At 40.0% G+C, this 57,671-nt stretch carries 54 protein-coding genes (1 of these 54 running past the window's edge); 10 read left to right on the top strand and 44 right to left on the bottom strand.

The genetic code is table 11. The annotated features are described in order from the left end of the window. Together EAX61_RS10220 and EAX61_RS10215 are read left to right on the top strand one after the other, a co-directional pair. Positions 1–424 carry the 3' portion of a hypothetical protein gene (locus EAX61_RS10220; RefSeq protein WP_121917593.1) on the top strand. The gene continues 326 nt to the left of window position 1, outside the view, so only the last 424 of its 750 coding nucleotides appear in the window; the start codon falls outside the window, past its left edge; its stop codon occupies positions 422–424. 222 nt (positions 425–646) lie between these two features. After that, positions 647–1,621, top strand: a complete 975-nt coding sequence (locus EAX61_RS10215) for a Shedu immune nuclease family protein (RefSeq protein WP_201739445.1) — start codon at positions 647–649, stop codon at positions 1,619–1,621. Positions 1,622–1,740: 119 nt separating this feature from the next. Here EAX61_RS10215 and EAX61_RS10210 read toward each other — a convergent pair whose 3' ends face one another. Beyond that, entirely contained in the window at positions 1,741–4,398 is a 2,658-nt protein-coding gene (locus EAX61_RS10210) for a DEAD/DEAH box helicase family protein (protein WP_121917661.1), read from the bottom strand. Positions 4,399–4,909: 511 nt separating this feature from the next. Between EAX61_RS10210 and hemB the strand changes: the two genes are divergently transcribed. Then, the gene (hemB, locus tag EAX61_RS10205) at positions 4,910–5,899 is read left to right on the top strand and encodes a porphobilinogen synthase (protein ID WP_121917660.1); all 990 of its coding nucleotides are present in this window, start codon (positions 4,910–4,912) and stop codon (positions 5,897–5,899) included. A gap of 558 nt (positions 5,900–6,457) precedes the next feature. On the opposite strand, the gene atpG is transcribed toward hemB, so the two are convergent. From atpG to EAX61_RS10140, 13 genes are all read right to left on the bottom strand, one after another. After that, complete coding sequence (gene atpG / locus EAX61_RS10200; RefSeq protein WP_121917592.1) at positions 6,458–7,321, bottom strand: ATP synthase F1 subunit gamma; 864 nt, start codon at positions 7,319–7,321, stop codon at positions 6,458–6,460. Positions 7,322–7,372: 51 nt separating this feature from the next. After that, on the bottom strand, positions 7,373–7,708 hold the full coding sequence (locus EAX61_RS10195; protein WP_121917591.1) for a four helix bundle protein: 336 nt from the start codon (positions 7,706–7,708) through the stop codon (positions 7,373–7,375). 98 nt (positions 7,709–7,806) lie between these two features. Next, positions 7,807–9,384, bottom strand: a complete 1,578-nt coding sequence (gene atpA, locus EAX61_RS10190) for a F0F1 ATP synthase subunit alpha (protein ID WP_121917590.1) — start codon at positions 9,382–9,384, stop codon at positions 7,807–7,809. Between the two features lie 64 nt (positions 9,385–9,448). Next, positions 9,449–9,985, bottom strand: coding sequence for an ATP synthase F1 subunit delta (gene atpH, locus EAX61_RS10185; protein WP_121917589.1), 537 nt, complete (start codon positions 9,983–9,985; stop codon positions 9,449–9,451). Between the two features lie 73 nt (positions 9,986–10,058). Beyond that, positions 10,059–10,559 carry a F0F1 ATP synthase subunit B gene (locus tag EAX61_RS10180; protein ID WP_121917588.1) on the bottom strand — a complete coding sequence of 167 codons (501 nt, stop codon included), beginning with the start codon at positions 10,557–10,559 and terminating at the stop codon, positions 10,059–10,061. 98 nt (positions 10,560–10,657) lie between these two features. Beyond that, entirely contained in the window at positions 10,658–10,882 is a 225-nt protein-coding gene (gene atpE / locus EAX61_RS10175) for an ATP synthase F0 subunit C (protein ID WP_283806744.1), read from the bottom strand. Positions 10,883–10,924: 42 nt separating this feature from the next. After that, entirely contained in the window at positions 10,925–12,139 is a 1,215-nt protein-coding gene (gene atpB / locus EAX61_RS10170) for a F0F1 ATP synthase subunit A (RefSeq protein WP_121917587.1), read from the bottom strand. Between the two features lie 86 nt (positions 12,140–12,225). Beyond that, positions 12,226–12,624: a DUF6168 family protein gene (locus EAX61_RS10165; RefSeq protein WP_121917586.1), complete on the bottom strand. Its 399-nt coding sequence runs from the start codon at positions 12,622–12,624 to the stop codon at positions 12,226–12,228. A gap of 3 nt (positions 12,625–12,627) precedes the next feature. After that, on the bottom strand, positions 12,628–12,843 hold the full coding sequence (locus EAX61_RS10160; protein WP_121917585.1) for an AtpZ/AtpI family protein: 216 nt from the start codon (positions 12,841–12,843) through the stop codon (positions 12,628–12,630). Then, positions 12,812–13,219 carry a bactofilin family protein gene (locus EAX61_RS10155; protein WP_121917584.1) on the bottom strand — a complete coding sequence of 136 codons (408 nt, stop codon included), beginning with the start codon at positions 13,217–13,219 and terminating at the stop codon, positions 12,812–12,814. The genes EAX61_RS10160 and EAX61_RS10155 overlap by 32 nt, the downstream gene beginning before the upstream one ends. A 24-nt stretch (positions 13,220–13,243) precedes the next feature. Continuing rightward, positions 13,244–15,814, bottom strand: coding sequence for a type IX secretion system periplasmic lipoprotein PorW/SprE (gene porW, locus EAX61_RS10150; protein ID WP_236642023.1), 2,571 nt, complete (start codon positions 15,812–15,814; stop codon positions 13,244–13,246). 327 nt (positions 15,815–16,141) lie between these two features. After that, on the bottom strand, positions 16,142–16,870 hold the full coding sequence (locus tag EAX61_RS10145) for an ABC transporter ATP-binding protein (protein ID WP_121917583.1): 729 nt from the start codon (positions 16,868–16,870) through the stop codon (positions 16,142–16,144). 3 nt (positions 16,871–16,873) lie between these two features. Continuing rightward, positions 16,874–18,343: a DUF5687 family protein gene (locus EAX61_RS10140; protein WP_121917582.1), complete on the bottom strand. Its 1,470-nt coding sequence runs from the start codon at positions 18,341–18,343 to the stop codon at positions 16,874–16,876. A 91-nt stretch (positions 18,344–18,434) separates the two neighbouring features. Between EAX61_RS10140 and EAX61_RS10135 the strand changes: the two genes are divergently transcribed. The 3 genes from EAX61_RS10135 to EAX61_RS10125 all read left to right on the top strand — a co-directional run bounded on the left by EAX61_RS10135 (position 18,435) and on the right by EAX61_RS10125 (position 20,691). Next, a complete protein-coding gene (locus EAX61_RS10135) occupies positions 18,435–19,496 on the top strand; it encodes a ferredoxin--NADP reductase (protein ID WP_121917581.1) in 1,062 nt (353 codons plus the stop codon). A gap of 242 nt (positions 19,497–19,738) precedes the next feature. Then, complete coding sequence (locus EAX61_RS10130) at positions 19,739–20,032, top strand: hypothetical protein (protein ID WP_121917580.1); 294 nt, start codon at positions 19,739–19,741, stop codon at positions 20,030–20,032. Then, positions 20,029–20,691 carry an ABC transporter ATP-binding protein gene (locus EAX61_RS10125; RefSeq protein WP_121917579.1) on the top strand — a complete coding sequence of 221 codons (663 nt, stop codon included), beginning with the start codon at positions 20,029–20,031 and terminating at the stop codon, positions 20,689–20,691. The genes EAX61_RS10130 and EAX61_RS10125 overlap by 4 nt, the downstream gene beginning before the upstream one ends. A gap of 201 nt (positions 20,692–20,892) precedes the next feature. Here EAX61_RS10125 and EAX61_RS10120 read toward each other — a convergent pair whose 3' ends face one another. The 6 genes from EAX61_RS10120 to EAX61_RS10095 all read right to left on the bottom strand — a co-directional run bounded on the left by EAX61_RS10120 (position 20,893) and on the right by EAX61_RS10095 (position 26,231). Continuing rightward, positions 20,893–21,846, bottom strand: coding sequence for an NAD(P)H-dependent flavin oxidoreductase (locus EAX61_RS10120; RefSeq protein WP_121917578.1), 954 nt, complete (start codon positions 21,844–21,846; stop codon positions 20,893–20,895). 59 nt (positions 21,847–21,905) lie between these two features. Beyond that, complete coding sequence (locus tag EAX61_RS10115) at positions 21,906–22,919, bottom strand: glycosyltransferase family 9 protein (protein ID WP_121917577.1); 1,014 nt, start codon at positions 22,917–22,919, stop codon at positions 21,906–21,908. Between the two features lie 108 nt (positions 22,920–23,027). Beyond that, positions 23,028–23,639, bottom strand: coding sequence for a DUF4254 domain-containing protein (locus EAX61_RS10110; RefSeq protein WP_121917576.1), 612 nt, complete (start codon positions 23,637–23,639; stop codon positions 23,028–23,030). 2 nt (positions 23,640–23,641) lie between these two features. Continuing rightward, positions 23,642–24,655 carry a DNA adenine methylase gene (locus tag EAX61_RS10105; RefSeq protein WP_121917575.1) on the bottom strand — a complete coding sequence of 338 codons (1,014 nt, stop codon included), beginning with the start codon at positions 24,653–24,655 and terminating at the stop codon, positions 23,642–23,644. Further along, positions 24,652–25,305: a hypothetical protein gene (locus EAX61_RS10100; RefSeq protein WP_121917574.1), complete on the bottom strand. Its 654-nt coding sequence runs from the start codon at positions 25,303–25,305 to the stop codon at positions 24,652–24,654. Before EAX61_RS10100 ends, EAX61_RS10105 begins: the two co-directional genes overlap by 4 nt. After that, a complete protein-coding gene (locus EAX61_RS10095; protein ID WP_121917573.1) occupies positions 25,305–26,231 on the bottom strand; it encodes a hypothetical protein in 927 nt (308 codons plus the stop codon). The genes EAX61_RS10100 and EAX61_RS10095 overlap by 1 nt, the downstream gene beginning before the upstream one ends. A gap of 85 nt (positions 26,232–26,316) precedes the next feature. On the opposite strand from EAX61_RS10095, the gene EAX61_RS10090 reads away from it, so the two are divergent. Further along, on the top strand, positions 26,317–26,580 hold the full coding sequence (locus EAX61_RS10090; protein WP_121917572.1) for a DUF6341 family protein: 264 nt from the start codon (positions 26,317–26,319) through the stop codon (positions 26,578–26,580). A gap of 92 nt (positions 26,581–26,672) precedes the next feature. Here EAX61_RS10090 and purD read toward each other — a convergent pair whose 3' ends face one another. From purD to EAX61_RS10070, 4 genes are all read right to left on the bottom strand, one after another. Beyond that, on the bottom strand, positions 26,673–27,941 hold the full coding sequence (gene purD, locus EAX61_RS10085; protein WP_121917571.1) for a phosphoribosylamine--glycine ligase: 1,269 nt from the start codon (positions 27,939–27,941) through the stop codon (positions 26,673–26,675). Positions 27,942–28,143: 202 nt separating this feature from the next. Beyond that, positions 28,144–28,941 (bottom strand): WG repeat-containing protein, encoded by a 798-nt coding sequence (locus tag EAX61_RS10080; protein WP_161555217.1) that lies wholly within the window; start codon positions 28,939–28,941, stop codon positions 28,144–28,146. Positions 28,942–29,059: 118 nt separating this feature from the next. Then, complete coding sequence (locus EAX61_RS10075; protein WP_121917569.1) at positions 29,060–29,362, bottom strand: HigA family addiction module antitoxin; 303 nt, start codon at positions 29,360–29,362, stop codon at positions 29,060–29,062. A gap of 11 nt (positions 29,363–29,373) precedes the next feature. Then, entirely contained in the window at positions 29,374–29,655 is a 282-nt protein-coding gene (locus EAX61_RS10070) for a type II toxin-antitoxin system RelE/ParE family toxin (RefSeq protein ID WP_121917568.1), read from the bottom strand. A gap of 170 nt (positions 29,656–29,825) precedes the next feature. Here EAX61_RS10070 and EAX61_RS10065 point away from each other — a divergent pair, with 170 nt between their 5' ends. Next, complete coding sequence (locus EAX61_RS10065; protein ID WP_121917567.1) at positions 29,826–31,133, top strand: phenylacetate--CoA ligase family protein; 1,308 nt, start codon at positions 29,826–29,828, stop codon at positions 31,131–31,133. A gap of 6 nt (positions 31,134–31,139) precedes the next feature. Further along, positions 31,140–31,811, top strand: a complete 672-nt coding sequence (locus EAX61_RS10060) for a DUF6090 family protein (protein WP_121917566.1) — start codon at positions 31,140–31,142, stop codon at positions 31,809–31,811. A 25-nt stretch (positions 31,812–31,836) separates the two neighbouring features. Here EAX61_RS10060 and EAX61_RS10055 read toward each other — a convergent pair whose 3' ends face one another. From EAX61_RS10055 to EAX61_RS09975, 17 genes are read right to left on the bottom strand one after another with little or no spacing between them, the layout of a single operon-like run. Next, on the bottom strand, positions 31,837–32,622 hold the full coding sequence (locus EAX61_RS10055) for a glycosyltransferase family 2 protein (protein ID WP_121917565.1): 786 nt from the start codon (positions 32,620–32,622) through the stop codon (positions 31,837–31,839). Beyond that, complete coding sequence (locus EAX61_RS10050; RefSeq protein ID WP_121917564.1) at positions 32,606–33,958, bottom strand: exopolysaccharide biosynthesis polyprenyl glycosylphosphotransferase; 1,353 nt, start codon at positions 33,956–33,958, stop codon at positions 32,606–32,608. Before EAX61_RS10050 ends, EAX61_RS10055 begins: the two co-directional genes overlap by 17 nt. A 3-nt stretch (positions 33,959–33,961) precedes the next feature. Next, positions 33,962–34,951, bottom strand: coding sequence for a UDP-glucuronic acid decarboxylase family protein (locus tag EAX61_RS10045; RefSeq protein WP_121917563.1), 990 nt, complete (start codon positions 34,949–34,951; stop codon positions 33,962–33,964). A gap of 1 nt (position 34,952) precedes the next feature. Next, positions 34,953–36,260, bottom strand: coding sequence for a UDP-glucose dehydrogenase family protein (locus tag EAX61_RS10040; RefSeq protein ID WP_121917562.1), 1,308 nt, complete (start codon positions 36,258–36,260; stop codon positions 34,953–34,955). 60 nt (positions 36,261–36,320) lie between these two features. Continuing rightward, a complete protein-coding gene (locus EAX61_RS10035) occupies positions 36,321–37,541 on the bottom strand; it encodes a WcaI family glycosyltransferase (protein WP_121917561.1) in 1,221 nt (406 codons plus the stop codon). A 6-nt stretch (positions 37,542–37,547) separates the two neighbouring features. After that, complete coding sequence (locus EAX61_RS10030) at positions 37,548–38,726, bottom strand: glycosyltransferase family 4 protein (RefSeq protein ID WP_121917560.1); 1,179 nt, start codon at positions 38,724–38,726, stop codon at positions 37,548–37,550. Further along, complete coding sequence (locus tag EAX61_RS10025) at positions 38,704–39,942, bottom strand: O-antigen ligase family protein (RefSeq protein ID WP_121917559.1); 1,239 nt, start codon at positions 39,940–39,942, stop codon at positions 38,704–38,706. The genes EAX61_RS10030 and EAX61_RS10025 overlap by 23 nt, the downstream gene beginning before the upstream one ends. Beyond that, a complete protein-coding gene (locus EAX61_RS10020) occupies positions 39,918–41,357 on the bottom strand; it encodes an O-antigen polysaccharide polymerase Wzy (RefSeq protein ID WP_121917558.1) in 1,440 nt (479 codons plus the stop codon). The genes EAX61_RS10025 and EAX61_RS10020 overlap by 25 nt, the downstream gene beginning before the upstream one ends. Next, a complete protein-coding gene (locus tag EAX61_RS10015) occupies positions 41,347–42,423 on the bottom strand; it encodes a glycosyltransferase (protein WP_121917557.1) in 1,077 nt (358 codons plus the stop codon). Before EAX61_RS10015 ends, EAX61_RS10020 begins: the two co-directional genes overlap by 11 nt. Next, positions 42,420–43,679, bottom strand: coding sequence for an oligosaccharide flippase family protein (locus EAX61_RS10010; RefSeq protein WP_121917556.1), 1,260 nt, complete (start codon positions 43,677–43,679; stop codon positions 42,420–42,422). Before EAX61_RS10010 ends, EAX61_RS10015 begins: the two co-directional genes overlap by 4 nt. 6 nt (positions 43,680–43,685) lie before the next feature. Next, on the bottom strand, positions 43,686–44,303 hold the full coding sequence (locus tag EAX61_RS10005) for a class I SAM-dependent methyltransferase (RefSeq protein WP_121917555.1): 618 nt from the start codon (positions 44,301–44,303) through the stop codon (positions 43,686–43,688). Between the two features lies 1 nt (position 44,304). After that, positions 44,305–45,348: a GDP-L-fucose synthase family protein gene (locus tag EAX61_RS10000; RefSeq protein ID WP_121917554.1), complete on the bottom strand. Its 1,044-nt coding sequence runs from the start codon at positions 45,346–45,348 to the stop codon at positions 44,305–44,307. 2 nt (positions 45,349–45,350) lie between these two features. Continuing rightward, positions 45,351–46,469, bottom strand: coding sequence for a GDP-mannose 4,6-dehydratase (gene gmd / locus EAX61_RS09995; protein ID WP_121917553.1), 1,119 nt, complete (start codon positions 46,467–46,469; stop codon positions 45,351–45,353). A gap of 31 nt (positions 46,470–46,500) precedes the next feature. After that, positions 46,501–47,502: a YveK family protein gene (locus EAX61_RS09990; protein WP_121917552.1), complete on the bottom strand. Its 1,002-nt coding sequence runs from the start codon at positions 47,500–47,502 to the stop codon at positions 46,501–46,503. Between the two features lie 18 nt (positions 47,503–47,520). Beyond that, positions 47,521–49,209 (bottom strand): DUF6909 family protein, encoded by a 1,689-nt coding sequence (locus tag EAX61_RS09985; RefSeq protein ID WP_121917657.1) that lies wholly within the window; start codon positions 49,207–49,209, stop codon positions 47,521–47,523. A gap of 18 nt (positions 49,210–49,227) precedes the next feature. Next, positions 49,228–50,715 carry a GH3 auxin-responsive promoter family protein gene (locus tag EAX61_RS09980; protein WP_121917551.1) on the bottom strand — a complete coding sequence of 496 codons (1,488 nt, stop codon included), beginning with the start codon at positions 50,713–50,715 and terminating at the stop codon, positions 49,228–49,230. After that, positions 50,715–51,584 carry a M23 family metallopeptidase gene (locus tag EAX61_RS09975; RefSeq protein ID WP_121917550.1) on the bottom strand — a complete coding sequence of 290 codons (870 nt, stop codon included), beginning with the start codon at positions 51,582–51,584 and terminating at the stop codon, positions 50,715–50,717. The genes EAX61_RS09980 and EAX61_RS09975 overlap by 1 nt, the downstream gene beginning before the upstream one ends. Positions 51,585–51,679: 95 nt before the next feature. On the opposite strand from EAX61_RS09975, the gene EAX61_RS09970 reads away from it, so the two are divergent. Beyond that, positions 51,680–51,874, top strand: a complete 195-nt coding sequence (locus EAX61_RS09970; RefSeq protein ID WP_121917549.1) for a Sec-independent protein translocase subunit TatA/TatB — start codon at positions 51,680–51,682, stop codon at positions 51,872–51,874. Positions 51,875–51,953: 79 nt separating this feature from the next. On the opposite strand, the gene EAX61_RS09965 is transcribed toward EAX61_RS09970, so the two are convergent. The 3 genes from EAX61_RS09965 to EAX61_RS09955 form a co-directional block, all read right to left on the bottom strand. Continuing rightward, a complete protein-coding gene (locus tag EAX61_RS09965; RefSeq protein WP_121917548.1) occupies positions 51,954–52,943 on the bottom strand; it encodes a DUF4837 family protein in 990 nt (329 codons plus the stop codon). A 5-nt stretch (positions 52,944–52,948) separates the two neighbouring features. Further along, positions 52,949–54,541, bottom strand: a complete 1,593-nt coding sequence (locus EAX61_RS09960) for a LysM peptidoglycan-binding domain-containing protein (protein WP_121917547.1) — start codon at positions 54,539–54,541, stop codon at positions 52,949–52,951. A 155-nt stretch (positions 54,542–54,696) separates the two neighbouring features. Then, a partial coding sequence (locus EAX61_RS09955; RefSeq protein ID WP_121917546.1) for a T9SS type A sorting domain-containing protein occupies positions 54,697–57,671 on the bottom strand: 2,975 nt, incomplete at its 5' end.

Raw genomic sequence — 57,671 nt, 5'->3', positions numbered from 1 at the left:
AATGGCTTATGTTAGCTCGAAAGGAAAAGAAACAGAAGTTACCAAAACTTTCAACAAAATTTTTAGCGATGCAATTTCGGACAAACCAATTGTGGACGAAAAGCCAACTTCTTCAGAGATTTCAAGTTACAGCAAACTGAAAACGGATTATGAATTGTTTGGAAAATGGACAATCTCAAATTCTATTGTCAACGAAAGTTATCCTTACGAGATATATAAAAAAGGAAATGAATATATTGGAGTTATAATTAAAAATAACCTTGATAAAAAAACCGAAAATCTTATTAAGAAAGGTTCCGATTATTACGTCAAAGGAAGTAAAGACGGAGAATTTTATCGAATTGATAAAAACCTGAATATGGAACTATTCGATAAAGAAGGAGAATTAACAAGTGTAGGATATAAAGCAACACAATCGAAATAAATACGGTGGCTAACAACTTGTATAAAGTTTGAATATTAATAGCTTTCCAAGAGTTTTTGCTCATCTATTGAGCGCACTAAATTTTTAATTGCGTTATCAAGAATGATAAGCTAGAAACAAAATATAGAAGTCTAGTCTTGTGTTAATCTGAAAAATTAGAGTCTTTTTACAGGCTCCGTTTTATAAAGAGAACCGTGAAGGATAAGCTAAAAAAAAATAATTTTGAAAGAAGTTAAAACCAGCAAAGGTGGAATTGATTATTTAAATGCAGTTTTACACGAAACACCATTAACAGTAACACGTGCGATACTCTGGATGATAAAGCATCGTCACGCTGAAAATGATGAAGTTGCAGTAAAGATAGGTCGTTATAAAAAGAAAAAAGGTCCTTTCAACTTTACTCGTGAGACACTTGAAAATCCTAAACCTAAAAGTGAATTAACCCTCAAGGGCGCAGAATTTGAAGCATTAGTAGAGTTTATAGAAAATAAATACGAACCATTTCAACAAGGAGTTCAAAAATTCATACCTCTTGATGAACAATTTGAAGCTGGAAATATTGAACATTTACAAGCATTCTTTGGCAATCCAGAAAAGCAAAAATTAATTGATTTCGTCCTTGGGCACGATATTATTCCCGATGAGTTATTTGTCGCTTTCAATCAATTGACTAAAATCCGCGCTGTTGAGAAGTTTGAAGAAATGTTAAGGAATGATTTGACCGAACACGATTGGCAAAAATGGTTTGAAGAAAATGATTGGGTTTTAGGCACCGATTATGTTAGAATGCTTGATGAACGTACCATAGATACAGAAAATATTTCGGACTTTCTTATGGAGGCTTATGACGGCTTTTTGGATATTGTAGAAATCAAAAGACCTGATGGCGCTTTGAGGTTTTGGTCTAAAAGCAAAGACCACGAAAATTATGTCCCACATCAAGATTTAGTAAAAGCAATTACACAAGCGTCAAAATATATATATGAAGTTGAACGTGAGTCTGATAGCGTAAAATTTTTAGAAAAAGTTGATGGCGTTAGAACGATAAAACCTCGATGTGTGCTAATTTTTGGACGTTCTGATGATTGGAATACTGAAAAGAAAAAAAGTTTTAGAATACTTAATTCAAATTATCATAACTTGACAATAATGACTTTTGACCATATTTTAGCTCGTGCCGAAAGAATGTTGCGGTAAGCTTGCCCCTAACAAGAAATATAACAACGGAATAACCCCAGTTTAACCTGATTACTTTCCCTGATCCCATTCAAAAACCCACCTAGAATTTTCGCGAAAGCGTAAAGAAATCTAATAACCTACCTCCATATAGCACTCCCCTCCACCTTCAATCCACCTTCCATATTCAAATAATGAAAACGCGCCTTGAGCAATTCCTTACGGCCGTCGCGGGAGCGGGTAAACGTGAGGGTGCTCTTGCCCACGTAGATGTGCCAGTACTTATAAAATAGCGTCGCATCCTTTTTATTTCCGGTAAATAGGGAAGGCACCGCATAATAGTTAGCAAAACCAAATTTCCGCTGGAACCAGCCGGACTGCTCGATGATATAGCGGGGGTTGTCTATAGGTGCCAGTACTTCCTGCAGGCAGGTGGTAAAAAGAATTTCTTCTTTGGCGGTGGCTCCCGTGAGGAAGCAAGCGACCTCACCATCGGGTAGGTATTCCACGCCCAGCTTGAGATACTGTACTTGGGTAGTGATGAGGAGTCGCTCCCGCAGGGTCTTGAGCACGGCCTGCGCCATACGATCCACCTGCTTATCCACACGACCGTACTTGAGGTAGCGCACGAAGGCCTTGTAAGTTTTGGGAAGGAGCAAGAGGGCAATACTGGAGGTAATGGCATACAGAAAGTATTGCATCCCGCGCGAGAAATACACGCCCGCATTGTTCACCAAAATCTCAGGAACCGTAATCGTAATAAACGCACCTATTTGGAGTAAGGTGCTTTTTACCGCATCTGTGTGGTACACTTTTTTAGTGTGGGATTTTCGGTCTTTGGGGTGCAAGTCGAGTTTTACCTCGCGCACGAGGAGTTTCCCAGTTGTGATGGCCGTTTCCCAGCGAGATTTTATGGTTTCTCGCTGTGAGGCTTGCGTGAGCATCTTTTTGTTGAGCGTTTCTTTGTGGTATTTCCCCGTGGGCAAGCCAAAACGAGTGGCTCCATTCTCTATAAACGGTTCGCTCTCGAGCGAAACCCCGCAAAAGGCATCAAACCTGCGCTTCAGTTTTTCTATATCTTCCCCACCACCGTCCACGGTCGGGTCGATACAGGTGAGATGCCAGACGTTTGCCACCTTCTCTGCATTGCCCGGCTGTATGCGTATCGCCCGCCCGCGCATCTGGTTAGACATCACAAAAGAACTCACATACGAGGCAAGCACCAGCGTATTTATGGCGGGCGCATCCCAACCCTCGCCCAGAAGCGATGCCGTGCCTACCAGCACTTCGATATGACCCGCTGTAAACATGGCAGTCATCACGCTTACGATTTGATTTTTGGCACTTTCTCTGGGTTTAATGATGGTAAATTGGGTACCCGCCAAAGGCGCCAGCGTATAATCTTCTGAGGCGAGGGCTTGGGTAATTTTAGCTTCCAGCGTTTGGTGGATAATCACTAGCGAACCAGAAAGTACTGCCAACTTCTCCAACTTGTTCTTCCCCTGCCAGCGCTCGGGATGTTGCTCTAGCGACTGCCGTAAGTGATGGAAAATAGGCACCACGCCCAGCTTATTTATAGTTGAGAGGTCGTCATTCCCACTTTCCAAAAACTCCTTTCGTATGTAATCCGTAAGCACCACCGCTCGCAAGCCCGCGCCCATTTGAGCCGATTCAAAATTGATGATTTCCTGAATGCTTTTGAGTTTATTCGGGCTTTGGGCGAGGGAACGATACAACTCCTTTTGTCCTTTAAAATCCACGCGCTTTTTATCAAAAGCACCCACACGGCGTAGTTGCTTATCTATATCCAGCAACAACGCTTCGTTTTCCAAATATTCCTCTCGGTCGTTTACGAGAAGTGGTTGGAGTAATTTTTTGGCCCATTCTTGGGTGAATGTGGGTAGTTTTATCGTTTTTGGATCGGCGCCCAATAATTCGTACCTACTTTCTGGAATAGCGTGACCGCGGGCGTTTAGATACACCAGGATCGCGATATATAAATCTGGATTTTCATAAATGGAGTCCAATTTTCCATCGGCCAGCGCATACAGATTGTGATTGAACACAAAATCGCCAAAAGCCTCATTTGCCACCAAATCATTTAAAAATCCCATCACCTTCATCCGGTATTCTAGGATATACTGCACTTGCGCCTCGTCTGGCTCAGAAAAATAGATGTAGTCTTGATGCGCGCACAGATTGCCTTCCTTGATCAACTCCGGCACGCTTATCTCGATGTCTATGGGCCCGCAGAGTTGGAAGTATTTTGCGATTTCGCTTTGCTCGCTGTCGTAGGGTGGCGTGGCCGTGAGGGCGGTGAGCGTACAATCCTCCAATTTTTTGAGGGCAAAAAGCGGTTTCCACCATTCGTTTTTCAGGTGGTGCGCTTCGTCTAGGATGATGTGTTTGATATCCGCTTTCGCGAAAAAGTCCAAAAGAAGCCCCATATCGCCTTGCATTTCATTTTTCGCGAAAGCGTGTAAAGACTGATACGTCGCAAAGGTAATGTGTGCAGGCTTTTTGATATTACGCGAAAGCGGAACTGTACATCCCTCTTCCGAAACAAAACACTCAAACATACGCTCTTCCCATTGATTCTGTATGGTAAGCGTGGGTGCGAGTACAAGTGTTTTGGTGTCTACACGGCGCATCATCTCCAGCCCGAGCACCGTTTTACCAGATCCTGGAGGTGCCACCACGTGCAAATGGTCGTCTGCTACGTGATCACCAAAATCTTTAAGAAACCGCTCTTGATATGTACGCCACGGATAGATAAAGTGAAAGGCTTCTTTGAGCAATGGGAGACGGTGTTTAAATTGGTAAATTTGCGCAGAAAGGTACAAAGTTAGAAGTACGAGATACAAGGTATTTGATTAATTTCATTCTGGAGGTTTCGATACAAGTCACGTATACTTCGGCTCGCTCAGGGTGCGTGAATCACTGAACCACCATTGTGAGTTAATTTATATAACAATTTAAGGTGATTGAATGATTTCATTTAGAGTCGGTAGTTTCGATACGATTTATGTTTGCGCTATCGCTTCAACATAAATCACTCAACCACCTTTGTACAGTAAAAATAACAGAACTATCTAAGGTGGTTGAGTGTTTTTATCTAGAATCGGTAGTTTCGATACAATTTATGTTTGCGCTGTCGCTTCAACATAAATCACTCAACCACCTTTGTACAGTAAAAACAACAGGACTATCAAAGGTGGTTGAGTGTCCCGACTACAGGTCGGGATGTATCGAAACCTCCGGAACAATAAAAAACCTCTTAAACACCTAAACTCATACACACCTAAACTAATAAAAATGCTCATAAGAAACCGCAGACTCCGCTCCTCAGAAGCCATACGCTCACTCGTACGGGAAACCTACATCACGCCGAATGATTTTCTCGTCCCACTTTTTGTGGTGGAAGGAAAGGGCATAAAAGAAGAAATAGACTCAATGCCTGACTATTATCGTTTTAGTCTGGACCTGCTTGCCAAAGAAGTGAAAGAACTCTGGGCGATGGGATTAAAAGCGGTATTGCTGTTTGTAAAAGTTCCCGATAACCTGAAAGACAACTCGGGCACCGAGGCTTTAAACGCAGATGGCTTAATGCAACGCGCCATCAAAACGGTAAAAGATGCCTGCCCAGAAATGTTGGTGATGACAGATGTGGCGCTAGATCCTTATTCGTCCTTTGGTCACGACGGCATTGTAGGCAACGGCGAGATTGTAAACGATGACACCACCGCGGTACTAGCAGAGATGGGTCTTAGCCACGCCCGCGCCGGCGCCGATTTTCTCGCCCCTAGTGATATGATGGACGGACGTATTTTTGAGATGCGTACGCTACTAGAAGATGAAGGTTTTTATAATACTGGTATTATGAGTTACAGTGCAAAGTATGCGAGTTCGTTTTACGGCCCTTTCCGTGATGCGTTGGATAGCGCGCCTGTTGACTTAAAAGATATCCCAAAAGACAAAAAAACATACCAGATGGACTTTGCAAACCGTGACGAAGCCATTAAAGAAACTCTTATGGACATCGAAGAAGGCGCAGATATTGTGATGGTAAAACCAGGCCTGTGTTACTTAGATATCGTACGAGATTTACGAGAGACTGTAAATGTCCCTATCGCCGTCTATCAAGTAAGCGGCGAATACGCAATGCTCAAAGCTGCAGCTGAGAAAGGATGGCTAGATCACGATGCGGTAATGATGGAACAAGTCACCGCAATCAAGCGCGCCGGTGCGCAGGTGATTGCTAGTTATTTTGCTAAGGATGTGGTGAAGTTTATTAGTTAAAGAAATACATACTCAGAGAAAAACTGCTGTTTTCCATTGAACTTAAGGAGGAGACATTTGTAGTTTCTGATGCACGTTCAAAAGAAAAACTTCAGAAATACTCTTACGAGAATATTAAGGAAGTACATTTTCAAGAGGAAAAAACAGATGGACTTACAAGCGCATTATTTGTAATTTTTGATTTTTTTACAAACGCTGGTCAAGCGGGTGCTTACAAGAACAAGGTCGCTTTTGAGTTTAGACTCAATGATAGCATAATTAGAGTTTGCCCCGATATTACTAAATCTAAAAATGCAAAGTTTCTGGCATGAGGTTTAGAGCGAAGAATGAAAAGCCTTTGATTAAGTTTGGTAAGATCGCCTCAGGCTTTAGCCTTTTGTTCGGAGTTCTTAATACGGTATTATGATGATTGATCGGTGCTTCTTTGAAAAGCCCGACCAAAATATTAAAGCCTCAATTCAAGCCTTGATTGAAAATAAAAAATCCCAACCTAATAAGGAAGGGATTTTTTATTTGATATTGAGCGAGCCCTGAGCGTAGCTGAAAGGCGGCGTCTGTTTAGTTATTTAGCGCCTCTGCCCCACCTACGATCTCTAGGATTTCGTTTGTAATTGCGGCTTGACGTGCTTTGTTGTATTGCAACTTAAGCGCATCTCTAAGCTCTGTAGCGTTATCTGTTGCTTTGTGCATTGCGGTCATACGAGCTCCGTGTTCTGAGGCTACAGAGTCTCTTATGCCTTTAAAAAGTTGTGTCTTTAATGCTTTAGGAATTAATCCCTCTACAATATCTTCCTTAGAGGGTTCGAAAACATAATCTACCGTACTCACATTTTCTTCTTGTGCAGTAGCAACAATAGGTAAATACTGCTCTGTAGTTACAATTTGAGTGGCAGCATTTTTAAACTTATTATACATAATATCGATACGGTCGTACTGACCTTCTTCGAAACGATGCATTAAATCTTCGGCGATAGTAGAGACATTTTCAAATGTTAATTCATCAAAAATCTCATTATTATTTGCCAACACCGTATGCGTCTTTCTTAAGATATCATTTGCCTTCTTACCTAACGTAAGAAAACTTACGTCTTTACCCGCATATTTATTTTCAGTTAAATGCTTTGCAGCTTTTACGATGTTTGAGTTAAATGCTCCAGCAAGACCTCTGTTAGAAGAAATAGCTACAATGAGTACTTTCTTCACTTCACGATCCTCTGCAAGTTTACTTCCTCCATCAGAATCAATGGTTGCGCTCAAGTTCTGTAAAAGCTCGGTAAGCTTATCAGAATATGGTCGCATTGCCGTAATGGCATCCTGCGCTTTCTTCAACTTTGCAGCAGATACCATTTTCATGGCACTTGTAATCTGCATCGTAGAAGATACGGAGGTGATTCTGTTTCTAATTTCCTTTAAATTGGCCATTCTTAATAATGTTGAATATTAAGTGCGGAGTTAAGAGTGCGGAGTGCGGAGTTAAGAGTTTTTAGTGATTGATACTAAAATTCGTATTAACTCTTCACACTTATGCATCATTCCATCCGGCACGTCTCTTCCAGTCGCTTGAAGTATTTCTAACCAATACTTTGTTTCGTCTGCTTCTTTTAGAGCAATTCCAAATTTATTTTTGAAGTCTTTTTTACTGACTCCTCTTTGTGCTTCTCTAGTATTGGCTCCAATACTCGTTCCGCTTCTTAATAATTGGGAGGCTAATTCATAATCGCGATTATTTTTTAACGTATCACAATAATGAACAATCTCACAGGCAAAAGCGAAACTCTTTATTCGAATAGGACTTTCGCCAAATGCCATTTTACTTTATTTATTAGTCTCAAAACAGAAGTGCTCTCTAACTAACTCCGCACTCATAACTCTGAACTCATAACTTATTTCGCGAAAGCGAAATACCACTAGTTATACTTTGCAGAAAGATCTTTTACGACCGCTGCAAGTGTGTCTGTTACTTCATCCGTAAGCTTTCCAGCTTTTAACGTGTCAAGAACATCCCTATGCTTTGCATTTAAGAACTCAAGGTATTCTGTCTCAAACTCCTTGATCTTATCTATAGGTACATTACGTAGTAAGTTCTTAGAACCTGCATAGATAATGGCAATCTGGTCCTCTACCGTAAATGGTGTGTTCTCTGCTTGCTTTAGTATTTCTACGTTACGTTTTCCTTTTTCAATCACGTTTAATGTCGCTGCATCGAGGTCGGACCCAAACTTTGCAAAAGCCTCCAGTTCACGGAAAGCTGCTTGATCCAGTTTTAAAGTACCTGATACCTTCTTCATAGACTTAATCTGAGCGTTACCTCCTACACGAGATACCGAGATACCTACGTTAATCGCAGGACGAACCCCAGAGTTAAATAAATCTCCATCTAGGAAAATCTGTCCATCTGTAATCGAAATTACGTTTGTAGGAATATAAGCAGATACGTCTCCAGCTTGTGTCTCAATGATAGGAAGTGCTGTAAGTGATCCTCCACCTTTTACTAGCGGTTTAAGGCTATCTGGAAGATCATTCATATTTGCAGCAATGGTATCATCATTAATCACCTTTGCAGCACGCTCAAGTAGTCTTGAGTGTAAGAAGAATACATCTCCAGGATATGCCTCACGTCCCGGTGGACGACGAAGTAGAAGCGATATCTCACGGTAAGCAACTGCTTGCTTAGAAAGATCATCATATACAATTAATGCAGGACGACCTGTATCACGGAAAAACTCTCCGATTGCTGCTCCAGCAAATGGTGCATATACCTGCATCGCTGCAGGGTCAGATGCGTTTGCTGCTACAATAGTTGTGTAAGCAAGTGCTCCAGCCTCCTCAAGTACGTTTGCAATAAGTGCAACCGTAGATGCTTTTTGACCTATAGCGACGTATATACAATATACTGGCTCACCAGCATCGTAAAATTCTTTTTGGTTAAGAATGGTATCGATACACACGGTAGACTTTCCAGTCTGACGGTCACCGATTACAAGCTCACGCTGTCCTCTACCTACTGGGATCATCGCATCGATAGATTTGATTCCCGTTTGTAACGGCTCCGTTACCGGCTCACGGAAAACAACACCTGGTGCTTTACGCTCTAGTGGCATATCATAAGTTTCACCAGTGATAGGACCTTTCCCGTCTATAGGAAAACCTAGGGTGTTTACCACACGACCTACGATACCTTCTCCTACCTTAATAGAAGCAATACGCTGTGTACGTTTTACGGTGTCACCTTCTTTAATATCCTTTGACGCTCCTAAAAGTACGACACCTACATTGTCCTCCTCTAGGTTCAAAACGATAGCTTCAAGACCACTTTCGAACTCTACAAGCTCTCCGTACTGTGCATTTGCAAGTCCGTAAACACGTGCAATACCGTCACCTACGGTAAGTACTGTTCCTACTTCGTCAAGTGAAGCTGTTGCTTCAAAACCTGAAAGTTGTTTCTTTAAAATTGCTGAAACTTCTGCTGGTTTAACTTCTGCCATTTTATTCTGATTTAATAATTTACCCTTCGACTTCGCTCAGGGTGCGATTTAGTCTCCAGGACTATTATAAACTATTTGAAAATTCTCTTTTTAATTTGCCTAACTGGCTAGCGATACTTGCATTGTACTGCGTATCTCCCACACGGAGGATGAACCCACCAATGATGGTCTCATCTACCTCATTTGTAAGCGTCACTTTTGTGCTTCCCGTGAGTTCAGTCACTTTTGCAAGTACTTTTGCTTCCAACTCTGCTGTGAGCGGAACTGCGGTGGTAACCGTGGCAGCCTTGATGTTATTTGCTTTATTATACTCTGTAATAAAACTAGCTGCTACACCTCCTAAAAGATCTGCTCTACTATTGTCTACAAGAACGTCTACAAGACCTAAAGTCTCTGGAGTACTCTGTCCAAAAACCTGTCTAAGAATTGCTTTTTTATCAGTTGCTTTAATGATAGGACTGTTAAGCGCATCACGAAGTTCTTTACTTCCTTCTAGTGTAGCTGTAACAGAGTTCATATCACTTAAAACAGCATCCACACTTCCTTTATCTTTTGCAAGATCCAGAATTGCTTTTGCGTATCGTATTGCTGCTCTACTCATATTAATTGCCCGCGCGAGCGAGTGATTTTGTCATATCTGCAAAAGCAGATATCTCATTAATCAACTTAAATTCTTAATTTAAAGTCGCTTTCCCTAGCATATCTTCTACTAGGCTCAATTGCTTTTGCTTGTCTGAAAGTTCGCTTTTAACCACCTTCTCTGCAATCTCTACAGATAGTGAAGCTACTTGACTCTTAAGATCTGCAATGGCGCTCTTGCGCTCTGCCTCAATCGCTGCTTGTGCTTGTGCAACCATTTTATCTGCTTCTGCTTGAGCTTCTCCCTTAGCATCTTCGATCATCTTATTTTTGATATCACGAGCATCTTTAAGCATTGCCTCACGCTCTGCACGTGCTTCTGTAAGAAGCTTCTGGTTATCTGCCTGAAGATTTGCCATTTCTTTTTTAGCATTCTCTGCAGCATCTAAAGCCCCTTGAATTCCTTCTTCACGCTCATTAAGAGCATTCATAATAGGTTTCCAAGCAAATTTTACCATGAGAAAAATAAGCAGTAGGAAAAGAATTGTCTGTTTTACAAACAAGTCAAGCGAAAAATTATTTAATAACTGGTCCATCTTAAAGTGGTTCTGTAAATTGTAATTTGTCTAATTGATAAAACGCAGCTCCTGTAACCAACCGTTACAGGAGGTTGCGTTTTTAGTTTTGAAATGGATTACTTTCCTAAGAAAAGTGCACCAAATGCAAGACCTTCTAAAAGTGCAGCGATAATAATCATCGCAGTCTGGATCTTGTTAGTAGCCTCAGGCTGACGTGCAATACCTTCCATTGCAGATCCACCAATTTTACCAAGACCGATACCAGCTCCAATAACGATTAATCCAGCTCCAACTAAGTTAGGAACCATAGGCGTTACTTCTTGTACTAATGCTAAAGACATAATAGTGTGTATAAATAATAATTAAACAAATAAAATTCTCTTCTAGGTGAAATCTCTGCGCACCGCCTCGGTGTCTTCGATTACGTTACCGTGCTCATCGTGCAATACCTCATCGTGGTGATCATCTGCAACCGCCATCCCGATAAATAATGCTGAGAGCATTGTAAAAATATAGGCTTGAAGAAATGCTACAAGCACCTCGATAAGCGTGATAAAAAATGATAATACAATAGATAAAGTGGTAGATCCCACAATACTCATAGACTCTTGGAAGCTAATCCCGATAGCGATCAAACTCATTACTACGATGTGACCTGCGGATATATTTGCAAAGAGACGCACAAGTAGTGAGAATGGCTTAATTACTAATGTTCCTGCTAATTCTATAATCGCAAGAACTGGTCTTATTAAAACAGGTACTCCGGGCATCCATAAGATGTGACCCCAGAAATGCTTGTTCCCGCTAAATATATAAACTACTAGAGTTATGATCGCTAAAGCCGCGGTAACTGCAAGCTGTCCTGTAACATTAAACCCAAATGGCATAAGCCCCATTAAGTTCAAGATCCAGATAAAGAAGAATACTGTAAGTAAATATCCTGTAAATCTTCTGTACTGATCCCCAATGTTAGGCTTTGCAATCTCGTCACGCACATACACCACGAGTGGCTCAAGTACACGAGCAAAACCTGTAGGGATTTGTTTCTTTTTATACTGTCTGGCAAGTCCTGAGAACCACCATAGCATTAAAAGTCCTACGATAAGAATACCGAGAACACTTTTAGTAATTGACAAATCAAAAGGAGTTGAAGCGTTTGTAGCGTGGTGCTGTTCATCAAACTTTACTTCTGTCGCTCCAGCCTCAAGCTCATAAATTTTACCGTGATTTCTCACAAATTTACTTCCGTTCTTATCCACAATTACTTTTCCTTCATCATCGTGATGAAAAGCAGAAGACATAAACGCGGTAAATCCGTTTTCTCCCCATAACATTACTGGAAGCGGAAAACCTACGTGGTGCTCCTCGCCATTGTCTGAAAAATATGAAAACAAATGAAAGTCGTGAGAATCCTTAAGGTGATGCTGAATATACTCTTCAATCTCTTCCTTAGTATTTACTGGGTCACCTTTTTGCCCATCTTTTCCAGAGTCCGCTACTTCAACTGCGCTCAGCACAGGTTTCGCGAAAGCGTAAAAAGGAACGCAAAGAACGAGTAATAAAGTAAAAAGCGTAATTGATTTTGATGCTACCTTCATTCCTATATTTTCAATAAATAACGTGGCCTAAAATTCTGTGCAAAAGTACTCATTTTCTTGAAAATAAAATACAAAACTTAATTATTTCAATTATCTGTGCTTCTGTTCAGTATTTTAACAATTACTAAGACCTCAAAAAAGATAAAAATGAAGATGGGAATAAGCAATGAAAGACTGTCTGCCTTACTCAAAACAACGCTTGAAAACAGTATACCCCTAAAAATTACACAAAACATCATAATCTTTACTGCCATCGAACCTAGATATAAAAACCCAAGTTGGTCTTTATATTGATTTGTAAGTGAAGCGAGTAATTCGACGGAAACAACAAGAATTAAAGATGCTATTGCCTGAAATGCATAGACATTATACAGATTAAATGGATGTACTATGTGGAGAGCGTTTATGGTAAACTTATGAAGATTATAAGTAGCCAGAAACAATGCAATTGCTATACCTATATATAAGAGTAGTTTTTTAACCAATGCTTATTTATTAAGTTGCATTACCGCTTTAATGACTATATACATCGCAAGGAAAACTGCGAGCATTGTACAAACGCCCTCGAGATACGTTTTTTCAAATTTTGAATCTAGCCAAGAACCAAGAAGATTTCCTAGAAATATAGTGCCTCCCATCTGGATGGCAATGGTAGAAAATTTTGCCCAGTTTTTAAGCGGAGCGTTCTCCTTGTTTTGTGGCATCTTTTTCTAAAGATTTTACGCTTCCTTTCATCACACAAGAAGCATTAAATGTAGCTCCTGGCTCAACAGACAGTTTCCCTACAGTGACTTCACCTTCTATATGCGCGGCGGCTTTAAGCGACAGCAGGTTGCTTACGGTTAAAGTTCCCTCTACTTTACCCTCGATATCTGCGTCGTTACACACGAGTGAGCCTTTAACATACCCGGACCTACCGATAACAACCTTGTTGGGAGTATTTACATTTCCCACAATCTCTCCGTCTATGCGAAAACCACCTTCTGAAACAATATCTCCCGTAATTTTTGAACCTTCGCTTATTCGGTTCTGATTATTTGTGAGGTTGGGACTTTTGTCTTTTTTATTGTCTGAAAACATAGTTTAGGGGTTTAAAAAAATGGTTTACTCGGTATACTCGTCTAGATTCTTATGTAGCTGTATGATTTTATAATTATCTGAAGAAATTACTTGGCTCGGATTAGTAATGCGATAATCTTTATTGGTTGCCAGTAACTCTGCAAGACCGCCTCCCTTAGATTGTGACTCTAAGTAGTGTATTACTACAAATGTTTGTGCCTCGCTATAGTTGTCTAGAGTCGTTTCATAATTCGTCAACCCTAGTTCTTCAATGGCTTCGTTAATGCGTTTTTGTACAGCAAGCGCTTCTTCCTTATTTGATGCATCAAAAGGATAAATTACTTTCCAGTTAACAGAATCTGCAGCGGGCACAAAATCTTTAGAAGCGAGTGCAGGGATGGATGTTTGTAATAAGGATTGAGCCTTCTTTCCTTCTTCAGAACGTGGGTACGTTAAGTATACAAACTCAAGCGCGGCTTTGTAAGCATCGTATCCTTTATATCTTCCTAGGGCTGTGGCTTTGAGTAGTTCAAACTTTGGCACAAATGGATCACCGTAAAACCGATTGATGTTGTCATCTAGCTTTGAGATTAATGGACCGTAATTTTGTGATTGAAAATCACGATAGAGATTATTATAAATAGCTTCAGCACTTTCGGCATCTTGTTCTAGAGCTACATCTGGATTGTTCAGGATTGCTGCATATCGGGAATCTCCATAGTTTGATGTAATGTCGGATTTTGTGGATTCCGCTTTCGCGAAAGCGTCCATCTCCTTATACACTTGATACAGATTGTACTTCGTAGGTAATATCAAGCGTTCTTCTGGACCGAAGGTTAACAAAGTCTCTAGCTTATCTGCCGAACGTGGATACTCCTTAAATTTTTCTTTGTAAATGATCCCTAATTGATAGTAGGCATTATCGCGTTCTCTCTTAAGACTATCTAAAGATTTTTCTCCTGTGGGAATGGTTGCTAGAAATGTGTCTACATTCAAGTCTTTTTCAAAATCAGCCTGAGCTACGAGGTCTACAGGGGTGCCACTTCCGTCAAGTTTTGTACGTTGTTTGGATGAGAGCCTCCAATTGTCCTCATTTACACGTTTACCCCATCGTCTTAGAAAGTCTTGCTTTCCATATGCTACGGCCGTAGGGTTATAAAAGAAGAACTCTCCTATCTGGCTGGTCCCAGCTGTCCCTTTTGTGCGCCCCTTTGCTCCCTTAGTTCCTTTTGCTCCAGCCGTTGCATTATCCTTAGTAAAGAACTCATTATTACGTATAATTTCGGACTTGCGTATAGAATCTTGCTTTCTACGTTCTTTCAGCTCCTTGATATAGTTTTCAAAGAAAGCACGCTGCTCATCTTCTGTCATCGAGGCTATACGCATAATACTATCATTGCGTTGTGCAAGCGTTTCATAAGTGATAACGTCTGTGAGGTTCTCACGTTTCTTACGTATACCTCTGTACTCACGAGTTCGACTTTTGAGCCTAGATAATGTGCTGTCGTAGTATGCTCCTGCAAGTTGATACTCAGCATTATTAAAATTGTACTCTGCAAGTGAAAGGTAGTCTCTAGAAATAAGGTAACCATCCTGCCCGTTTGCACGTAGTGAGCGGTTGTATAGCGCTATGGCACTATCCTCCAGGCCTACATTCATATAGTACTCTGCTTTGGTGTAGTAAAGCTTATCTAAATAAGGTCTGTTCTCACGATTTTGTTCTAGTTCTTCAATCCACTCCAAGAGGGCAAGTTCATCACCATTCTCATAATCGAAGTTCTTGATTTTTTCTATCTGGGCATTTATCCAGTACTTTCTCGGGATACGACGATTTAAGTCAATAACTTCATCAAAGGCGAGGTTTGCACTGTCCTTAAATTCTAATTTGTTATAAAGTTGCCCTTTGATATAGTTGTATCTCCCTTCTTCCTCTACTTTACGAGTGAGTCTTGCGGCATCCTTGATGTATGCTAAAGCTGTGTCGCTATGTCCTAAATTTAAAAATGCTTGACTTAGCATAGCATAAGCATCTGCTTGGTCTTGGTCTGATAGTTTCTTTTCGACCTTAAAAAGTTTGCGTAGGTTATCTATAGCTAGCTCATTGTTATTAAGTCTAATATTTGTTTTTTCCTTCCAGATTTTTGCTTGAGCAATATTATTGCTCGCAGGATAAAATTGTAGTATATAGTTAAATGACTCTAATGCTGGGATAAATCTCTGCGAGTAATATCTGGATTTTCCTAAAAGAATGAAGGCTTCATCCATTTGAGGATTGTTCTCTTCCCCATCTATTTTCATTGAGTGGCGTTGTATCGCCTTAATTGCTTTTTCCTCTGCGCGGTCAAAGTCTGGGCTCTTGCTCTCTCCGGGTTTTGTAATATCTTCAAAAATCTCAAGACGCTCCACGGGTAGCACGTCCCAATAATCATCCTGATAGGAGTTGGCAAGCCCATCGAGACCTTTTTCTAGCGCTACATCACCATTGTACAACGTATTGTACTCTGCGGTTACCGCGTGAAAGTTTCGACTTAAAAAAGTATCCTTTTTACGAGAACACCCAGCTATAGATGCTCCGATGACTAGGGCGATGAAGGTATAAAGTACGTATTGTTTCAAACCAGATTGCTATTTAGGATAAAAACAGTAAAATACTGCTTTTAGTATCGCAGTTGGTAAAAATACGTTTCTTTTTGAAAAAATGTGGTTTTGAGTGTTAGAATTGCTTCAGGAAGGCTGTGTACAAAGACTTTAATAATATTTCTATACTTTTTCTAGAAATTGATTTGTACTACATTTTAAAAAAGGGGGCATTTACCCCTATTGCAATAATATACCCCATCTTATATTTGTGCAAGCAAAGAAGGGTTATCCTTTTGCGCTATAAGTTGGGGGACTTATATTACGGCTATCTTAACAGATAGCCGTTTTTTATGTCTACACGTGTTATTCTTCTACCTCCAGCGCTGCCTGCGCTTCTGCTCCAGAGAAGTAGCGCTCTAAGTCTTTAAGCGTTTCAGGAGAAGTCATAATATCTTTAATTTGATTTCCTTTTTCTAGTACTACGATGCGCTCGCAAACCTCTGTTACGTGTTGCAAGTCGTGACTGGACACCAAAACGGTCACGTCACGATCTGTTGCCATTTTCTTTATAATTCCCTTTAAACGAATTTGTGTTGTCGGATCAAGGTTTGCAAATGGCTCGTCTAAAATGATAACCTCTGGATTACCAATCAAGGTTGCCACAATTCCTACCTTCTTTTGATTTCCTTTCGATAAATCTCTCAAGTATTTTCTTTTCCCAATAATCTCATCGTTAAAGAAGTCCTCAAAACTCGCTAGCAATGCATCAACGTCTGCTTTATTTTGACCTCTTAAATCCCCTATGAAATAGAAATATTCTTCTGGCGTAAGATATCCTATGAGGAAAGACTCATCTATAAAAGATGCTGTATGTGATTTCCACGATTCGTTCTCGTGTACTTTATACTCACCATTTTGAATAAATCCGGTGGTAGGTTGTATCAAGTCGAGCAAGCAACTAAATAATGTCGTTTTACCAGCACCATTGTTTCCCACAAGACCAAATGATTGCCCTTTAGGAATTTCAATATGTTCCAAGTTTAAAACAGTAACTCCGTTATAGGTCTTTGATAAATTATCTATAGTAATCATAATCTAGTTGTTTTGTTTGTAAGCAGCGATGGTTTTGTACTTCTCGCTTTTATAAATTTTTATAATCTGATTAAAAACCTTGTCTCTAAAGGCAAAGCCTATCAATCCAGCAATTGCAACGAGTGCGTACCCAAAAACAGGTCCCAGTGTAAAATGCCCGATTGCATACAGCGCCATAGGCCCTAGCATTTTAGGTAGACTAATAAGGAGCGTCTTGATGTTGAACGAACTCTTGTCGCCAAAAGCTTTCTTGCCACTCGTTAAATCTATAGGTGTCTTTATAAAAGCTCCTCCTAGTAATACGAGGTGTGCATTCACACCCATATTAAAAACAGCTCCCACGAGTATTGCTAGATAGGTTTCCCATCCAAAATACAAGTAAGGCAAACAAATTACAGTCGAAATTCCCGTTGCGATAACAACAAGCCACCACTTAGACTGCAAGTATTCTTTGTATTTAATATTCTGTGTCATCATAAGCGGATAGTAGGCACTATCCCAACTAGGAACAAACTGCCCGAAGCTGAACAAAAATCCTCCCGTCACAAAAACCGCTGCAAACATCCTCCAGAAAGGCCCGTCGTAAACCTCGATAGCATTGCCAAAAAACAATAGTCCATAAAACAAGAACAGCACACTCATAAAAACGGTCGTTTTAGAGCGTTTGTTTCTTTTAATAAGTTTGATATCATTCTTTAAAAACACCGAAATCTTACCAAAACGGTTCAACCAGTCCAGATTCTCATTCGTCGCAATATTCTCTTTTTTTGCCAGTCCTGCGTCCAGATACATCCTGCTGTTGAAATAGCTAAAAGCATATTTTATGATCCCAAACAGTACGATAAGCGGGAAAATAAGCATCCACGGTTTCTCATAGAGTCCTTGAAAATAAGGTTGTGTAAAGGTGGTCAGGTCAAAATAACCGTAATATTGTAACCCTCCAAAAACAGCAAACACTAGCCCCAGCAACACTACAAATACCGTCTTATCATTCAAGAATACATTAATAAAGTTATTAATATAAATCATTGCCAGCATCCCAAGGTGCCAAGTGATAACGCCTAATGGATTATACCCTTGTACAAGCAAGATGATACTAAACGGAATAAAGAAAAATGCATACATCCAGTTAAAGAAGGATACTGCCGTTTTCCCAAGTGCATAGTTTACAATCTTACTTTTCTTAAACGGCATCAAGAGCAGCGGCTTGATATTTACAATAGGCATTTTTTGGAAAAAATACCTAATCACTAAATCGCCTACAAAAAAGTAAATCAAAAACTGATTGATTTTAGATAAGGGCTCAAATCCAGCCTTTTCTAATCCAAAGAATAAGCCAATTCCCATCCCTGCAAAGACGAATATGAAGTATAACGCTCCCAGTCCCATCAGGATTTTAAGCGCGAGATTCGTCTTAAAGGAAGCACTCCTTATAAAGGATTTCCATTCCAGACTTATAAATTTTTTAATCATTGCTCTTGTGGTTATTTCGAGTCATTAGTGTTTCATCTATTCATATTGTTACAAAAAGATGTGGCATTCGTATTTTTGCAAAAAAAATAATATGGCACAATTCCATTCGCTAAAAATACAAACCATTACCCGAGAAACAGATAAAGCCGTTTCCATCGCTTTTGGTATTCCAGATAATTTAAAAGACACCTTCGCTTTTAAAGCAGGTCAGTATATCACCCTTAAAACAAGAATCAACGGAGAAGAAATACGCCGGGCCTACTCCCTGTGCAGTACCCCGCAAAGTGGCTTGCTCAAAGTTTCGGTAAAAGAAGTTGAAGATGGCACTTTTTCTAAGTATGCAAACCGCGATTTAAAAGAAGGCGACACGATGGAAGTTCACCCTCCAGAGGGTAAATTTATCTTTGATGATGCCGCTTTCGCGAAAGCGGACACCACAACCTTCGCCGCCTTTGCCGCAGGTTCAGGGATTACGCCCGTGTTATCGATTATAAAAACAGCCCTTGCTCAGTTGCCAAACAGTAAGTTCGTTCTCGTTTATGGGAACAAAACACCAGACGACACCATCTTTAGAGATGAACTGCTTGCATTAAAAGAGCAGTATAAGGGTCGATTTTCCATAGAATTTATATACAGCCAGTCGCGTGAGGATGGAGCGCACTTTGGACGTATCATGAAGTCTACCGTAAATTTTGTGGTTAAGAATAAATATGCCGAGCATAACTTTGGCGCTTACTACCTCTGTGGGCCAGAACCTATGATAAAGGAAGTGAGTAAAGTGCTCAAGGAAAACGGAGCTTCTGACGATAAAATCCATTTCGAACTTTTTACTCCTTCCGAAGATGCGGGAAGTGTAGAAGCTGTTCTGGACGGTCAGACAGCCATAAAAGTGATTGTGGATGATGAAGAATTTGAGTTTACAATGAAGCAAGAAGACCTTATTTTGGACGCCGCGCTCGACCAAGACATAGATGCCCCACACTCCTGTCAGGGCGGAATATGCAGTAGCTGTATCGCAAGAATCACCGAAGGCACCGCCGAAATGGCAAAAAATCAAATCCTAACAGATAGTGAAGTCGCCGAAGGTTTGATTCTCACTTGTCAAGCGCATCCTACGAGTGCAAAAGTGGTAGTAAATTATGATGAAGTGTAGGCGAGTCGCTACGCTCGAAATCGAAATCGAACCTGAAATCGAAGTCGAAGTCGAAAAAACGACGTAGGACTTGATGGCTGGCGCTATCTGATATATGACGTACGACCTCTAGCGCGCCTTTGTAAGGCGTGCTTTTTTTGTGCGCATTTAAAATGCGCTAAAATTACGCACTAGATAAGTGATTTCAGTTTTCGAATTCAATTTTGAGTTCGATTTCATTGCGCTTTCTCTATTTTTATACAATGTGGACATACTATCGCGATGTAACCTTATACACCCTTGCCATCTGTTTCTTTTTGGGAATTGCAAGTTCCGGCGCTTTTGACAGTTTTGCTGGCGGATTGCTCAATATGTGCGTCATTTTTGGCGTTTTCGGGACAGGTTTAGGTGTTTTAGCCTTTTCTTATTTCCAAAAACAACAGTATTATATGTACCATAATCTAGGTTTTACGAAGAAGGACCTCATCCTAAGAACGTGGGGAATTAATTTAGGCATCGGTATCCTAATCGCACTTTTAATAGCTATGTGGATATGAATAGCGTCCTTAAATTATATTATGCCCGTAAATCTTTTGGTTCAAAAAAGGTATTGACCAATGTTTCTTTTGAGCTCGCTCAAGGCGAAATTATAGGCATCTTCGGGCGCAACGGGAGCGGGAAGTCTACCTTGCTAAAAATGCTCTTCGGAACTTTAAAAGCAGATGCGCTGGACGTGCGCATTAACAATCTGCCAGTCAAACAATCACAAATCATTACCGAACAGCACATCGGGTACTTACCACAAGACAATTTCTTGCCCAAGCATTTAAAGGTTCGTGATGTGATTCCGCTGTTTTTTTCAGCTGGGGAAGAACAAGATTTGATTTTTAGAGCACCCTTTATTGAGCGCATCGCCAAAACTAAAATTGGTCTCCTGTCTATGGGAGAGCGACGTTACCTTGAGTTACTGCTTGTGGCACATTTACCGCATCCCTTTTTACTTTTGGATGAACCGTTCTCTATGATAGAACCCTTATACAAAGAAGAAATCAAGAAGTTTTTGATTTCGCTTAAGGCAAAAAAAGGCATCGTTCTTACAGATCACTATTACCCAGATGTTCTAGAAGTATCAGACAGGAATATCGTGCTTGTCAATGGGGAGAGCACTCCTGCTGCGGGTGAGAAAGCGCTAATGGAGTTGGGGTATTTGAGATGATATAAGCTCGTCCTTTCGATGGAGGAACGACGAGAAATCTCATTACAATGAGCAGGTATTAGTAAGCGCGTTTCCTTAGTTTTTTTCCTGGAGCTTATGATGTGATTTCTCCTCCCGAAGTCTCGGGAGTCGAAATGAAGGAAAAGTAGATTTCCGCTCCTTCGACTGCGCTAAGCACAGGTTTCGCGAAAGCGTAAAAACCTAGATAAACCTTTTAATTATTGTAGCCACCGGCTCAATCGCCTTGGTCTCCTCAATGGTAGGTCCTGCCACCCAAACAGTTTTATACGTGGCTCCCTGCGCTGCCTTGCGGGTGTCATTCATACCCTTAGCAAAACGTATCATCTTTACCCACTTCTTGAGCTTTTTGTTCTTGTTTAGGATTTTCTCAATCCACGTTTGTTTTGTACCTATTTTCTGGACATAAGGCGTGTTGATGACAGTACACGGAGTTCCAGAAATCTTTTGGGTCATTACAATATCTTCTGCGCCATAATCTACGCAAGCCTGTTTATACTCCTGAGAAACAGGAGCTTCTTCTGAGGCAATAAATGGACTTCCTATGCTCGCTCCTATCGCCCCGTAGGACATCATTCTCTCAAGATCTTCCTTGTTACTCACTCCTCCTGCAGAAATTACTGGAATAGCGCAGTTTTCGTCTAGTTCGCGTATGAGCGCCTCAGGGCTTATGTTTCCACGATGCCCACCTGCTTGATTATTTACCGCAACGAGCGCGTCACAACCCATTTCCTCAACTTTTTTTGAATAAGCAAGGTCAGTAACATCACATAAAACCTTAATTCCTTTGGGTTTTGCCATTTCTATCACCTTGCGTGGCGAACCTAACGAAGTAATAATAAAATCTACGCCCAGTTCACAAGCCGTTGCGAGCTGATCTGGATATTTTGTGTTTGATTTATTGACTATCAAGTTAATTCCGAAGGAACCTCCAGGGACTTTGGCGGCCTTCAATTCTTTAATGGCAGCTTCCAGCTCAGGAATCGTACGATAATTAAGCGCAGGGACACAGGCGGCGATGCCTTGTTCCATTCCCGCCTTGAGCATTGCAACATTAGACACCAGAAACATAGGTGCCATAATGATAGGATGCTTTATACCGAGCATTTCTTGAAGTGATGTTTTCTTGCTAGCCATTATCTATGATTTTAGGTACCCAAAGATAGTGATAAATGTATTATGCGTGCATAACAAAATTAGAGCAATGATGTGACTTTTTTGACAACAGTTTCTGGAACAATCGTACGCATCACGTCTTCATATCCATCTGGAACTTTATTACCAAACACAGATGTCGGAATAAGCGGATATTGCTCACGGTCTGAGACTAAACAATGCTCCTCTTGGCCAAATGGTGCAAAACCAGCATACGGGTGAGTTACTCCCCAAAGCGTAACTGTAGGCACGCCGTACATTGCCGCAAGATGCCCGTTACCACTATCCATACTGAGCATTACATCGAGATGTGCAATAAGATTCAGCTCTTCTTCAAAGGATAATAACCCTCCTAGAACCGTCACACTGGTACAACTCTCTGAAAGTCCATCTAGTGTACTCGACTCCTTAGGTGAGCCAAAGAGAAAAATGCTCACATCACCCGACGAGTCTAAATCCTCAATAACTTCCTGAATTAACTCAAGTGGATATTGTTTGCCTTCGTGCGCTGCAAATGGTGCAATACCCATCCATTTTCCTTTATATGGCTCTGTAAATGCTTTTACAACTGGTAACATTTGAGGTTTAGGCAGTGCCCTAGGAACAACATCTAGGTAACCTTGCTTTTTAAATGCCTCCACATAACGCTCAATAGTGGTCTCCAGCTGTTCAAAAACCTTGTTATGTGCTCTAGTGAGTGCTTTTTTTGCTGTACGTCCTTTTGTGATTCTCGTTCCAGGAACTCTTAGGAATTTCCTGAGCATCTTAGAGCGCAATACGTTATGTAAATCCACCACAGCAGTTAGATTTTGCTGTTTGAGTTGGCTCGAGAGTCTTAATATTCCAGGGATTCCCTTGTGTTGTTCTTCTACCTCGGCGGGAATGAAGGTGGCGCCTGGGATTGCTTCTACTAAGGGTTTAAAAAAAGGTTTGGACAGGAAAGAAATTTTTACTTCTGGGTACGCTTTCGCGAAAGCGTAAACTACAGGCGCGCACATCGCTACATCTCCCATTGCAGAGAGGCGGATGATGAGGATGTGTGGTTGAGTTGCCATATCGAGCCGCCAATTTTTTCCCCCGACCCTAAAGGGAGAAAATTGGCTCAATATAGTTAATCATTTGAGAAAAGGTCAATGCGTATATTATCTCAAATGAGGTTAAGACTATTTCTTTACGTTTCTCAACACAGGGTTGAGTTCGTCATCATTGTACATCTTCATTTGCTTGTATACTTTCATATACTTGTCTCCGTGAGCAATATCATTTAATAAGGTGTCGATAGCGGTGGAAAGGTCTACGCGTTGTTCAAGAAGAATGTACAGTTTTTTCTGGCAGGCCTCGCGGTGTGCATCTGTGGCATTCTCGCGAGTAGCTTCCTCTTGCATATGATATACCTTCAAGGCTAAAATCGAGAGGCGATCTATACCCCAAGCCGGACTTTCTGTGTTGATGGTTGCTCCATCTTTTACAGTGACATCTTTATATTTTTCTAAAAAATAGCTGTCTATATACTCCACCATATCTGTACGATCCTGATTAGACGCGTCTATTTTACGCTTAAGTGTGAGTGCTGCAACAGGATCTATCTGAGGGTCACGTATGATATCCTCATAATGCCATTGTACGGTGTCTATCCAGCATTTTCTATATAAAAGATGGGCTAGGAGGTCGTCGTTCTTATCATATTTATTTTTAAAAGGTTGGTCGACAGTATTTACTACGTGGTAGGTGTCGATGGCTTCTTTAAAAATGGCGTTTGCTTTTTCTGAAAACATAATTACTTCTCTAAAATGTGTAAATATTCTATGGTACTGCTTGCTTTATGGTTTCGGCTTTCTGTCTTATCTGCTTTGAACCGTTGATATGTGGTGGTTGCCAAATCATACCTGCCATACTTTTCAAGTGTACTTCGTATTACTTCTGAGGACATTAGACCCTCATTGTTATAACTCAAGAAAATATACTTGAATTGTGCGTTTTTTATTAAGGACTCAAAGGCTTCTTCGACCTTTACCTTGCTACAATACGCGCTTTTATTGTAGGCGGGCAATCCCGTTTTACCTACGGGTGCAAAGGTATCATATTTTGCAATAGTATTGAGCAGATGGTAGTTTGCACCGTACTGTCGCGCATTGTATGGCGGATCCAGGTAAAGGATGTCACCGTTTATCTTTTTTATAAGCGTGTTTGCATCTTCATTATACACCTCATTACTTTGATTAGTGTTACTTAATATTTCAAATAGATCCTGTTCTTGCCAATGAAGTACCAAGGGCTTCTGTGCTGTTTTCTTTAAGCCTTTGAGATAAGCACCATACACAGATGCCGTGTTTGCTACCTTATCTGCCGCCTCTAGTAAAACTGTGAGCAACCAATAGAATGTTCCCTTATCAATAGCTCCGTCAGTTTTCCACTTTTCTATTTTTAGCCGGACAGCATCTATTTTTTGGGCATTTTCTTGAGAGAAATAATTACGTCCTGCCTCGCCATATGCTCCATATTCAGACGCAATAAAACCTGAAATTCCTTTTAAGTTATTGAGCTCAGACAATAATTCTCTATGATAAATAGAAGTGTCGTTATTCAGAAATGTGCTATTGAGAATATAGCTGTAATATTCCAGATCGTTTGCAATGACTTTAGCTACTTTATCCTTAAAATTTCGGCCAACACTTCCCGTCCCGGCAAATAAATCGCAGAAGGTTTTCTCAGTCAAATCATCGCCACAAACGTTGTGTACCGTCTGAGTTATAAAAGGAGCGAGCGTATGTTTAGAACCTATATAATTCATCCTTCTATCCAAATGATGTCTGCCAGCGTTTCCTTACCAGCTTCAAGTTCGAATTTTATGGTATTTGCTGGAGTTTTGGTCGTACAATAGTTTTGTATGATGGGACGTATTTTTTCTATTTCGGCTTTTAGTTTGTAATGTGACCCGTCTTTGGCGTGACACACTAGGAAGATGCGGTTATTGAGATGGTGGCGCTGTCCCGCGCTTTGGTGCTGGTAAAACCAGCTTATGAGGTGTCTTTTGTTTGCTTTCGCGAAAGCGTACCTATCCTCACTACCTTCTAAATAGCGCTTAGGAAAAACACTTGTCTTTAAGTCAAACCGCTCTCCCAGCCAGCGGAAATCATAGTGATCCTCCAGCGGTTTAGGGTTAGGTGCAAAACCAGGCATACTTGTAAAAATTTGTTCTGTAGCCATGGCGCTCCAGAAATTGTACCAGCGATTTACGGCGTAATAAAAGAAAGGTTCTTCGTCAAAATTATTCTGAAGTCGAGCGCTTTTAATTTCGGTCAGCAAGTCATTCCAGGCGTCTATTTTATAGATAAATTTTGTAGCATTATCCCAGTGGTTATTCTGTTTCTGAAACCACTTGTTCTCGTACGGCAATCTTTTTTTGAGTTCGCGCTCTATATGTGATAGATTATACTGCATTAACTCAAATACAAGATCAAAAATGGTAATAATATGATAACTCCAAGAAAGAGATCTTTAAAAATTTTCCCTTTTGCTTTTTCCAGATAATTTGCTGTAATAATGCATAGTGCTGGGATGAAGAAATACCACTCATCTCCATTTTTAGAAGGGGCAAGTATGGTCAACGTTAACCCTACGCCTGCGATTACAATAATGAGAATGTAAACAGGTGCTTGCTTCATTGCTGCCGCTTGGTACCCTCTGATGTAATTAAAAATTGTCCAGGCAAAAATTCCAATAAAAAAGGAAATTGCTATGAGAATGGCTCCTTCATTATACCCAGAAAATTCAAATGAAATTGGGTCATAAAACTGCCATATAAATGATGTGTTGTCGTTCATATAGAGCACGTAGCAGGTTTTAAAAATGGCTACGCAGCCGGCTCCAATAATGGGTATAAACCAATATCTAAAGTTATATGCCACAAAAATAAGAATCCCGAAATATAGCACTCCGTAAAATAAGATGCTCCAAAAATAAAAAAGTGAGGCAATCCCGATCCAGAAAGCTGCATCAAATATTTTACGCTCTACCGCTAGTCCTGAACGCAATGAGATGATACGCCTTATTGCGAGGAGTACACACATCCCAGCAACAAGCACTTGAGTATTTACCAAGGCTGTTGGAATTGCAGCAGTAAATGCAGCAAACAAAATGATTTTAAAAGCATTACGCTTAGTTAGATCATTCTTTTGAGCAACAAAATTAAGAACAAACATTGTAAAAATATAAAGCAACCAAAATCCCGAAACTCTGGTAATTTCTGAAGCGTTTACATCTAAGGTAAATGCTCCAAGATTTGCCAGAAAATAGGTCACGGTCATATAGCAAATAACAATAATGAGCGTTGCAGGTTTTGTGCTGCCAAAAAAGCTTGTGAGCATAGTGGGATTTATCTATTTTTGCAGTTCTAGAAACGATTGTTTCTGAAACAAAGCTAAGATACTTTTATCGTAAACACATATAATTATGAGCTGGAGAGATTTTTTTTACGGGATTCAAGACATCGGGGAGGCATTACTTATCGACCCGTTTGATAAAATACGTGCTTTTGAGCTAGAAAACTGGTGGGGTGCAAACCTTGTAAATTGGGTATTTCTTCTCATTCTCATCGTAGCGCTAACCTACTGGATGTTGGAAATAAAAAAATACAATGAACTCAATGATGAAGATCGCGAGGCAAAAGCCCACGGTTTCTTAGGAAATGATAGCGACTTAGAGTCTAAGCATTAATATAGGCTTTACTTAAAACAAAAAATGGCTTCACAATGTGAGGCCATTTTTTTGTTGTCTTCTTATGTATAACGCTTTCGCGAAAGTGTTCCCTACAAATCAAAGCCTATATCTGTTCTGTAATTCATTTTATCGAAAGAAAGTTTCTTTACATTCTTATAAGACGTTTTTAAAGCTTCTCTAAAATCTTTGTCAAAAGAAGTCACAGCTATCACTCTTCCTCCATTTGTAACCACTTTTCCATCCTTCTCTGTTGTTCCTGCGTGAAAAACTAAGGAGTCTTCGATAGTTTCCAGACCGCTTATTTCCTTTCCTTTTTCGTAGGCTTCTGGATAGCCTCCTGAGACTATCATTACCGTTGTTGCACTGCGCTCGTCCAGTTCAAAGGTTTGGGTATGTAGTTCTTCTTTTGAAACTGCTTGAAAAAGCTCGACTAAATCGCTCTTAATACGTGGTAATACGACCTCCGTTTCTGGATCGCCCATACGGACGTTGTATTCGATTACTTTTGGGTCATCGCCTACTTTAATCAAGCCAATGAAGATGAAGCCTTTGTACTCTATATTTTCTTTAGCAAGCCCGTCTACCGTAGGTTTTACGATGCGGTCTTCTATTTTTTTCATAAAAGCGTCATCTGCAAAGGGTACTGGACTTATAGCTCCCATTCCTCCCGTATTTAAACCTTTATCGCCTTCTCCTATGCGTTTATAATCCTTAGCTGTAGGAAGGACTTTATAGCTTTTTCCATCCGTAAGAACGAAGACGCTTAGTTCAATACCATCAAGAAACTCCTCGATGACTACGGTGTTACTGGCTTCGCCAAATTTCCCTCCCAGCATCGCTGCAAGCTCTTTTTTGGCCTCTTCTAAGTCTTGAATAATAAGCACGCCCTTACCCGCGGCAAGCCCGTCGGCTTTTAGAACATATGGTGGATTTAGTGTTTCTAGAAATTTTTGCCCAGCTTCCAACGTTTCTGGTGTAAATGCTTCGTAGGCTGCCGTAGGAATGTTGTGCGCCATCATAAACTCCTTTGCACGCTCCTTGCTTCCCTCCAGGGTTGCTCCTTCTTTAGAAGGTCCGATAACAGCAACGTTTTTAAGCTGCTCGTCATCCCTAAAAAAGTCATACACTCCTTGAACCAAGGGATCTTCCGGCCCCACAACAACCATCTCGATATTTTCCCTAATTACAAATTCCTTAATCGCAGGAAAGTCCGTCACGCTTATGGCGACATTGGTGGCGATTTGTGCTGTCCCAGCATTTCCAGGAGCAACAAAGACATTGCCTGCCAGAGGGCTTTGCTTGATTGTATATGTAAAGGTGTGTTCTCTCCCGCCGGAGCCTAGGATTAAGATGTTCATCAGTAGTGGTGTTATGTGTCTTGCGCAAAAATAGGCGTTACGGTAGGTAAAAAGAAATTTGAGCGTGGAAAAAGGGAATTTGGGGTTTTGGGGCTATTTTGCCTTTCTATTGCCTCGTCAGATTAATCTTAATAAAATGGAAAAGATTTTGGGGTAGGGTTCAGGCGGGAGTGGTGTCTTTTATACTGGTGTTGTGATGCGCTTATTCCGCCCTAATTACATTTCCTTTTCGGTCAATAAATATATGTTTTCCACTAAAATGGTATCCTTCCCAATAATCTGCTATTCCGTTTGAATATCCGTTAAAAAAATAAAACTCTCCAGTAAATACTATTTTACCACTTTTATCAATTATTTCATTGGCCCAACCACCATTAGCCATATCAAAGGGTTGAGAGTTTACTGCACAAAGACCTTCAGAAAAATTGTAAACACTTTTGTATTTTGGTTCAATGACTTGATTCCCTTCTTTGTCGATAAATCCCCATTTTTCGTTTAATTGTATTGCAGCGAAATTATCAGAAAATACTTGAGTATTTTCAAATATAGGTTTAATAATCAGTTCGTTTTCAATATTTATAAAACCCCATTTACCATCTATTTGAACAGATGCCATTTCTTCATTGAAATCTTTCGTTTCATCATATTGATAATCAATAATTAGATTTCCTTTACGGTCAATAAAGCCCCATTTGTCATTTTTCTTATGGCGAATATATTTATACTCCAGATTTGAATATACTGTGCCTGGAAATTCTCCGTATTCGACAAGTTCATTTCCTTTACTATTAATGATTGTCCAGCCTGCATCAGTTGAAACTAATGCCAATCCTTGATTAAAAACAGAGGCGTGTTTGTACATTGGTTTTACAATTATTTCTCCTTCCGCATTTTTATATCCATTCAATCTACTGTCGTCTTGAAATTTGATTAAGTTTTCTTGCTGTCCGAAAGTTAGAGCAAAAATTAAATTAAAAATTAAAATCAGATGTGTTTTCATTGATGACGAATGTTTTTTTAATGCTCCACAACAACTTATATCATACATATATCGGAACATACTTAGGTTATAAGCTACTCTTTGTTATCATCATACCATAAAGATAAACCAATCCCATTTAAGCAACGTTCTTATTTTCATACTGTTCTATCTCGTTCAACTCTTCCGCCTTGTTTACTTTTTCTTCTTCGATGTCAAAATCGTCTTGAATTCCAAGCCAGAATTTAGCAGAGTTTCCAAAATATTTACTCAAGCGTAAAGCAGTATCTGCCGTTATGCGACGGTTGCCTTTTACAATTTCTGAAATTCTCGTTTGTGGTATTTTCAAGTCTTTTGAAAGTCGGTAAGCCGTAATACCTAAAGGCTCAAGAAATTCACAACGTAAGATTTCGCCAGGGTGAACATTTGCTAACTTTTCCATTTTATTTTTCTTTAGTGATAATCAATAATTTCAACTTCGCTCGCATTCCCGTTGTCCCATTGAAATATTATTCGCCATTGTCTATTTATGCGGATGCTATAAAATCCACTTAAATTTCCAGTTAGTTTTTCCAGTCGATTTGAAGGTGGTATTCTTAAATCAGCAATATCTTGCGAATTATTCAACATCCTTAATTTTCGACGTCCAACGTTCTGTATTTCAATCGGCATTTTTTTAACCCGAATACCATTCCAAATTTGTTCGGTCTGTTTCGAGCCAAAAGAAATAATCATAGTTTTGCTTTACGTTACTAACGTCAAAGGTAGGAATAATATTTGTTCTTTTTAAATAGTTCCATTAATTGGAAGCACGCATTCCGCCTTTATTCTAATTTAAAAAAATCATCCACAGTCGCTCGTCACTCTTATTTGCTTTCACTATTTTTCGGCAAAAGAAAAAAGGGTTGGGACTGTTTAACTGGACATTACAATTGAAGGGGTATGATATTGCTTTCGCGAAAGCGGAGTTATCCCGCATCCAGTCCATCCCAGCGTCTGAGTATCCCGACTATATCGCAAAGAAAAAAGCCGAAATTGTAGCCTATCATAAAAAGCACAATCCTTTTTACAAAAAACGCGCCGCGCACCTCTCAGATCTCGACTGGAACGACCTTCCTGTACTCACCAAATCAGATTTACAACAACCGCTCACACAGCGACTTTCTAAAGGGTTTACTCCTAAAAACGTATATGTAAATAAGACTTCTGGATCTTCTGGGCATCCGTTTGTGTTTGCAAAAGACAAGTTCTCTCACGCGCTTTCTTGGGCGAGTTTTATGGATCGATATGACTGGTATGATTTAGATGTGAACCGCTCGAGACAAGCTCGGTTTTATGGTATTCCGCTGGATTTTGTGGGGTATCGCAAGGAACGATTAAAGGATTGGATAGGCAAACGGTATCGCTTTCCCGTATTTGATTTGAGTGATGAAAAACTCGCGGGCGTTCTTAAAAAATTTGAAACAACCCCCTTTGATTACCTCAACGGGTATACGAGTAGTATTGTGCTTTTTGCAAAATTTTTAAAACAAAAAAACAACATTCTAAAAGAAGTTTGTCCTTCACTCAAAGCCTGCATTGTGACGAGCGAGATGCTTTTTGATAGTGATAAACAGTTGATGGAAGCGCAGTTCGGTATTCCTATTATCAATGAGTATGGCGCCTCAGAGCTTGGACTTATTGCATTTCAGAACCGAGAAGGTCACTTTCAAGTGGATAGTGAATTACTATTTGTAGAAATTCTAGACGATAATAATCAACCGGTTCCAGACGGGACAGCTGGAAATATTGTGGTTACCAGTTTATATAATAAAGCGCACCCGTTTATACGCTACGCCATTGGGGATATAGGTACGCTGTCGCAAAAAGAAAACCTCAAATATCCCGTACTCGAAAAACTCATAGGCCGTACCAACGATATCGCCCGATTACCTAGTGGCAAAGTAGTCCCAGGACTTACCTTTTATTATGTCACCAAAAGCGTCATCGAAGAAGATGGAAACGTAAGCGAATTTGTCATCGAACAAACCGCGATGGACACCTTTAAAATCATTTATAAAGCCAAAAGAAAGCTTAATGCTGCCGAAGAAAATGCTATCATAAAAGCCACGTATACCTATCTTGAAGATGACCTCAACATAATTTTTGAGAAAGTAGATCTGATGGATCGAAGCAATCGCGGGAAGTTGAAGCAGTTTGTGAGTAAAATATAACAAAGAATGAAAAAAATGTTGAAATATGCTGTTGGAGAAATCCTGCTTGTCGTTGTTGGAATTTTGATTGCGGTAAGTCTTAATAACTGGAATGAAAATAGAAAAACAGAAAATCGTTACAAAACGATTCTAGAGCTTGTAAAAACTGACTTTATTCAGGACACCATAGTTTCACATCATATAATTAACTATTATGAAAAACAGGATAGCCTCACGAATATTCTTGTAAGTGATAGCTTTAATCTTGATGTTCTTAAGGAAAATAAGGGCATTTCTTCTATACCTTTTTCTAATGCTCCGTTTAAAATAACCAGTACTTCTATAGATTTATTACGTGCGGAGCGTTCTGACATTAAGATAGCCACAGATACAGTAGTACAGATGCTCTTAAATTTTTACGATAGGTATGATACAAATTTTGAGGATATTGATTTGAAGCTAAGAGAAGATGTAGCCACAAACACAGCGCATTTAAAGACCTTTGAAAACTATTCCATCGAGCGTTTTCTAAAAACAAGAAAAGACGAGGATTTTGAATATTTTCTTTCTAGAGACTTTAAAAATAGAGTGATAATGCACCGCCAGCTCACCATAAATTTACACACTGCCTCTCTAAAGAATTTTAATGAATCTGTTAAAAGAGTAATCCCCTATATTGATAGTAGGCTTGAAAATTAGAGCAATGCCTTCTGATTTTAAAATTCTAAAATTTCTCTATCCATTTAGGCCTAACCACAAAATACTCCCAAAAAAACAGCAGCAAAAAAAAGGAAGATTTCACTGCCGAGTATCCTAAGTACTCGCGATAAAACTGATGGTTATACTTAACTAAATTCATCTTATTAGCACTCATAGAGCCTTCTCTTATTCTATAGCAGGCAAGGTCTTCTTGCAATCCTAACGCTGGTTTTCCTGCTTTCTTAATCGCTTCCAGCCATACCGCCCAGTCTTGACGTTTTCTAATGTTTGGTGCATCGATTTTCCCCACTTTTTCTACATCATATATTCCGGTGAGATTGCCTATGTAATTGTTTGCGTGTTGCTTTTTATAAGAAAGTCTAGGCATTGCCTTGATGCGTTTGTTAAGCATTGAGCCATCTTCGTCTATGTGAAGGTAGTTGGTGTAGGATACTGCACAATCGTGCTGTTGCATAAAGGCAATCTGTCGCTCTAATTTTTCTGGATGCCAAAGGTCGTCTGCATCTAGAAAGGCGACGTATTTGCCTTGAGCGACAGCGGTTGCTTCATTTCTTGCGTGAGCTGCGCCCTTGTTTTGCGAAAGCGAAATTACCTTTATACGTTTATCACTCTGAGCGAGGTTTTTTACAATGGCTAAAGAATCATCTGTCGAGAAATCATCTACAATGAGCTGTTCCCAGTTTTGATACGTTTGGGCTTGAATACTCGCTACGGTTTGAGCAATAAACTGTGCTCCATTATACAATGGGGTGATGATAGATACCAATGAGGAATCAATAGGCTTTTTCATCGCCTGAGAGTGCTTTTACAACAGTTTGAATGACAATCTTTATATCCAGTAGCAAAGACCAGTTTTCTACATAAAAGATATCAAATTTTACACGATTTATGATGTCGTGATCGCTCTCTACCTGCCCACGATAACCACTCGTCTGAGCAAGCCCCGTGATTCCCGGTTTGATAAAGTGACGCACCATAAATTTATCTATACGCTCTGCATACATGTGTGTGTGGCTTACCATATGCGGTCTTGGCCCCACAACAGACATCTCACCTTTGAGCACATTAATAAATTGTGGAAGCTCGTCTATGCTTGTCTTTCTTATAAATTTTCCTACCCTGGTTATACGGGAGTCTCCCCGGCGTACCTGATGTATGTCTGCCGTGGGATTGGGACGCATAGACCTGAATTTATAGCAGTAAAATTCTTTGTAATCCAGCCCGTTGCGTTTTTGCTTAAAAAATACTGGTCCCTTAGATTCGATACTTATTAATAGGGCTAGTAGTGGTGTTAACCAAGATAGCAGACCAACCAAAATAAGGATAGACATTATAATGTCAAAACTGCGCTTTATAAACTGATTTAAAGGAGTGTCTATAGGAATTTCTCTTAATGAGAGTATTGGGGTTATCCCTAAATAATTATAGTTGAGTTTCTTTGAGAAAATCTCCTTATTGTCCGGAATGAACTTGAGGATTTTCAAATTGTTGTCTGCAAAATCTGTTATCTCTCGCAACTCATCATTATCAAACTCTGCGATGGAACAGTATATTTCGTCTATATTTTCGTTTACGATGTATGCAAACGCAGATTCTATAGAAACATCTGGATGTGTCGTGTCAAAAATCTGAGCGAGCTTGTATCCATAATCCTTATTCTTAAGGAAAAATGCTTCTAACTGTCTCGTCTTAGGGTTATCACCAAAAATTACAACACGACGGTAATTTCCACCCAAGACAGTTCTGTATTTTTTTAGAAGGAAATATACCGCCAGTTTTACTATCGTAATGCATAGAAATACGTAACCTATGTATGCAAATATCGTTTGAGGGTTCGCTTTCGCGAAAGCGTAATACCCGAAAAACGCAAATACTGTGAGTACAAAGAGCACTAACTGGATAAATATGAGGGAGAAGATACGCGTGAGTTGCGTGTAACGATATACTTCGTAAAATTTTGTTTTAATGGTAGAAACGATCCAAGTGGCGGGTATGAGTATGGCAAATGCTAAAAAATGTCCATTAAGGGGTAAAAAAAGCTGCGCCATTGCCAGAATTATAGCAAGGTCTACCACATAAAATGCTGGGCGTATGTACCCAGAATATCTACCTCTTTTGTACGCCATGTGCTATTTCACAATGTGTTTTGAAAAATCCTTGTGCTCACTTTTGTAAAGCTGCTCCTGTGAGAGACCTTTAAAGTAATCGTAGGTTTTTTTCATTCCCTCCTGACGAGAAGTTGTAGCTTCCCAGTTTAGAATTTCCTTTGCTTTTGAAATATCAGGTTTGCGCTGCATAGGATCATCTACAGGTAAATCTTTATAGACTACTTTTTGATTTGTACCGGTGAGTTTTATGATCTCTTCTGCAAAGTCCCCTATTGTTATCTCATCTGGGTTTCCTATGTTTACGGGGAGTGCGTAATCACTCATTAAGAGTCTGTATATGCCTTCTACTTGGTCATCTACATAGCAAAAAGAGCGTGTCTGACTTCCGTCTCCAAAAACCGTTAAATCTTCTCCGCGTAGCGCCTGCCCGATAAATGCTGGAATCACACGACCGTCATTAAGTCGCATTCTTGGCCCATAAGTATTAAAAATACGTACTATCCGTGTCTGAAGACCATGAAAACGATGATACGCCATTGTTATGGATTCCTGAAAACGCTTTGCCTCGTCATAAACTCCACGCGGTCCGATAGTATTTACATTCCCATAATAATCTTCTGTTTGGGGATGTACAAGCGGATCGCCGTATACCTCTGATGTAGAAGCAATGAGGATTCTGGCATTCTTTTCTTTAGCTAGACCAAGTAAATTATGCGTTCCTAATGAACCGACCTTAAGTGTTTGGATCGGAATTTTTAAATAATCGATTGGACTTGCGGGAGAGGCAAAGTGAAGTATGTAATCAAGTTTTCCCGGGACGTGTACAAACTTAGTAACATCGTGATTGTAAAAGTCAAATTGCTCTAACTTAAACAGGTGCTCAATATTTGCGAGGTCACCTGTAATGAGATTATCTATCCCTACGACGTCAAAACCTTCTTTAATAAATCTATCGCATAAGTGAGATCCTAAGAATCCAGCAGCTCCAGTAATAAGTACACGTTTGCTCATATTATGCCTCTCTCCTACCTATAGAAATATAACGAAATCCTTCATTTACCATATCATTAACATCATACAGATTACGTCCGTCAAAGATGATTTTATTCTTAAGATTATCGCTAAGCTTCTTAAAGTTAGGTGTTCTAAAAATACTCCATTCTGTACTAATGACCAAAGCATCTGCTCCATCTGTAGCACCGTACATATCTGAGGCAAAGGATATTTTATCTTGGTACTTTGCTTTTACATTATCCATTGCTTCTGGATCAAAAGCTACAATTTTTGCTCCTTTTTTTAACAAAGCCTCTATCATATATAAAGATGGAGCCTCCCGTATATCGTCGGTTTCTGGCTTAAATGCCAAGCCCCACAATGCAATGGTTTTTCCACTTAGGTCTCCGTTAAAATATTTTTCAATTTTAGGAATGAGTTTTACTTTCTGATCATTGTTAATGTCAATTACCGCATCCAGCATTTTAAAGTCATATCCTGAATCGCGACCAGATTTTTGAAGGGCCTTTACATCCTTAGGAAAGCAAGATCCTCCATATCCTATCCCTGGAAAAAGGAATCGTTTCCCTATACGAGAATCTGTTCCCATTCCGCGACGTACCATGTCTACATCTGCACCTACAAGCTCGCAATAATTTGCAACCTCATTCATAAAAGTGATTTTTGCAGCTAGGAATGAGTTTGAAGCATACTTTGTGAGTTCTGCACTTTTTTCATCCATTATTATGATAGGATTGCCAGAGCGTACAAATGGTTTATACAATTTTTCCATTAATGCCGTTGCGCGCTCAGATGATGAACCTACGACAATGCGTTCTGGTTTTAAAAAATCGTCTACAGCAAAACCCTCTCTCAAGAATTCTGGATTTGATACTACGTCAAAAGCTTGACTTGTATGCTGCGCTATGGTCTCACGGACTTTCTCTGCTGTACCTACGGGTACCGTGCTTTTATCTACAATAACTTTATAACTGGTGATGTATTTTCCAATCTCTTGTGCAACGCCGAGAACGTAAGACAAGTCTGCAGAACCATCTTCATCTTCTGGAGTGGGGAGCGCTAGAAAAATAATCTCTCCGTGATCTAACCCATCCTGTAGTGATGTTGTAAATGTTAATCTACCTGCGCTTATATTACGCTCGAAAATAACATCAAGATGTGGCTCATAAATAGGCACTTCACCAGCCTGCATGCGTGCAACTTTTGCAGCGTCTATATCTACACAAACTACTTCATTTCCTGTTTCGGCGAGGCACGTTCCTGTTACGAGACCTACATATCCTGTTCCTACGACAGTAATCTTCATATCTAAAGAGTGTTTGTGACAAAAATAACGATGTTTTTACAGCTTTTAGGATGCTCCTTGCTATAATTGTTTTAAGGCAGTAACGAACTGTGAGAGTATTTCGTCTTTTGAGAAGTTTTTCAAGACAAACTCACGTGCCTTAATACCCATTGTTTTAGACTTTTCCGAGTCTCTACGTAATATCTCAAGCTGTTTAAGTACTGTCCCTACTCCAGTATCTGAACTATAAAAACCTCCTCCAGAGATTTCCATAGTTGTCGCAACTTCTGAGTCTGGATGACCCGTAATTATGGAGGGGGTTGCGCTAGCCATCATCCCTAGAATTTTTGAGGGCATTACAGTATCGAGCACTTCTGCTTTTTGAAAAAGGATGTGCACATTTGCGCTACAAAGCAGATCATTAAGCTCTTCATACGGTACTGGCGGAAATAATGTTACTCCCTGTAAATCCCTAATGTCCCGAGAAACTTCGTGAAGCATGGAACCTGCCCCTACAATAATAACTTCGTATTTTTTGCAGTCCAATCTTTCGGCAAATAGCTTAAAAAATGCCCAGTCTTGTTTGTCACCTATGTTTCCAGAATATAGGATTTTAAATTTTGAGGAGTTTAGGTGTGGGTGCGCTTTCGCGAAAGCGGGATTCACCCCTTTTCCATCTATCCAATTTGGAAGAAAGTAAGTGCGGCTTTTTGTTTTCTTTTCTAACTTTTTAAGCATTGTCTGGCTTATGGTACTCACAATGTCAGCCTTCGAAAAAAGTTTTTTCTCGATGTGCATAAGCAATCTATAAACAAGTCCTCCTTCTTGCTCACCTTGATTTGTTAAGCCGCTCTGGAATGCCGCATCAAATTCGAAATCCTGAATATGAATCCAGGACCTAGCATTAAATCGTTTTTTCTGAATGTATCCCAAAAACGTACTACTGGTAAAGGGCACTACAGAGATCACTATGTCACACTTTTTGATTTTCCAGAGGTTCCAAAACGAGCCCCAAGTAAAACTTAAAATATGTATTACGCGTTTAAAAAAAGTGGGGTGAGCCGGAACGTATTGTTTATACCGATAAAGCTTTATACTTCCTAAGTCTTCTTGTAAGTAACGTTTCTTGTCTTTATAAGCCTCTGCAATTTTCCATTCTGGATAGTACGGAAACGCGGTTATCACATCTATATGCATACCTTCGTTTTCCAGATATTGTGCCATTTGGGTAGAATATAATCCTATCGCTGTGCTCTCAGGAAAGAAATTTAGGCCAATAAGTGTGATGTGAGTTTTATCCAAAAGTTGCTAGTTTTCTTTGCTGTTTGAGTTTTCGATAGCTTGCTTATATATCTCTTCTAATAGCTCCAAGTTTTTATGAGCGGTAAATTGTTGTTCAAATGAGTTACGCGCTCCTTTATTCAGGATTTCTACATCTGAGCTGTTTTCGAAATCTCTTATGGTCGTTTCAAGGGAAGTAGCATCTCCTAAGTCATACTTCATCCCATTAACGTTAGACTCAATAAGTAATCCTGCGTTTCCAAAATTAGGACAGATTACTGGCGTCCCGTACGATAAGGATTCTAAGATAACCAGAGGTTGTCCTTCATACATCTTTGAAGCAAAAATTGTGGCTTTTGCGCTAAGATATCGCACCTTGAGTTGCTCACTATTTTGAAAACCTACACATCTTATATTGGGAGAGCGCAAGCTGGCGGCATCTACCTCACGCCGCAACGGTCCATCTCCTACAACAACAAGTTCCTTCCTACTGTTTTCAAAAGCCTTTAATATCGTCCTAATTCCTTTTTCTTCAGAAAGACGTCCTACAAAAAGATAATAATCTTCTTTTATATAAGAAAAACCATTATCTGCAATAAAGTTAGGCTTAATAACAACCTGCTGCTTTGCGAAATTTAAATGGGAGCGATCAAAAACATTTTTTGAAAATTCCGAAAGAAAAATGACTTTGTCGATTTTATCATACCAAGTACCTAAGGAGGTATGCAGCCTATTACTTACCGCTGGAAATACTGATGCCAGCGAGGATTCTTGATAGCAGCCGTGTTTTATTCCTGGGTATGCCATCTTTTTAGACACACAATCTTCACACACTTGTTTATCCCTGTAGAGCAATCCATTTACACAGAGTAATCTAAAATTATGTAGTGTTACTATTACAGGAAAGTTAAGCGCCTTGCAAGCAAAAAACACAGATGGAGAAAGTACTGGAAGAAAATTATGAATGTGAACTACATCTGGCTTTTCTCTTTCTAAAAACTCTTGTACTTTTTTTTTAAATGAAAAATTAAACGGAATTCCAAGTGCTGTTTTTAGCTTGTCTGCGGTATTCTTAATTTGCTCATTAAAAGCAAAGAACTGTACGACCTCGTGACCAGCATCTTCGAGTAGTTGTTTCTCACGCTTAACAACAATATCCTCGCCGCCTACGTCCTTGTATTTATTATGAATTTGTGCTATCCGCATGTGCTTCTAAATATCTATTGCGTAATCCAAAATAGCTCAAGAAAAGACTAAAATAAATGACTCCTTGTTCTCTTTCTAGAATATTTTCGGTAAGCATTACGAGGCTATAAAAAATAAGTAATAGTATAAGTAACTGATTGTCGTACCTGATGGCGAAAACAAAGTTTACCGCCAGCATCAACCCAAAAAAGACAACAGCGAGTACACCGCCCATGAGCATTAAACTAAAAAACTGGTTGTGCGCATTATACTCCCCAGCAACTAAAATTGGTTTGTCTTTTTCTTTGTAGGATTTTTGTAGAACATCATTGTAATCTCCTATCCCGTAGCCCAAAAAAGCGGCGTCTGCTATCAGTTCTTTTGCGCAAGCGTAAATAGTATATCTAATATTTGTAGAGGTCAAACTTCCTTTATCTAAGTTTTCTATCTTAAGAAGCTCGACAAATTTGTTTCGGGTTTTAGGAATAGCAACTGTAAGCCCGACGACAACGACCATAGCCACTAAGTAAGGCTTTACTAACCCTTGTTTACGCTGGAAAGCAACAAATAAGGTAAAGACAACCAGAAGAGCAAGAAGAGGACCTTTTTTAGCATAGAGTAACAGGAATAATATTAACACCATATCTATACTCAGTAGTAGCATTATAAGTCTTTTAGATCTAGTTGCTTTTAAAAGGTACATAGAAAACAATAGGGCTACAGCACAATGCATAGAAAGGTATATAGGATGTATTCTCCATTTTCCCATATCTACACGTACCACGGTTGCAAAGTGTTCTATCATTCCTGCAAACGAGTAGTTTGTTATGTAAAACCACAAAAAGGCCACTACATTAAAAGCAAAAACACTTACAACATACACCCAGAGATACTGATTGTGATATTTAAAAATACCGTGGTCATCTTCTTTTCTTATAAAGGAAAAGAGCGCTGGGAATACTATTAATGAGGCCATTGTGGAGAGTTTTCTAATACCGTACTCTGTATTTTCAGTATATAAAAAGGTAAATACAAGTAGGCAGAACAAGGCTGCATTCCAAAGGAAAAAAGGCAAATTAAAATACGCCTTGCGTTGTATTGCAAGCACGATAGTTAGGATAGCAAATATCCCTATCGCTATAGATTTAAAAGGAGTAGGTAATATTACCATAGCAAACAATATGCCTATCCATAGCACAGTAAGTTTAAGTCCTATGCTGTTTTTGATTGTTTCCACCTTTGTTGATTTATCATTAATTGATTTATAAAATAACTTACCATTTTAGGTATAACGATGACCCCTACTAGCGTTCCAATGTAGTAGGAAAATCCATTTGTAAAATCTCCCCTAAGAAGAAAAACAAGATGTATAGCAAAGTACAGCGCCATTATTTTCTTTAGATAGTCCTCACTTTTAAGCCAGTACAAAAGCCTGACGCATACAAAAGCAAGCATAAATGCGGCTAGGAGAACTCCGAAGAACCCAAAGTTAATATATCCCTCGCTCACAAGAGGATTTGACAAATTGCTGTATCTAAAGTCGTGCACCTCAATAAGGTGTTCTCCTACTAGTTGCCCGGTAGATATAGGTTTTGCTTCCCATATACTACGGGGAACAAAAAACAAAAAAGCACTTAACAACTGATACCCCATGGAATAGCCGTGATAGCCCACATAGTCCATAGTTGCCATAATATTTGCAAAAGCATCATAATTAAGCGTGTTAAAGGCGCTTGCAATTCCCCCTCCTTTCATTTCTTCTAAAAGTATCGACGGCTTATTAAGAATTTCTCTTAAACTCGCATCACTATGCGTGAATATAGCGGTGAGTGGGAACAAAATGATCATTGAAAAAAACATAAAGAATAGTGTCTTTGCATTACTATTCAAAAGTCTTGGTAAACCAAGAAATAATAGGCAAATATAAATGGGTCCTAGGGCATTTCTCTTTTCGACAAGCGGATTCTTAAACCAAAATAAAAGAAGAATAAAAAATCCTAGCATCACAGCTATAGTGATATAATTGAGTGTTCTTTTTTTAGGCCTCCTCAAGTACTCTACACATAATAATATCCCTCCGAATGGAACAAGGAAGAATACTTTTTTCCATATAAGCAATATGCTAGTTCCAAAAATTGAGGGCTTCCAGCTTGGGCGTCTCAACTCATCTTGTACAAAACCATAACTTGCAATAAATACAAGGACTGAAAGAAACCCCAAGCCGATGATGATAGCCGGCAATACTCTTTTGTATCGGTCTGTTTGAGTAGGTATGCCACGCAAAGGTCGCAGTCTTTTCATCGTCACATAGCTCAAAAAAAACAACAGGTTAAAAGCACATATAAAAATGTTTGCTTTTATTGCTACACTTTCGTCGTAAGGCAATAGCGTCATAAACTTGGGATTCACTCCTTCAAAAGAGTTGATTTGGACAATTGGGGCAACTAGAAAAAATAAATAGGTAAAGACTATAAAACAGGAAATAAAAGGAGAATAATCTCGCTCTACAAACAAATGATAGAGTGTTATAATTGCAAGTATAGCGGCACTAGCAAAAAAGGATAGCCAAACCTCAACAGTCGCGTCGAAAGTCGCAAATAGAACAACTGTAATCAGTACGTAAATAAAGAGTAAAAGTGTCTTAAGCGCCATATTTATTAGTTAGATTAATAAATACGTTTGCCATGGCCTCCACACTATATTTCTTCTTACAATGCATCGCAATATCGGGTCTTTTGGAGATCCAAAGTTCTCTAGATTTGTATATACTTTTTACGCTTTCGCGAAAGCTTATCGCATCATCACTTTTATAAAATAATGTATTTTCATTTTCGGTTGCCGCTTCAATTTCTGGTGAATGGGGTTCGTCCCTAGAGATTAACATAGGAACACCAAAGCCTAAACTCTGGGTGAGTGATAGTCCTACATATCCTGGAGAAACGCTAAAGATACTGCTCGAGTACAAATTACGAAGTTTTGTATAATCTCCTATGTGTCCCATTAATAGAATTCGATCCTGAAGTCCATTATCAATAATGAATTTCTCAATAAGTTCTATTTGGTCACCACTTCCTACGAAGATTAATTTTGCTTCCTTAGGAATTACGTCCATACTTTGGAAAAATGACTTTGCTAAAAACAACGGCTTTTTTGCTTTCGTAAGCCTGCCTACGTAAATTAAGTTCAGTGGCGTCTTCTCCGGTGTGACCAATTCCATTTGGTCAGCACTTAACAAGGCATTAGGAGCTGCCTGAATATCCTTACAGGGCATTCTGAGCAACAACTCTGCTGCCTGCTTTTCTGTGTACACAACAATGGCTGGGGCGAGATTACGCATGATATTGCGTAAATCATCGCTTTTACTATCTCTGCCCCCGCGTGGCCAGGCGTGTCCCCAAAGTATCGTTTTTTTTCCCACGATCATTCGCAACAAAAGAAAAATCCAGTTAGATATAATTCTAGGGTTCATTTCTAGCACGAGCACAACATTCTTAAAAACTAGGTGCCAAATACCTGTTTGAAACAAAGCACGTCGTCCTAATAGATAGTGATTTCCTATATCAACAGCAGAAATAGTTGTATCTGACTTGACAGAAGTTTCAAAATATCTCGACCCTCGGTACAGCTGGAAATTGTTGCCCATCGCTGTTCTTAGTGCGTTGAAAAAACCTGCGCGATAATCAGGTGTTGCCGTCTGTATGATTACCAGTTTTTTCACGTTCCTGCTATCTCGATTTTAGGTTTACTAAAAAAGTATCCTGCTATACAAAGGATAAAAAATTCAGTAACGATTGCAGAGACTGCAACACCATAAATACTAAAATATCGAGCTCCGACAATGGCAACAAGAAGATTAAATAAGCCTCCTATTACTAAGGCATACATACGCTTTTTATAATGTTTAATTGCCGGAAAAAACAAGGACACGAGCAGCATGTTAAGCGCAGAGAAAAAGGCAATCCCAGCCAAAATCTGAAAAACTAAGGTATAACTGTCTATTTGTGCGTCATTATATATAAAGTGTAGTAAGGGCTTTGCAATAAGAATAAGAATACCACTAATTAAACCGCCAGAAATTCCTACAGGCAACATCATTTTTTTTACAAACATCGTGATTTTCGTTTCCTCCTTTGTAGCTAACCACGGGAATATTGCTTGATATAATGGCACATAAATATTCTTTATAGCCAGAACAAGCTTTTCCATACTGGAATATACACCAGCAAGAGCATCGCCCGCTATCATACCCAAAATAAATGTATTGCCCGAAGTATAAAGACTCGTTGCAAAATTTGAAACAAACAAACTTGCTGTTTCACTCACAAGAATTTTAACTTGACTAAAATCTGGACTTTTAAAGTGTACGTATTTAAAGCTTATTGCTAGGCCTATGATACCAGCAAGAATAAAGCCCCCTCCGTTCAAAAGTGGCACCCATTCATAATCCTCAGGAGAAAGAACAAAAAAGAATATAGCTACAGTAAATAGCACCTTAGCCAGTACGTTTACAAATGTAATCACCCTCATACGCTCTATCCCTTGAAAAAACCAAGTAGGAAAGATGGCATGTCCCAAAACCATCCCAAAACTGAGGACATAAACAAGTGGTTCTACTCTAAAGCGCTCTACAAAAGTGATCAATATAAGTACAATAAGAAAAGAGACTACCACAAGACAAAACTTGACAAAAAAAACATTCCAGTATAGTTGCGATAATTTATCTCGATCGCTACGCAACAGAGAAACCTCACGAGTAGCGCTTATATTAAAACCAAAATCTACTAGAATAGTTAGAAACACGCCCATCGTTTGCGCGATCATCACGAGTCCAAAACGCTCCGCCTCGAGCGTTCTAACCAGATACGGCAACGCTATTAATGGTAATATCACATTAGCCCCTTGTATAAAAAGCAATGCCGTATAATTCCCCGCAACAATGCGACCGTTCTTGCTGTCTAAAAGGGATTTGAGCATTCTAAATTACTTTTTTATAAAAATTGCCGTGTCCGAAACACCGTTAGAAGTCCATATCATACGCCAGGCTTTAATTCGGTTTTGAAAATTTTTCCAATTATCTGTCATATTAGAGGCGGTATCTCCGACAGCATATGGTGCGACGGTGGTGTGAGCGAGATATCTTTGAGAATCATCTAAGAGTAACACTCCTCCCACTTTTAATTTATCTATAGCCTCTAAAGCGAGAATATCGCGATGTTTTCCATCAACAACAATGAAGTCTAGAGAGTTCTTCTCAAAATCATTCATTACCTTACAATAATCAGATTGCTCTGGCTGGCCTTGTGCAGATTTAAAAAGATAATCGACATTGTTCAAGCCTAGTGTTTCAAATTGCTTTTTTACCGCGTTGTACCATCCTTCGTGGTCTTCTACACTTGTAAGGTGTTTCATTCTTTTAGCATACCAGGCTGTGCTCTTTCCAGAACCAAACTCAACTCCCACGTCTTCTTTTGTGAGCATCTCATCGAGAATAGCAATGGCCTCAGGAGTAATCCAAGGGAGGTCCTTATGTCGTTTTTCAAAAAAGAAATTGCGCATTCTATTTACGATATATCGTGGTGTCCAGATTTTTGGATTCATACTATTGTGCTAAGTACCAAGTGTACAATTTATCAACCCCTTCCTCTAGTGAAACTTTGTGCTTCCAGCCTAAACTATGCAATTTTGATACGTCTGTGAGCTTGCGCATCGTTCCGTCGGGTTTTGAAGTGTTGAATGTTAATTCTCCTGTATATCCCACGGTATTTTTTATAAGCAATGCGAGCGATTTTATAGAGGTATCTTCACCCGTTCCTATATTAATGTGCGTGTTTCGTATTTCAGACAATCCTTCGGCTACGTCTTTAAAGTTTCTATTTTCCAATAGGAAAACACAGGCTTCGGCCATATCACGGCTCCATAAAAATTCTCTTTTGGGAGCGCCACTCCCCCATATTTCTACAGAAGATTTTGTGATGCCGTATTGATGTAATATTTTTTCCGCTTTCGCGAAAGCGGTAACCCCAAGATCCTCCATAACCGCATCAGTATCTCCCGCAGCATAAAGCTTTGCAAGGTGCATCTTGCGTATAAGTGCAGGCAATACGTGCGATTTTTCCAGATCAAAATTATCATTATACCCATAAAGATTTGTAGGCATCACCGAAAGGAAGTTTGTCCCGTACTGAATGTTATAACTCTCACACATCTTGATACCTGCAATCTTTGCAATGGCATATGGCTCATTGGTATATTCTAGCGTGTCTGTGAGTAAGCTATTTTCTGGCATAGGCTGTGGCGCCAGTTTTGGGTAGATGCAGGTGCTCCCCAAGAACATTAATTTCTTCACGCCGTGTACATAACTCTGATGTATCACGTTGTTCTGGATCATAAGATTCTCGTATATAAAATCTGCTCGATAGGTGTTGTTTGCCACAATTCCCCCCACTTTTGCAGCAGCGAGAAAGACATATTCTGGCTTTTCTTTAGTAAAAAATGTAGCAACAGCCTCTGTATCTTTTAGATCGAGCTCCTTATGTGTTCTAAAAACAAGGTTGTCGTACCCTTTTGCCTTGAGTGTTTCCACAATGGCACTTCCTACAAGGCCACGGTGGCCTGCGATATAAATTTTGGAAGTTTTTTCCATTATTACTCGAAGTAATTTAGTGTAGTATATCCCCCCTCACGCAAGTAAGTATCCTTTTGCATAAGTTTAATGTCGCTTTGCATCATATCGTTTACAAGAGCTTCAAGGCTATATTCTGGTTTCCAACCTAGTTTAGTATACGCTTTTGTAGCGTCACCTATAAGTAAATCTACTTCTGTAGGTCTAAAATATTTTTTATCTACCGCAACGACTTCTTGTCCTATGCTCACAGGAAACTTTTCATTTGAAGATGCTGTTACAATTCCCACCTCATCTACTCCTATTCCCTTAAATTCCAAAGTAACACCGATGTGTGCAAAAGCCATTTGTACAAATTCCCTTACTGGAGTTGTTTTTCCTGTGGCAATTACCCAATCCTCAGCCTCATCTGCCTGAAGAATCATCCACATCATTTTTACGTAGTCCTTTGCGTGACCCCAATCGCGTTTTGCATCTAGGTTCCCCAAGTATATTTTATCCTGAAGGCCAAGTCCTATGCGGGCTGTTGCTCTGGTGATTTTCCGGGTTACAAACGTTTCCCCACGTATAGGAGACTCGTGATTGAATAGAATCCCATTACAAGCAAACATATCGTAGGCCTCTCTGTAATTTACCGTTGCCCAGTATGCATACATTTTTGCTACCGCATAAGGACTGCGAGGGTAAAATGGAGTTTTCTCAGTTTGTGGTACCTCTTGTACTTTTCCATATAACTCTGAGGTAGAGGCTTGATAGATTCTTGTTTTCTTTTCAAGACCCAACGCTCTCACGGCTTCTAGCAGTCGTAGCGCACCTATTCCATCTACATTTGCCACATACTCTGGCATCTCAAAAGAAACCTGAACGTGGCTCATCGCTCCAAGATTATATATTTCATCGGGTTGCACCTCCTGAATGATCCTAAGAAGATTTGTACTGTCTGACAAATCTCCATAATGAAGGAAAAATGCTTGATTATCTACGTGAGGATCTTGATATAAGTGATCGATACGATCTGTATTAAAAAGGGATGATCTACGTTTAATACCGTGAACTTCGTACCCTTTCTTGAGCAAGAATTCGCTTAGATAAGCGCCATCTTGCCCTGTTACTCCTGTTATAAGTGCTACTTTCTTTCCCATATCATTTGCTTATTGCAGCAGGATGCAATTCTTAGTCTAATAAATTTTGTTTCTCTACTTCTTTACGAAGTGTAACGTACGTGTATCGTATTCCTGCAAACAACAAGAAGAGGAACACGAGAATTATAGGATAAATAATTTCTTTACGGTCACTCAGGGATTCTTCTGCCGCTGTCTGGATGTCACTTACAACTACGGCAGCGTCCGTGAGCATAATGAGCTCGTTTTTAATCTCTTCGTTTTCAATCGCAATTTGTTTTTTCAGATCAAAAATACCGTTGATGTTTATATTGTTCTGATTATTGAAATAGGACAATTTACTCACATCATCTCTAGTGATTTTTGCTTCGACAGCATAGTTTGCAGCAATCTCATCTATCTGCTTTATTGTAGATTCATTTATGCGGACAAGGTCTTGCATATTTTTAGTAATCTCATTTTTGAGAGACTGCATTAATGGCTGTTCATTAATGTAGCGCATTAAGTTGTTGATCTTATCCTTATCCTCTTCCCCTTTAAGACGGATTGTTAATTTGTGATACTTGTAGTTAGAATAAAATCGTTCTGATGCAAACAATTCTGTCTCTTCCTCTACAGATAGTTCTTTGATTATCGTTCCAAGAGTACGTTCAGAAACTCTCATCTCTTCCATAAGCGTTACGACATCTATAACTGGAGCAATCTGAACTTTTTTAATACCGGGATACTCAGGATCGAGTCCTACTTTATTCATAAACTCAACGTCGTCCTCTTTTAGATTAAGATTAAATTGCTTTACCGCATTATAAACATATGGCTGAGTATTGAAATTTGTTTGTATAATCAATGTCGAGTTATACTTAGGCTCTCCTTTTAAAAAGTATCCTAGAGCCGCTCCGCCTACGATTAAAAGCAAAATAATCCACCAAAACTTCAAAAGGAAATCCACCGCTCTAAAACATAGCGCTAGTACGTTGTAAAATGCTCTTTTTATCAGCGTGAAGATGTCTGTCAGGTCCATTTCATCTGCCTGCGACGATTGCTGTGTACTCATATTGGGATGGTTATTAGTTTATGATTTAAATATTTGTTCTAGTATCTTTTCTGTAATGAGATATGTAGGCTTTACGCCAGTGGTTCCTAGTCCTCCAGAAGCTAGTGTGCTTCCTGTCTCCAAAGGGTTATCGCTTGCATAATATGCATAACGTACTTTTACATCATCTTGTATACTCCCTCTTAACTTTGCGGCTGCCTGTATCGCTTTTTGATAGTGCGCACCTTCCATTTCCAGTCCTATGACGTTCCACGTACTATCATAAAAGAACTTGAGAATATCCCGATTTTGCAATGAAGTTCCTAAAACAGAAACCATTGCGCCTTCAAATACTTTAAGGCCGTGACCTTCCAAGTCTTCTTTCTTAAGCTCATTATCAAACGGGTAATTATCTGCTGTTCCTTCAAATAAATGGGCAGAAGGTATCATAATATCGCCTTTCCCTCCTTCCAGAATCCCTGCTTTTCCCATTATGGAAACAGAATCTACATCTAGATATGTTGTCTCGTCTCCCTCAACAAAGGGTTTAAGCAACTCTTCCATAGTTTCATAGGCCTGCTCGCCAAAGGCGTAGTCCATAACTAAGATGACAGGAGTGCTTCCGGGTTGCGTGCTATCGTGACAAAAATCATTCTCAGCAACAGCGAGCTTACACATGTCAAATATTTGTACATTAATATTTGTCCCACTTCTATCTGCTAGATAAGTCATCCCATTTTGTAGGGCAACTTTCTCAACTTTAGTTCTCAATTTTCCATTTGCACTATTACTGAGCGCCTCATAAATCTCAAGTTTTGACTTATTCTTGAGTTCCGTTTTGAGTGCTTTAGGGGCATACAGCGTGTTCATCACGCTATGCATATTTGCACTTATGATATGAATAGGACGGTGAAGTAAGTTATTTTCCTTAAGCGCTGTTTTAATATCATATGCCCATACTTCCCCGTGTATGTGGTGGCCTAAGCGTTCTCTTAAAACGGGAGTAAAAGTCACAACACGCTTTTCATCTAAAACATCTTCTGCAATAGCAAGCTTTCCTAACCAATATATAAGCTGCAGAAATCGCTTATTGTTTCCTGGTACGTTAAAGAGTGGAGCGATTTTGTTCACCTCGGCAAAGGTGCGTCCCAAAATATTTGCTGTATGTGTTATGGCTATTTCCCGTTCTTTTGGGTCGAGATCTTCGTCACTTAAAACCGCACGCTCCAGCTTTTGCCAGTCTCTTACGGTGTGTCCTTCTTCATTTATGACCACACGTTTCATAATTTTGTGTGACTCCACAAAAAGGAAGGTAAGGTGCGTCAGGATATCATATATTTCTGAGCGTCCGCGTGTGATTTCAATATTCATTTGCTCGTTATCTATACGATAACAGTTGCGACGACGCTTTGGCGGGATAATAGGTTCAAAATGGCTGTCTTTATAGCCCTCATCACTCGTAAGGTTAATGTAGCGACATTCCTCTATGCCCAGCGGAAGTCTATCTATTACATAAAGAAGTCCGTTGAGTTCGACTTTTTCTTCGGCTATAGAGCCATAAATTTCTGGTCTGAGAATGAAGAGTGCCTCGCGCAGTGTTTCTCCAGAAACACCCATAGGCTTATAGAATCCCCTGTTAAAGAGGTGGCGCATCGTAATATACATACGCTCGATTGCGCTGCTGCTCTCTTGTGCACGTGTGCGCCCTTGTGTTTTTAATATACCCATATTAAAGGGCAAAGGTACTTAAATTAATGGTAATTGGTCGGCTAGCTTTCGGTCGTTTGCCAGTCTTGGGATTTTGTTTTGCCCGCCCAGCTTTCCTTGGGACTTCATGTAGTCGTTAAAACCTCCTTTGGCAACTTTAGAAATGCGCAATGGCTGCAAGACTTTCCCTGTGATTAAATCTTTGTAGTAAGAGTTCTGAGCTTGTAATGAGGCGTCTAACGCTTTCGCGAAAGCGGTCAAATCTCCACCTGCTACTTCAAACTCAATAAACCACTCGTGGTAAGGCAGTCCATCGCTTGGGGTGATTTGGGGGGCAACGGTAAACTCGTGTATTCTAATGTCCGTTCCCGCTGAAGCTTCGAGCATTGCCTGCTCCACTTCCTTGCCAATCACATGTTCTCCAAACGCCGAAATAAAGTGCTTAATCCTACCAGAAACTACAACTCGATATGGCGATGTGCTCGTAAACATTACGGTGTCGCCCACATTGTAGCCCCAGAGTCCTGCGTTTGTAGAGATAATCATCACATAATTTACGCCCTTCTCTACTAGACCTATGGTCAGGCGCTTCGGTTTTTCGTCAAAAAACTCATCGGCCTTTATAAATTCATAAAAAATGCCGTTGTCCAGCAGCAGCAACATTCCTTCCTCCGTCTGCGTATCCTGAAAAGCAAAGAAGCCCTCGCTCGCAGGAAAAAGCTCAATACTATCCACCCGACGACCTATAAGATCTTCAAACTTGGCACGGTACGGCTCATAGTTTACTCCTCCATAAATAAAGAGATTAAAGTTTTTAAAGAGTTCGCCCACGGGTTTTCCACTTTTTGCCTTCAAGCGTTCAAAATACATTTGCACCCACGGAGGAATACCAGAAATGAGACGCATATCTTTATCTATGGTCTCGGCTATAATTGCGTCTACCTTTGTTTCCCAATCCTCTATGCAGTTTGTTTCCCAGCTAGGCATTCTGTTTTTCTGGAGGTAGTTAGGGACATAATGTGCCACAATTCCAGAAAGACGTCCCAGTTTAATTCCGTTTTGTTCGGTCATTTCTGGGCTTCCTTGAAGAAATATCATCTTTCCATTTACGAAGTCTGCTTTTCCCGTTTCGGCAATATAACAGAGCATTGCATTGCGAGCGGCCGTGGTGTGCGTGGGCATACTTTCCTTTGTAAGCGGGATGTATTTTGAACCAGATGTTGTTCCAGAGGTTTTAGCAAAATAAAGTGGTTTTCCTGGCCACAATACGTTTTCTTCTCCTTCGACCACACGGTCTACGTAGGGTCTTATCGCCTCATAATCGCGTATAGGAACATACTTTACAAAATCATCGTGACAGGCAATATCGTCAAAGGCGTGGTCTTCACCAAAAGCCGTATCCTGAGCCGTCGCAATGAGCTCTTGAAACACCTTTTCTTGAGTATCAATAGGGTTTGCAGCCCATAGATCGATTTTCTTCCTGATGGATTTGGCAAAAATTTTGGCAGCAAAGGATTTGAGTGACATCAGTTAAAATCTATAAAGTTTGCTGGATTAATGGGGTAGCCATTACTCCACAGTTCAAAATGCAGGTGTGGTCCCGTTGTAAGTTCCCCAGTATTTCCCACGGTGGCAATAACTTCACCTGCTTGTACTAGTTCTCCCTGGTCTTTATTAAGGCTAGCGTTGTGTTTGTATACGGTTAACATATTATTCGCGTGCTCTATGATGATCACGTGTCCTGTCGCTGCAGTCCATTCGGCAAAAATTACAGTGCCATCGCCAGCTGCCTTTACCGGAGTATCTTTCTCGGCAACGATATCAATGGCATAATGTCTTATCTCGCTATTATAACCAGAAGATATCGTTCCTTTTACTGGAGGAAAGAGGGCAAAATCAGCTTCGGCAGTTGCAGTCTTAAAAAGGTTGTATTTATCTTCTTTTTCTACCATTACACGTAAAAGGGAATCTTCTTTTGATGCTGTTAAGTCTAATTGTGAAGGGTTGATAATACTATCATCTTGTATAGAATCCTGTAAAAAATCTTCAGCCGTTATGGTGCCCGAAAGCACTCGCTGAATATTTGAATAATATTGATTCCTCACTCGAAGTGCGTTTTCTAGAGAGTCTGTCTTTACAAGCAATTCACGAGCATTTTTCTTAAGCGTAGCGCTAGAATATCCTGGTATGTATTCCCTTAGAGGTGTCAAGGCAATAAGCAACGTTGTCAAAGTAATTAGCACTATTGCCGATATTCCAACTAAAATAAAAACATTAAGACGTGTTAGTTTAAAAGAGATGCGCTCCTCAAAGGTATCTTCATTAAGAATTACTAGCCTGTACTTGTGTAGTAGCTTCTTTGCTATGGCCTTTTTCTTTTCCTTTCTTGCCGTCATAGAGGTACAAATATAGTGGGTATAATGCTAAAATTGATTCATTAACGCCCGTTGCGTTCATTTCTTATTATCTTTGTATCACTAAATTAAAACAGATGGCTTTTTTAGGAATATTTTTAGGAATGGTAGGTCCCTGGCAAATAGGGCTTATTGTAGTTGTAATTCTTTTACTTTTTGGAGGTAAGAAAATCCCAGAGATGATGCGCGGTTTAGGCGGTGGTATCAAGGAGTTTAAAAAAGCTTCGCAAGACGATGACGACGATAAAGACAAAAAGAAGGTTACTGATTAATTTATAATCGGTTGGTATAAATTAAAGGCCCCGACACAGTTGTGTCGGGGCCTTTAATTTATAGATATTATTTTACACGTTATTCCAAGTTTGCCGTGAGCAGTATTGCTTCAAGTTCTGTCATATTATCACGCTTATCTATAGACGGAGAAAAGATAAATCCTTCTATAATTACATAACGATTGTTTTCCTCATCTCTTATCGCATAGTTTATAAACGGTCCAGCCAGAAAGTCGGTGTCTACCTCCCAAAGACCTCGTGTTTCCCAAGCAGGCTTGCCATCGATTTCTGTTTTATTAAGATAGGGTGCAAAGTCTCTTTGAGTTATAAATCTTCCATCATCTACCGGGATCTTGCGTCCCGCAACAGAGTCCCTCATCCTAATGATACGAGCAATAGTATTTGTGTCCTGATCTATAGTTTTTAACGGAACTTCATACACAAGGATGTTCATGTCACCATTTTTCAAGTCTTTGCGCATCCAGAAAAAATTATCCTCCTTTGCCGCATAGCGATACGCTGTTGGGAATTTAAGTGACAGCCCAAAAACGGAGTTTAATGAATCTGTTGCTTTAAGAGATTTTGAAATTTGGTTGCGTCTATGACTAATCTCGCGAGCTTTAAGCTCGTTTATAATCTTAGAGCCGTTCTCGCTTATTAGGGATGCCACTTCTGCATCGTCCTTTCCAGTTACTACAGCAATAGTTTGTGGCGTTGCATAAAAATCATTTTTAAACACAACTCCCGTAGAGTCGCCTTGCTGTATGTACAAAATAAGTCTATTCTCTCTAGGGAATCCTTTAAATGATTCGTGGTTGAGTTGTTTTAGTGTAAAAATAGGCTCGTCTACCGGAAGTCCTAGCGTGGGTTGAGCTAGTACGGTCCTGATACTATCGCCTACGGCACCTTTCCAAGCATCATTCTCAACCACAACATTTATAGTGTTCATCCTACCGCTTGAAAGCTTTCTCGCAGTAGTTCTCTTCTTCTCGCCCTCGCTGCAGGCTGTTATTAAGAATACTAATATAAAAGCAACGCTTAATTGCTTAAAAAAAGGATGATAGATCATAATGGTTATTTTGATACCACCAGGGTCATTCCCGGCTTAAGTTTGGTGCTACTAATATCGTTCCAAACTTTAATATTGTCAACTGAAACGCCAGGAAATTTATTGGCTATTTTCCACAAGGAATCTCCTTGCTGCACAATGTATGTTTTCTTTCCTGCCGTATTGACTTTAGTCTTAGGCTTAGCACTTGCTGTTGTTACAGGCTTTCTGGGATAAATGGTAAGTCGCTGTCCTATCTTTAGATTATTAGATCGTAGGCCATTCCATTTTTTAATTTGGCTTACCCGCACGCCATACTTATTAGCAATTTTGCCTAGAAAATCTCCGCTGCGCACTCGGTATCTTATTTGACTTTTAGCGTCAAAAAGTTGAGGCAATGGTTTTTCTCTTTTGTCTAATTCCGCTTTTGCAAAGGCGTAAATAGCCTCCTCATTATTTACAAACTTCCCGCTAACCTCCGTAGGCAGCCGCAGGTAATATTCCTTGTTTTTTATGACAGGAATAATATCAAGTTTGTATGACGGGTTAAGGAACTGAACTTCCTCCATAGGCACTCCCGTTACCTCTGAGACTTGATCCAGCGTGATCATTTGCTTTATCTGAATAGTGTCTGTTGCAAAGTAATTTACTGGCGGCTTCTCGGGGCGGTAGCCGTGCTCGTCTGCATATTCAAAAAGGTACATCGTGGCAAGAAATGCAGGTACATAACCAGCAGTCTCCCGCGGAAGGTTAGACCGTATATTCCAGTAGTTTTGATATCCGCCAGATCTTCTTATGGCCTTAGACACGTTCCCTGGGCCCGAATTGTAAGATGCCAATGCAAGATCCCAATCGCCAAACATTTTATAGAGCCTAGCAAGATACTGACACGCGGCTTCTGTAGATTTTATGGGATCCATACGCTCGTCCACATAGCTATTTACGTCGAGATCGTACATTTTTCCAGTTGCAAACATAAATTGCCATAGTCCTGTTGCTCCTACTCTAGACTTAGCCTTAGGCCGTAAAGCAGACTCTACAATAGCAAGATATTTCATCTCTAGAGGAATATCGTATTTATCCAGCGTTGCCTCAAACATCGGGAAGTAAAACTCACTTACTGCCATAAGACGTTCCATCGTGGGTTTATGGCGTTTTAAATATAGCCGAATCACACTTTCTAAAGAAGGATTGTATGCTACATTAAACGGCGTACGAGCATTCAGTCGCTCTAAACGCATTTTAAGCGTGTCTGTGGGCAGATCTACTATCACTTCCTCTACATAGTTCAGGTTATGCACCATGTTGTTTATAGAGTCAAATAAATCATACCTGGCGAGCTCCCGGCGCCATATAGAATCTATGCGTTGCGCCACGGGTTCATCATCCAGCTTAAACAAGATAGAGTCCTTAACTGAGGTCTCTAATAATGTTTTGGGTAACTCGTTAGAAAATGTTGTTGTGGTTATGGAATCTATAACAGTAATGGTGTCTCTTGTGAGCTGTTTCTCTACAGGGTTTGTTTCCTTGTAGGTTTCGTAGGAAAGGGTGTCTTGCGCTTTCGCGAAAGCGTAACCTCCAAAAATAAAAATGAGACTAAGTAAATAACGTAATTGCATACTTTTTCAAACGGCTAGTTCGTAAAAATCGTATTTAACCTGCCTACTTGCAAGCAATCGATGTTAATATTGATTATAGCCGAAAATTATGGTAAAAAAAGAAGCGCCTCCCAAATGAATGGGAAGCGCTTCACAGGTAAGGGGGAATATGTTCCCTATCTCTTAACGATCAAGCGTTTTGTAGCGCTTGCGTTCTCCGTCTGAATTTGTACAATGTACGTTCCTACACTCATTCTTGATACATCAAGAGTCGTGCTCTGAACCTCCATTACCTTCTGTCCTAGCATATTGAAAACAGCTACTGTAGCTCCTTCTAATCCTGTTCCAGAAATTGTAACCTCTCCGTTTGCAGGGTTAGGGTACATTGTGAATGCAATGTTTGCAACATCTGCAACACTAAGCGTCTCATCTACCGTGATCACAAACTCACAAGTAGTTGTGTTTCCAGCATCGTCTGTCGCAGTAAGTGTCACTGTCTGTACATCTCCATCGTTTATTACTGTTCCAGCCGCTGGCTCTTGAGTAATCTCAAGGTCTGTATCACAATTGTCTGCAAACAAGCCTGAGTAGTCTTCTATTACATACGTTCCATCCTCTTCTGGTGATACTGCAAAGTCTGCAGGACAATCTATAGTAGGTAGGGTCGTGTCTGTAATCGTTACATTGAAACTGTATGTAACAATAGTTCCAGCTGCGTTTTCAACTTCAAAAGTGTTTGTCGTAACTCCCACAGGGAATGCAGATCCGCTAGCAAGACCAGCAGTCTGTGTTACTGTAAAGGTATCTCCAGCATCACAATCGTTTACAGGCACTATCTCTCCATAGGAAACAATGGTCTCACAATTTTCATCTTGAGATCCAGTACCCGTAAAGATATCTACAGGTCCAGTTACTGAGAAGTTATCCTCAAAGTCAAACTGGTCTATAATACCATCCTGATCACAATCTTCTTTTCCTGCATCTGTAACACCGTCACTTGGATCGTCATCTGCATCTGCCTGATCGTTGATACCATCCATATCGACATCATCTCCGTTAGGTACTGATCCGTCTCCAGCTGGGTCAACATCTGCTCCGTCAGGAATTCCATCCATGTCTGTATCTGGATTGTTAGGATCTGGATCTACACAGTCTGCAAGTCCATCCATATCCACATCTACTGGTGTAGACATATCATCTAAAGGATCACTACCACATTCTGTCTCATAAATATCTGGATATCCATCTCCATCAGAATCACTAAAAGGATCATTAGGATCTACGTCATCCACATCTGGCACACCGTCTCCATCATCGTCGTCATCATCAGTAATTGTAACCGTGTCTGTAGTCATAGCTCCCAGAGAAACATTCAAGTTGTCTGTTCCTGTAAGGGTAAGCTCTATCGTCTCATCTTCATCGATAATCAGGTCATCGATTACTGTGATGTCGATAGTTGCTGTAGTGTTACCAGCCATAACGGTTACCGATGTCCCGATAGGGTCATAATCTGTTCCCTCTGTAGCAGTTCCCATAACGTCAAAGTTTACAACCGTATCACTTCCTACCGGAGCAGATAGTGTTACTGTAAACTGTCCGTCAGTTCCATCTTCAGTGGCAGTTGCAACTGTTGCCGCAATCTCTGCCGTAGCAAGATCGTTATTTACGATAGTCATTGTAGCATTAGCAGGTGTTCCTACTGTTACGTCTGCATTGTCCGTCATATCCAGTGTCGCTATTACCGTTTCATCTCCTTCTACAAGTATATCATCTTCGACCGTTATATCAATTGTAGCTGTCGTATTTCCAGCTGTGATGGTCACTTGTCCCATTCCAACATCAGAGTAATCATCTGGATCTATGGCATCTCCCGTAAGCGTGTAGTCTATGACTACGTTAGCACTTGCTTCTGCACTCATTGTTACCGTAAATGTTCTGGCTGCAACTGCCTCATCTTGATCTGCATCGGCAACGATAGTAACCTCGGCTACGTCTTCATCTACAATGGTATGAGTAACTAAGTCACCAAAAGTTACAATATCTGGATTATCAGATCCCGTAGCAATCATTAAAATAGTCTCGTCCCCTTCTACAATCATATCATCTAGCACCATAATATCTAGCGTAGCTGTTGTTTGCCCCGCTAAGACAGTTACAGTCAAAGGAATTGTATAATCAACGTTTTGCGTAGCAGTACCTCCACCCACAAATATATCTACCTCTGTATCTGTAGATGATGGGTTCGTCAAGGTAATTATTGCTGTTCCGTTTGTTGCTGGCTCTGCACTATCTGTTTCGTTTGCAAATAGTATTACTGACGTATCAGTGTCAAGGATAGTCATCGTTGCAGGTGTTGTGTCTCCTGTTACATTGACATTATCTGTCATCGCTGTTAGTGTTGCGATAATCGTTTCATCTTCCTCAACAATCATATCGTCTATAACTGCAATATCGATCGTAGCCGTTGTATTTCCAGCGTCTATAGTAACTTGACCTGCTACCATCGTATCATCAGTATAATCAATCGTATTTGTCGCTGTACCTGTTAGTGTGTAACTTACAACTACGTCAACGTCTGCGACAGCATCCATCTGGACAGTAAAGATTCTATCTTCAACAGATTCGTTTTGATCCATATCAGCAGCAACCGTAACGGTCGCCATATCGTCATTCGTAATACCTGCCGTTGCAGTATCCGTAATGTCTACCATTAGCGTCGTAGCTGCAAGGTTGTTCATTGAGATTGCAACATCCTCGTCTGCCTCTACTTTCGTATCAACAGTAGGTGAGAATGTGAAGGTCTGTGTCTCACCAGCTGTACCCGCAAACGTAAGTGTTTCAGATACAATCGCCGTGTAGTCCATATCTGCAGTTGTCGCAGTACCATCGGCTGTATTCACATCTACCGTGAACCCGCCGTCAACAGCATTGTCGAGCGTAGCAGTAAAGGTAAGATCACCGTCGTCCTCGTTACCAGATACATCCTCGATCGTAACCGTTGCCATATCATCATTCGTAATACCTGCCGTTGCAGTATCCGTAATGTCTACCATTAGCGTCGTAGCTGCAAGGTTGTTCATTGAGATTGCAACATCCTCGTCTGCCTCTACTTTCGTATCAACAGTAGGTGAGAATGTGAAGGTCTGTGTCT

The sequence above is a fragment of the Dokdonia sinensis genome, from assembly GCF_003688895.1.
Taxonomy (GTDB): Bacteria; Bacteroidota; Bacteroidia; order Flavobacteriales; family Flavobacteriaceae; genus Dokdonia; species Dokdonia sinensis.
The sequence above is the reverse complement of the archived record's forward strand: the minus strand, read 5'-3'. Positions and strand labels throughout refer to the sequence as shown.

What these genes read in the sequence shown, in the direction of transcription:
- atpG (WP_121917592.1), bottom strand. Translation starts at nt 7,321, where the DNA reads ATGGCCAATTTAAAGGAAATTAGAAACAGAATCACCTCCGTATCTTCT.
- EAX61_RS10195 (WP_121917591.1), bottom strand. Translation starts at nt 7,708, where the DNA reads ATGGCATTTGGCGAAAGTCCTATTCGAATAAAGAGTTTCGCTTTTGCC.
- atpA (WP_121917590.1), bottom strand. Translation starts at nt 9,384, where the DNA reads ATGGCAGAAGTTAAACCAGCAGAAGTTTCAGCAATTTTAAAGAAACAA.
- atpH (WP_121917589.1), bottom strand. Translation starts at nt 9,985, where the DNA reads ATGAGTAGAGCAGCAATACGATACGCAAAAGCAATTCTGGATCTTGCA.
- EAX61_RS10180 (WP_121917588.1), bottom strand. Translation starts at nt 10,559, where the DNA reads ATGGACCAGTTATTAAATAATTTTTCGCTTGACTTGTTTGTAAAACAG.
- atpE (WP_283806744.1), bottom strand. Translation starts at nt 10,882, where the DNA reads ATGTCTTTAGCATTAGTACAAGAAGTAACGCCTATGGTTCCTAACTTA.
- atpB (WP_121917587.1), bottom strand. Translation starts at nt 12,139, where the DNA reads ATGAAGGTAGCATCAAAATCAATTACGCTTTTTACTTTATTACTCGTT.
- EAX61_RS10160 (WP_121917585.1), bottom strand. Translation starts at nt 12,843, where the DNA reads ATGCCACAAAACAAGGAGAACGCTCCGCTTAAAAACTGGGCAAAATTT.
- EAX61_RS10155 (WP_121917584.1), bottom strand. Translation starts at nt 13,219, where the DNA reads ATGTTTTCAGACAATAAAAAAGACAAAAGTCCCAACCTCACAAATAAT.
- EAX61_RS10145 (WP_121917583.1), bottom strand. Translation starts at nt 16,870, where the DNA reads ATGATTACTATAGATAATTTATCAAAGACCTATAACGGAGTTACTGTT.
- EAX61_RS10140 (WP_121917582.1), bottom strand. Translation starts at nt 18,343, where the DNA reads ATGATTAAAAAATTTATAAGTCTGGAATGGAAATCCTTTATAAGGAGT.
- EAX61_RS10135 (WP_121917581.1), top strand. Translation starts at nt 18,435, where the DNA reads ATGGCACAATTCCATTCGCTAAAAATACAAACCATTACCCGAGAAACA.
- EAX61_RS10130 (WP_121917580.1), top strand. Translation starts at nt 19,739, where the DNA reads ATGTGGACATACTATCGCGATGTAACCTTATACACCCTTGCCATCTGT.
- EAX61_RS10125 (WP_121917579.1), top strand. Translation starts at nt 20,029, where the DNA reads ATGAATAGCGTCCTTAAATTATATTATGCCCGTAAATCTTTTGGTTCA.
- EAX61_RS10120 (WP_121917578.1), bottom strand. Translation starts at nt 21,846, where the DNA reads ATGGCTAGCAAGAAAACATCACTTCAAGAAATGCTCGGTATAAAGCAT.
- EAX61_RS10115 (WP_121917577.1), bottom strand. Translation starts at nt 22,919, where the DNA reads ATGGCAACTCAACCACACATCCTCATCATCCGCCTCTCTGCAATGGGA.
- EAX61_RS10110 (WP_121917576.1), bottom strand. Translation starts at nt 23,639, where the DNA reads ATGTTTTCAGAAAAAGCAAACGCCATTTTTAAAGAAGCCATCGACACC.
- EAX61_RS10105 (WP_121917575.1), bottom strand. Translation starts at nt 24,655, where the DNA reads ATGAATTATATAGGTTCTAAACATACGCTCGCTCCTTTTATAACTCAG.
- EAX61_RS10100 (WP_121917574.1), bottom strand. Translation starts at nt 25,305, where the DNA reads ATGCAGTATAATCTATCACATATAGAGCGCGAACTCAAAAAAAGATTG.
- EAX61_RS10095 (WP_121917573.1), bottom strand. Translation starts at nt 26,231, where the DNA reads ATGCTCACAAGCTTTTTTGGCAGCACAAAACCTGCAACGCTCATTATT.
- EAX61_RS10090 (WP_121917572.1), top strand. Translation starts at nt 26,317, where the DNA reads ATGAGCTGGAGAGATTTTTTTTACGGGATTCAAGACATCGGGGAGGCA.
- purD (WP_121917571.1), bottom strand. Translation starts at nt 27,941, where the DNA reads ATGAACATCTTAATCCTAGGCTCCGGCGGGAGAGAACACACCTTTACA.
- EAX61_RS10080 (WP_161555217.1), bottom strand. Translation starts at nt 28,941, where the DNA reads ATGAAAACACATCTGATTTTAATTTTTAATTTAATTTTTGCTCTAACT.
- EAX61_RS10075 (WP_121917569.1), bottom strand. Translation starts at nt 29,362, where the DNA reads ATGGAAAAGTTAGCAAATGTTCACCCTGGCGAAATCTTACGTTGTGAA.
- EAX61_RS10070 (WP_121917568.1), bottom strand. Translation starts at nt 29,655, where the DNA reads ATGATTATTTCTTTTGGCTCGAAACAGACCGAACAAATTTGGAATGGT.
- EAX61_RS10060 (WP_121917566.1), top strand. Translation starts at nt 31,140, where the DNA reads ATGAAAAAAATGTTGAAATATGCTGTTGGAGAAATCCTGCTTGTCGTT.
- EAX61_RS10055 (WP_121917565.1), bottom strand. Translation starts at nt 32,622, where the DNA reads ATGAAAAAGCCTATTGATTCCTCATTGGTATCTATCATCACCCCATTG.
- EAX61_RS10050 (WP_121917564.1), bottom strand. Translation starts at nt 33,958, where the DNA reads ATGGCGTACAAAAGAGGTAGATATTCTGGGTACATACGCCCAGCATTT.
- EAX61_RS10045 (WP_121917563.1), bottom strand. Translation starts at nt 34,951, where the DNA reads ATGAGCAAACGTGTACTTATTACTGGAGCTGCTGGATTCTTAGGATCT.
- EAX61_RS10040 (WP_121917562.1), bottom strand. Translation starts at nt 36,260, where the DNA reads ATGAAGATTACTGTCGTAGGAACAGGATATGTAGGTCTCGTAACAGGA.
- EAX61_RS10030 (WP_121917560.1), bottom strand. Translation starts at nt 38,726, where the DNA reads ATGCGGATAGCACAAATTCATAATAAATACAAGGACGTAGGCGGCGAG.
- EAX61_RS10020 (WP_121917558.1), bottom strand. Translation starts at nt 41,357, where the DNA reads ATGGCGCTTAAGACACTTTTACTCTTTATTTACGTACTGATTACAGTT.
- EAX61_RS10010 (WP_121917556.1), bottom strand. Translation starts at nt 43,679, where the DNA reads ATGCTCAAATCCCTTTTAGACAGCAAGAACGGTCGCATTGTTGCGGGG.
- EAX61_RS10005 (WP_121917555.1), bottom strand. Translation starts at nt 44,303, where the DNA reads ATGAATCCAAAAATCTGGACACCACGATATATCGTAAATAGAATGCGC.
- EAX61_RS10000 (WP_121917554.1), bottom strand. Translation starts at nt 45,348, where the DNA reads ATGGAAAAAACTTCCAAAATTTATATCGCAGGCCACCGTGGCCTTGTA.
- gmd (WP_121917553.1), bottom strand. Translation starts at nt 46,469, where the DNA reads ATGGGAAAGAAAGTAGCACTTATAACAGGAGTAACAGGGCAAGATGGC.
- EAX61_RS09990 (WP_121917552.1), bottom strand. Translation starts at nt 47,502, where the DNA reads ATGAGTACACAGCAATCGTCGCAGGCAGATGAAATGGACCTGACAGAC.
- EAX61_RS09985 (WP_121917657.1), bottom strand. Translation starts at nt 49,209, where the DNA reads ATGGGTATATTAAAAACACAAGGGCGCACACGTGCACAAGAGAGCAGC.
- EAX61_RS09980 (WP_121917551.1), bottom strand. Translation starts at nt 50,715, where the DNA reads ATGTCACTCAAATCCTTTGCTGCCAAAATTTTTGCCAAATCCATCAGG.
- EAX61_RS09975 (WP_121917550.1), bottom strand. Translation starts at nt 51,584, where the DNA reads ATGACGGCAAGAAAGGAAAAGAAAAAGGCCATAGCAAAGAAGCTACTA.
- EAX61_RS09970 (WP_121917549.1), top strand. Translation starts at nt 51,680, where the DNA reads ATGGCTTTTTTAGGAATATTTTTAGGAATGGTAGGTCCCTGGCAAATA.
- EAX61_RS09965 (WP_121917548.1), bottom strand. Translation starts at nt 52,943, where the DNA reads ATGATCTATCATCCTTTTTTTAAGCAATTAAGCGTTGCTTTTATATTA.
- EAX61_RS09960 (WP_121917547.1), bottom strand. Translation starts at nt 54,541, where the DNA reads ATGCAATTACGTTATTTACTTAGTCTCATTTTTATTTTTGGAGGTTAC.